General features: G+C 64.6%; 57 protein-coding genes and 1 pseudogene (2 of these 58 only partly in view). 44 read left to right on the top strand and 14 right to left on the bottom strand.

Annotation, left to right across the window (positions count from 1 at the left end):
- Window positions 1-57 carry the end of an SDR family oxidoreductase gene (locus H0523_RS08975; protein ID WP_054434447.1) on the top strand. It extends 780 nt beyond the left edge of the window, so 57 of the gene's 837 nt are visible here — the last part of the coding sequence; its start codon lies beyond the left edge, outside the window; it ends in the stop codon at window positions 55-57.
- A 21-nt stretch (window positions 58-78) separates the two neighbouring features.
- On the opposite strand, the gene H0523_RS08970 is transcribed toward H0523_RS08975, so the two are convergent.
- Entirely contained in the window at window positions 79-933 is an 855-nt protein-coding gene (locus tag H0523_RS08970; protein ID WP_054434450.1) for an SDR family oxidoreductase, read from the bottom strand.
- A gap of 169 nt (window positions 934-1,102) precedes the next feature.
- On the opposite strand from H0523_RS08970, the gene H0523_RS08965 reads away from it, so the two are divergent.
- The gene (locus H0523_RS08965) at window positions 1,103-2,041 is read left to right on the top strand and encodes an AraC family transcriptional regulator (RefSeq protein ID WP_054434452.1); all 939 of its coding nucleotides are present in this window, start codon (window positions 1,103-1,105) and stop codon (window positions 2,039-2,041) included.
- 5 nt (window positions 2,042-2,046) lie between these two features.
- On the opposite strand, the gene H0523_RS08960 is transcribed toward H0523_RS08965, so the two are convergent.
- From H0523_RS08960 to H0523_RS08950, 3 genes are read right to left on the bottom strand one after another with little or no spacing between them, the layout of a single operon-like run.
- Window positions 2,047-3,255 (bottom strand): hypothetical protein, encoded by a 1,209-nt coding sequence (locus tag H0523_RS08960; protein WP_054434454.1) that lies wholly within the window; start codon window positions 3,253-3,255, stop codon window positions 2,047-2,049.
- A 54-nt stretch (window positions 3,256-3,309) separates the two neighbouring features.
- Window positions 3,310-4,323, bottom strand: coding sequence for a hypothetical protein (locus H0523_RS08955; protein WP_054434456.1), 1,014 nt, complete (start codon window positions 4,321-4,323; stop codon window positions 3,310-3,312).
- 2 nt (window positions 4,324-4,325) lie between these two features.
- Window positions 4,326-4,883, bottom strand: coding sequence for a hypothetical protein (locus H0523_RS08950; RefSeq protein WP_231689992.1), 558 nt, complete (start codon window positions 4,881-4,883; stop codon window positions 4,326-4,328).
- A gap of 201 nt (window positions 4,884-5,084) precedes the next feature.
- Here H0523_RS08950 and H0523_RS08945 point away from each other — a divergent pair, with 201 nt between their 5' ends.
- The 8 genes from H0523_RS08945 to H0523_RS08910 all read left to right on the top strand — a co-directional run bounded on the left by H0523_RS08945 (window position 5,085) and on the right by H0523_RS08910 (window position 12,714).
- Window positions 5,085-5,531 carry a MarR family winged helix-turn-helix transcriptional regulator gene (locus H0523_RS08945; protein ID WP_054434459.1) on the top strand — a complete coding sequence of 149 codons (447 nt, stop codon included), beginning with the start codon at window positions 5,085-5,087 and terminating at the stop codon, window positions 5,529-5,531.
- An 87-nt stretch (window positions 5,532-5,618) separates the two neighbouring features.
- Window positions 5,619-6,161, top strand: a complete 543-nt coding sequence (locus H0523_RS08940) for a YybH family protein (protein ID WP_231689993.1) — start codon at window positions 5,619-5,621, stop codon at window positions 6,159-6,161.
- Window positions 6,162-6,184: 23 nt separating this feature from the next.
- A complete protein-coding gene (locus H0523_RS08935) occupies window positions 6,185-7,138 on the top strand; it encodes a quinone oxidoreductase family protein (RefSeq protein ID WP_054434463.1) in 954 nt (317 codons plus the stop codon).
- Window positions 7,139-7,210: 72 nt separating this feature from the next.
- Window positions 7,211-8,083, top strand: coding sequence for an SMP-30/gluconolactonase/LRE family protein (locus tag H0523_RS08930; protein WP_180180051.1), 873 nt, complete (start codon window positions 7,211-7,213; stop codon window positions 8,081-8,083).
- A gap of 66 nt (window positions 8,084-8,149) precedes the next feature.
- Window positions 8,150-8,452, top strand: a complete 303-nt coding sequence (locus H0523_RS08925) for an ArsR/SmtB family transcription factor (protein ID WP_054434467.1) — start codon at window positions 8,150-8,152, stop codon at window positions 8,450-8,452.
- Between the two features lie 192 nt (window positions 8,453-8,644).
- Entirely contained in the window at window positions 8,645-9,628 is a 984-nt protein-coding gene (locus H0523_RS08920) for a zinc-dependent alcohol dehydrogenase family protein (RefSeq protein WP_054434468.1), read from the top strand.
- A gap of 298 nt (window positions 9,629-9,926) precedes the next feature.
- Window positions 9,927-10,277: a nucleotide pyrophosphohydrolase gene (locus H0523_RS08915; protein WP_054434470.1), complete on the top strand. Its 351-nt coding sequence runs from the start codon at window positions 9,927-9,929 to the stop codon at window positions 10,275-10,277.
- 22 nt (window positions 10,278-10,299) lie between these two features.
- Window positions 10,300-12,714, top strand: coding sequence for a DNA/RNA helicase domain-containing protein (locus H0523_RS08910; RefSeq protein WP_054434471.1), 2,415 nt, complete (start codon window positions 10,300-10,302; stop codon window positions 12,712-12,714).
- A 187-nt stretch (window positions 12,715-12,901) separates the two neighbouring features.
- Here the strand turns inward: H0523_RS08910 and H0523_RS08905 are convergent, their stop codons facing one another.
- On the bottom strand, window positions 12,902-14,038 hold the full coding sequence (locus H0523_RS08905) for a hypothetical protein (protein WP_054434473.1): 1,137 nt from the start codon (window positions 14,036-14,038) through the stop codon (window positions 12,902-12,904).
- 530 nt (window positions 14,039-14,568) lie between these two features.
- Between H0523_RS08905 and H0523_RS08900 the strand changes: the two genes are divergently transcribed.
- The 3 genes from H0523_RS08900 (at window position 14,569) to H0523_RS08890 (ending at window position 16,995) form a co-directional block, all read left to right on the top strand.
- A complete protein-coding gene (locus H0523_RS08900; RefSeq protein WP_156333238.1) occupies window positions 14,569-15,198 on the top strand; it encodes a hypothetical protein in 630 nt (209 codons plus the stop codon).
- A 173-nt stretch (window positions 15,199-15,371) separates the two neighbouring features.
- The gene (locus H0523_RS08895) at window positions 15,372-16,100 is read left to right on the top strand and encodes a hypothetical protein (RefSeq protein ID WP_054461243.1); all 729 of its coding nucleotides are present in this window, start codon (window positions 15,372-15,374) and stop codon (window positions 16,098-16,100) included.
- A 334-nt stretch (window positions 16,101-16,434) separates the two neighbouring features.
- Window positions 16,435-16,995 carry an NADPH-dependent FMN reductase gene (locus H0523_RS08890; protein WP_054434478.1) on the top strand — a complete coding sequence of 187 codons (561 nt, stop codon included), beginning with the start codon at window positions 16,435-16,437 and terminating at the stop codon, window positions 16,993-16,995.
- Between the two features lie 33 nt (window positions 16,996-17,028).
- Here the strand turns inward: H0523_RS08890 and H0523_RS08885 are convergent, their stop codons facing one another.
- The 3 genes from H0523_RS08885 to guaB form a co-directional block, all read right to left on the bottom strand.
- Complete coding sequence (locus H0523_RS08885; RefSeq protein ID WP_231689994.1) at window positions 17,029-17,637, bottom strand: pentapeptide repeat-containing protein; 609 nt, start codon at window positions 17,635-17,637, stop codon at window positions 17,029-17,031.
- A 262-nt stretch (window positions 17,638-17,899) separates the two neighbouring features.
- A complete protein-coding gene (gene guaA, locus H0523_RS08880; protein WP_054434480.1) occupies window positions 17,900-19,492 on the bottom strand; it encodes a glutamine-hydrolyzing GMP synthase in 1,593 nt (530 codons plus the stop codon).
- A gap of 120 nt (window positions 19,493-19,612) precedes the next feature.
- Complete coding sequence (guaB, locus tag H0523_RS08875; protein ID WP_049073345.1) at window positions 19,613-21,073, bottom strand: IMP dehydrogenase; 1,461 nt, start codon at window positions 21,071-21,073, stop codon at window positions 19,613-19,615.
- Between the two features lie 221 nt (window positions 21,074-21,294).
- Between guaB and H0523_RS08870 the strand changes: the two genes are divergently transcribed.
- Window positions 21,295-21,906 (top strand): DUF2239 family protein, encoded by a 612-nt coding sequence (locus tag H0523_RS08870; protein ID WP_054429717.1) that lies wholly within the window; start codon window positions 21,295-21,297, stop codon window positions 21,904-21,906.
- Window positions 21,907-21,981: 75 nt separating this feature from the next.
- The gene (locus tag H0523_RS08865; protein ID WP_054429718.1) at window positions 21,982-22,365 is read left to right on the top strand and encodes a DCC1-like thiol-disulfide oxidoreductase family protein; all 384 of its coding nucleotides are present in this window, start codon (window positions 21,982-21,984) and stop codon (window positions 22,363-22,365) included.
- Between the two features lie 51 nt (window positions 22,366-22,416).
- On the opposite strand, the gene H0523_RS08860 is transcribed toward H0523_RS08865, so the two are convergent.
- Window positions 22,417-23,310 carry a LysR family transcriptional regulator gene (locus H0523_RS08860; protein ID WP_054429719.1) on the bottom strand — a complete coding sequence of 298 codons (894 nt, stop codon included), beginning with the start codon at window positions 23,308-23,310 and terminating at the stop codon, window positions 22,417-22,419.
- 171 nt (window positions 23,311-23,481) lie between these two features.
- Here H0523_RS08860 and H0523_RS08855 point away from each other — a divergent pair, with 171 nt between their 5' ends.
- Window positions 23,482-24,477: a tripartite tricarboxylate transporter substrate binding protein gene (locus H0523_RS08855; RefSeq protein ID WP_054429720.1), complete on the top strand. Its 996-nt coding sequence runs from the start codon at window positions 23,482-23,484 to the stop codon at window positions 24,475-24,477.
- Window positions 24,478-24,581: 104 nt separating this feature from the next.
- Window positions 24,582-25,547, top strand: a complete 966-nt coding sequence (locus H0523_RS08850; RefSeq protein WP_054429721.1) for a 2-hydroxyacid dehydrogenase — start codon at window positions 24,582-24,584, stop codon at window positions 25,545-25,547.
- 207 nt (window positions 25,548-25,754) lie between these two features.
- On the opposite strand, the gene H0523_RS08845 is transcribed toward H0523_RS08850, so the two are convergent.
- Window positions 25,755-25,994, bottom strand: a complete 240-nt coding sequence (locus H0523_RS08845; RefSeq protein ID WP_054429722.1) for a hypothetical protein — start codon at window positions 25,992-25,994, stop codon at window positions 25,755-25,757.
- A gap of 60 nt (window positions 25,995-26,054) precedes the next feature.
- On the opposite strand from H0523_RS08845, the gene H0523_RS08840 reads away from it, so the two are divergent.
- From H0523_RS08840 to H0523_RS08830, 3 genes are all read left to right on the top strand, one after another.
- Entirely contained in the window at window positions 26,055-26,471 is a 417-nt protein-coding gene (locus tag H0523_RS08840; RefSeq protein ID WP_054429723.1) for a GNAT family N-acetyltransferase, read from the top strand.
- A gap of 67 nt (window positions 26,472-26,538) precedes the next feature.
- A complete protein-coding gene (locus H0523_RS08835; RefSeq protein ID WP_054429724.1) occupies window positions 26,539-26,748 on the top strand; it encodes a DUF7661 family protein in 210 nt (69 codons plus the stop codon).
- A gap of 192 nt (window positions 26,749-26,940) precedes the next feature.
- Complete coding sequence (locus tag H0523_RS08830) at window positions 26,941-27,219, top strand: hypothetical protein (protein ID WP_082404368.1); 279 nt, start codon at window positions 26,941-26,943, stop codon at window positions 27,217-27,219.
- On the opposite strand, the gene H0523_RS08825 is transcribed toward H0523_RS08830, so the two are convergent.
- Window positions 27,216-28,145, bottom strand: coding sequence for a LysR family transcriptional regulator (locus H0523_RS08825; RefSeq protein WP_054429725.1), 930 nt, complete (start codon window positions 28,143-28,145; stop codon window positions 27,216-27,218). The two genes, H0523_RS08830 and H0523_RS08825, sit on opposite strands and share 4 nt — an antisense overlap.
- Before the next feature lie 121 nt (window positions 28,146-28,266).
- On the opposite strand from H0523_RS08825, the gene dsdA reads away from it, so the two are divergent.
- From dsdA to H0523_RS08800, 5 genes are read left to right on the top strand one after another with little or no spacing between them, the layout of a single operon-like run.
- Window positions 28,267-29,655, top strand: coding sequence for a D-serine ammonia-lyase (gene dsdA, locus H0523_RS08820; RefSeq protein ID WP_054429726.1), 1,389 nt, complete (start codon window positions 28,267-28,269; stop codon window positions 29,653-29,655).
- On the top strand, window positions 29,652-30,638 hold the full coding sequence (locus H0523_RS08815) for a Bug family tripartite tricarboxylate transporter substrate binding protein (protein ID WP_054429727.1): 987 nt from the start codon (window positions 29,652-29,654) through the stop codon (window positions 30,636-30,638). Before dsdA ends, H0523_RS08815 begins: the two co-directional genes overlap by 4 nt.
- Window positions 30,639-30,649: 11 nt before the next feature.
- On the top strand, window positions 30,650-32,173 hold the full coding sequence (locus H0523_RS08810; RefSeq protein ID WP_054429728.1) for an amidase: 1,524 nt from the start codon (window positions 30,650-30,652) through the stop codon (window positions 32,171-32,173).
- A gap of 52 nt (window positions 32,174-32,225) precedes the next feature.
- Entirely contained in the window at window positions 32,226-32,732 is a 507-nt protein-coding gene (locus H0523_RS08805; protein WP_082404370.1) for a GNAT family N-acetyltransferase, read from the top strand.
- A gap of 59 nt (window positions 32,733-32,791) precedes the next feature.
- Entirely contained in the window at window positions 32,792-33,118 is a 327-nt protein-coding gene (locus H0523_RS08800) for a 7(1) septoil knot domain-containing protein (RefSeq protein WP_054429729.1), read from the top strand.
- Between the two features lie 15 nt (window positions 33,119-33,133).
- Here H0523_RS08800 and H0523_RS08795 read toward each other — a convergent pair whose 3' ends face one another.
- The gene (locus H0523_RS08795) at window positions 33,134-33,835 is read right to left on the bottom strand and encodes a hypothetical protein (RefSeq protein WP_054429730.1); all 702 of its coding nucleotides are present in this window, start codon (window positions 33,833-33,835) and stop codon (window positions 33,134-33,136) included.
- 180 nt (window positions 33,836-34,015) lie between these two features.
- Between H0523_RS08795 and H0523_RS08790 the strand changes: the two genes are divergently transcribed.
- The 15 genes from H0523_RS08790 (at window position 34,016) to H0523_RS08720 (ending at window position 49,010) form a co-directional block, all read left to right on the top strand.
- Complete coding sequence (locus H0523_RS08790; RefSeq protein WP_054429731.1) at window positions 34,016-34,564, top strand: DUF3455 domain-containing protein; 549 nt, start codon at window positions 34,016-34,018, stop codon at window positions 34,562-34,564.
- 98 nt (window positions 34,565-34,662) lie between these two features.
- The gene (locus tag H0523_RS08785) at window positions 34,663-35,232 is read left to right on the top strand and encodes a sigma-70 family RNA polymerase sigma factor (RefSeq protein WP_054429732.1); all 570 of its coding nucleotides are present in this window, start codon (window positions 34,663-34,665) and stop codon (window positions 35,230-35,232) included.
- Complete coding sequence (locus H0523_RS08780) at window positions 35,229-35,954, top strand: anti-sigma factor (protein WP_054429733.1); 726 nt, start codon at window positions 35,229-35,231, stop codon at window positions 35,952-35,954. Before H0523_RS08785 ends, H0523_RS08780 begins: the two co-directional genes overlap by 4 nt.
- Window positions 35,955-36,108: 154 nt before the next feature.
- A complete protein-coding gene (locus H0523_RS08775; RefSeq protein ID WP_054429734.1) occupies window positions 36,109-36,462 on the top strand; it encodes a hypothetical protein in 354 nt (117 codons plus the stop codon).
- Between the two features lie 288 nt (window positions 36,463-36,750).
- Window positions 36,751-37,719 (top strand): LysR family transcriptional regulator, encoded by a 969-nt coding sequence (locus H0523_RS08770; RefSeq protein ID WP_054429735.1) that lies wholly within the window; start codon window positions 36,751-36,753, stop codon window positions 37,717-37,719.
- Entirely contained in the window at window positions 37,716-39,191 is a 1,476-nt protein-coding gene (locus tag H0523_RS08765) for a flavin-containing monooxygenase (protein ID WP_054429736.1), read from the top strand. Before H0523_RS08770 ends, H0523_RS08765 begins: the two co-directional genes overlap by 4 nt.
- Window positions 39,188-40,162, top strand: coding sequence for an ABC transporter permease (locus H0523_RS08760; protein WP_054415963.1), 975 nt, complete (start codon window positions 39,188-39,190; stop codon window positions 40,160-40,162). The genes H0523_RS08765 and H0523_RS08760 overlap by 4 nt, the downstream gene beginning before the upstream one ends.
- A gap of 29 nt (window positions 40,163-40,191) precedes the next feature.
- A complete protein-coding gene (locus H0523_RS08755; RefSeq protein WP_054429737.1) occupies window positions 40,192-41,094 on the top strand; it encodes an ABC transporter permease in 903 nt (300 codons plus the stop codon).
- Complete coding sequence (locus H0523_RS08750; protein WP_054429738.1) at window positions 41,091-42,113, top strand: ABC transporter ATP-binding protein; 1,023 nt, start codon at window positions 41,091-41,093, stop codon at window positions 42,111-42,113. Before H0523_RS08755 ends, H0523_RS08750 begins: the two co-directional genes overlap by 4 nt.
- Window positions 42,110-43,258: an ABC transporter ATP-binding protein gene (locus H0523_RS08745; protein WP_231689742.1), complete on the top strand. Its 1,149-nt coding sequence runs from the start codon at window positions 42,110-42,112 to the stop codon at window positions 43,256-43,258. The genes H0523_RS08750 and H0523_RS08745 overlap by 4 nt, the downstream gene beginning before the upstream one ends.
- 31 nt (window positions 43,259-43,289) lie before the next feature.
- Window positions 43,290-44,861, top strand: coding sequence for an ABC transporter substrate-binding protein (locus tag H0523_RS08740; RefSeq protein ID WP_054429739.1), 1,572 nt, complete (start codon window positions 43,290-43,292; stop codon window positions 44,859-44,861).
- Between the two features lie 10 nt (window positions 44,862-44,871).
- Window positions 44,872-46,230: an acyl-CoA thioester hydrolase/BAAT C-terminal domain-containing protein gene (locus H0523_RS08735; RefSeq protein ID WP_054429740.1), complete on the top strand. Its 1,359-nt coding sequence runs from the start codon at window positions 44,872-44,874 to the stop codon at window positions 46,228-46,230.
- A 24-nt stretch (window positions 46,231-46,254) separates the two neighbouring features.
- On the top strand, window positions 46,255-47,424 hold the full coding sequence (locus H0523_RS08730; RefSeq protein WP_082404371.1) for a CMD domain protein: 1,170 nt from the start codon (window positions 46,255-46,257) through the stop codon (window positions 47,422-47,424).
- Window positions 47,425-47,502: 78 nt separating this feature from the next.
- Window positions 47,503-48,351, top strand: coding sequence for a class I SAM-dependent methyltransferase (locus H0523_RS08725; protein ID WP_054429741.1), 849 nt, complete (start codon window positions 47,503-47,505; stop codon window positions 48,349-48,351).
- A gap of 347 nt (window positions 48,352-48,698) precedes the next feature.
- A complete protein-coding gene (locus tag H0523_RS08720; RefSeq protein ID WP_054429742.1) occupies window positions 48,699-49,010 on the top strand; it encodes a hypothetical protein in 312 nt (103 codons plus the stop codon).
- Between the two features lie 113 nt (window positions 49,011-49,123).
- On the opposite strand, the gene H0523_RS08715 is transcribed toward H0523_RS08720, so the two are convergent.
- Window positions 49,124-49,336, bottom strand: a complete 213-nt coding sequence (locus H0523_RS08715; RefSeq protein ID WP_054415713.1) for a hypothetical protein — start codon at window positions 49,334-49,336, stop codon at window positions 49,124-49,126.
- A gap of 168 nt (window positions 49,337-49,504) precedes the next feature.
- On the opposite strand from H0523_RS08715, the gene H0523_RS08710 reads away from it, so the two are divergent.
- The 4 genes and pseudogenes from H0523_RS08710 to H0523_RS08700 all read left to right on the top strand — a co-directional run bounded on the left by H0523_RS08710 (window position 49,505) and on the right by H0523_RS08700 (window position 54,841).
- Complete coding sequence (locus H0523_RS08710) at window positions 49,505-52,054, top strand: P-loop NTPase (RefSeq protein ID WP_180180050.1); 2,550 nt, start codon at window positions 49,505-49,507, stop codon at window positions 52,052-52,054.
- 218 nt (window positions 52,055-52,272) lie between these two features.
- Window positions 52,273-52,647: pseudogene (locus H0523_RS32240) on the top strand (DUF4034 domain-containing protein); the annotation flags it as partial.
- 154 nt (window positions 52,648-52,801) lie between these two features.
- Window positions 52,802-53,932 carry an SEL1-like repeat protein gene (locus tag H0523_RS08705; RefSeq protein WP_231689772.1) on the top strand — a complete coding sequence of 377 codons (1,131 nt, stop codon included), beginning with the start codon at window positions 52,802-52,804 and terminating at the stop codon, window positions 53,930-53,932.
- 36 nt (window positions 53,933-53,968) lie between these two features.
- On the top strand, window positions 53,969-54,841 hold the full coding sequence (locus tag H0523_RS08700; protein ID WP_054429743.1) for a leucine-rich repeat domain-containing protein: 873 nt from the start codon (window positions 53,969-53,971) through the stop codon (window positions 54,839-54,841).
- Window positions 54,842-54,906: 65 nt separating this feature from the next.
- Here the strand turns inward: H0523_RS08700 and H0523_RS08695 are convergent, their stop codons facing one another.
- A protein-coding gene (locus H0523_RS08695) for a restriction endonuclease (RefSeq protein ID WP_231689743.1) crosses the window boundary here: on the bottom strand, window positions 54,907-55,879 show its 3' portion. Its footprint extends 716 nt past the window's final position; 973 of the gene's 1,689 nt are visible here — the last part of the coding sequence; the start codon falls outside the window, past its right edge; its stop codon occupies window positions 54,907-54,909.

Below are 55,879 nucleotides of genomic sequence, written 5' to 3'. Positions count from 1 at the left end.
GAATTCCTGGCCGGCATGCAGTCAATGTTCTGCCTGCAACACCGGCCCGCGCGCTGACGTTGGCGGGCGCATCGCCGTTCAGGCAAAGTCCGTTCCCACCCCCGCCCGCTGACGCCACGCATCGAAATCCCCCCGCACCGTCTCCAGCTTCTGTTCGGCCAGGTCATTGGCGATCTTGCCCACGAACAGATGCAGCGGCGGCGCGTCCAGGGCCGCGACCTCCTGGATCAGCAGGGCCAGCTTCTCGGGATCGCCGTCCTGGCGGCCGTTCATGCCTTCGCGGTGCAGGTCCAGCGAGGCCTGGGCCGCGGTGTAGTCGGCGATCTTGCGGCGCGCGATGACCAGGCTGTTGTCGTTCAGGAAATCCGTGCGCACCGGCCCCGGGTACACCACGGTGGCCTTGATGCCGAATTCGGCGGTCTCCGCCGCCAGGGTCTCGGTCAGCCCGGCCAGCGCGAACTTGGTCGCCACGTAGCAGCCCCAGCCCGCGTAGCCGCCGGTGAAACCGGCGATCGAGGCGACGTTGAAGACATGGCCGCTGCCCTGCTTGCGCAGGTGCGGCAGCACATGGCGCAGCACGTGCAGCGGCGCGAACACGTTGACATCGAAATTGCGGCGCACCTCGTCGTCGTCCAGCGCCTCCATCGGGCCCTGCTGGCCGTAGCCGGCATTGTTGACCACGTAGTCGATGCGGCCGAAGGCGGCGATGGTCTTGTCGATGGCGGCCTGGACGCTGGCCTCGGACACCAGGTCCACTTCCAGCGCCAAGAGGCGCGGATGATCGTCGCCCAGCGCCTGGTGCAGGCTGGCCAGCGTGCGCGAGGTGGCGGCCACGTGGTCGCCGCGCGCCAGCAACTGGCGGGCCAGCGACAGCCCGATGCCGCGCGCCGCGCCGGTGATGAACCAGGTCTTGTTGGTTTGGATCGTTTGCATTTCCTGATCTCCTGAGGGGTTGGATTGCAGGATCAAATGCTAGGCGCGGCGGCCCCGGCCGGATAGGCACAGGGCTATGGGATGATTGCCCATTCCTCTTTCCCGCTCTTTATTTATCGCCGATTCGGTGCAAAATGATGCCCAAGACTCTTACCCGAGGCATTCCACCATGACGGCTCCGCTGCCCGCCCGAGACACGATGTCCGCCCTGCTCGGCCAGCTCGCGCCGCACCAGGGCTACACCCGCTCGCAGCTCGACGGCGTGCGCTTCATGCGCGCCGACCACCCGCTGGGACGCACCCCGGTGCTGTACGAACCCTGCATCGTCATCGTCTGCCAGGGCAGCAAGCGCGGCTACCTGGGCGACAAGGTCTACCGCTACGACGCCCGCCATTACCTGGTGCTGTCGGTGCCGCTGCCGTTTTCCACCGAAACCGACGCCTCGCCCGAGGAACCCCTGCTGGCCATACAGATCCGCCTCGACCCGACCACGATCGCCGACCTGGTGCTCTCGCTGGACGGCCGCGACGGCCCGGCGCCGCCGGCGCCGGAAGGCATCACCTCCACGCCGCTGGACGACACGCTGGCGGACACCACGCTGCGGCTGCTGCGGGCGCTGGCCTCGCCCGTCGAGGCCCGCATCATCGGCCCGGGCATCGTGCGGGAATTGTGCTTTCGCGTGCTGGTCGGCGAACAGGGCGGCGCGATCCGCGCGGCGCTGGCCAGCCAGGGCAATTTCGGCCGCATCTCGCGGGTGCTGCAACGCATCCACGACGACTATGCGCAGCCCATGGAGGTCGCCACCCTGGCGCGCGAAGCGGGCCTGAGCGCCCCCGCCTTCCACGCCCACTTCAAGACCGTGGCGGGCACCTCGCCGATCCAGTACATCAAGTCCATCCGGCTGCACCAGGCCCGCCTGTTGATGATCCGCGACAACCTCACCGCCGCCGCGGCCGCCGGGCGCGTCGGCTATGAAAGCGCGTCGCAGTTCAACCGCGAGTTCAAGCGCCTGTTCGGGCGCAGCCCCGGCGAGGAAGCGCGCGAGATGAAGACCGTGTTTTCGCTATTGCCGGCCGCGCGGCTGGAGGGGCTGGCGGCCACGCATTGACGCCGTCAATAGTCCCGAACCTCATCGAACCAACGCAACGCCTGCGCCTCCGTCACGCCCAGCTCGACCACCCGCGCGAGCTGGCTGAATTGCCACACGGCCTCGCCGATGTCTTCGCGCTCGGCGGTCTCGATGCCCTTCATGTCGTTGAAATGGCCGGCGAACGCCTGGATGGCCGACTGCGCCGCATCCGCGTCGCGGGCCCCTTGCAAGGCATCGAGGGCGATGTCATAAGCCGCGTTGGCCGACTTCGCCATGCGGCCGCTCCACCCCGAAAACGGCCGCCCATATTCGCTTTGCCACCACTCCGGCTTGCGCAGCTTGCTGACCGAGGTGTAGTCCGCCCACGCGCGGACCTTTTCCCGCGCCTTCAGTTGCGCCTTCAGCCGCTTGCCCGCGCCGTCCTCGACGTTGAAGCCGATGAAGCGCTCCAGCAACGGCCAGCTATCCAGCGCCGGCAGGCCCGCCAGGTCCGGCGCGAAGCGGATCTCCAGGCTCTTCAGGCGCGGCAGGCGGGCCAGCGCGTCCCAGTCGGCAAAGCCGCCCCACAGCGACAGCTGTTCCAACGCGGCAAAGCGCTCGATCCCCTGCAACGATATCGGCTGCGCCAACGGCTCGCCGTACATCGCCAGCGTCGTCACCGTCCGCAGCATGCCCAGGTCGGGCAGCACATAGGGCGCCTGGCTGGCGCGCCGGCCCAACGCGGGATGCAGCGACAGCATGTCCGGCGCCGCCCCCGTGACGGCGATCCGGGAAAGATCGCCCAGCAGGCCCAGGCGCATGCCGCCGGGCACCTTGATGTCCAGATGCCCCACCACCGCATCGAGCCGGATCTGCAGCGTCTGGATATCGGCCGCGCGGGCGTCGATGCGGCGCGCATCGGCAAACGCCGGCGCCCAGGTGAACTGTTCGATGCGGCGTCGTTCGGACCATCCCAGAAAGCCGCTGTCATTGCCGTGATAGTAGAGGTGGCGCGGCCAGGGCGAGCCGGCCGGCGTGGCGAACGGATCGAACGCCGGCCAATGAATCGCGTCATCAGGCGCCACGCGCAGATCCGCCTTCCGGTCCATGCCGGCAGGCCCGAGGATCACGTCCCCGCGACCGGCCTCCCTGACCAGCACGTGGCTGTCCGGCCCGGTCAGGCCCAGCCGGAAACGGCCATCGCGGCTCACCGAGCCCGTGGGTTCGCCGGACACATCGATTGGTTCGGACACGCCTCACTCCCTGTCGTCATCAAGATTCATCGCGCCTGCCGGGCAAGCGCGCGGTCACAACGTCATGGCGGGCTGGTCTTCGATCTGGAAGGACAGCTCCCGTTGCCCCAGCGCGCCAGCGTCCACGTATTCGAATTCCACGCGCTGCCCCGGCAGCGCGGCGGGCCCGAGATGGTCGACCCGATACATCACGCCGCCCACGCGGTAATTGTGGGCCAGCGATGCCGTGAGCGAGTTCGGCGTGCGCAGGCGATACGTCACGGCCTCTTCCACCACCCCGCGCACGCCCTGCTTGTGACGCGCGCGCTTCAGGCGCGGACTGCGCATGCCCAGCACCAGCCCCATCAGCGCCAGGACCGCCGCCAGCAGGATCACCGGCGGCACGAACAGGCTGACCGCCAGCGGCGCCAGCGCCGCCAGCAGGAAGAACTTGCGCACGCCCCGCTCTTCGCGTCTCACGCTCTCGCGATCGGCGTCGCTGATCTCCTCGAGCGACGTCCAGGCCTGCCCGCTCATCGGGTAATCCACCCGCAGCAACAAGCCCGGCGCATCCGGCAACAACGGCAGCACGTGCAGCCGCACCGGCAGATCCGTCAACGCCACGGCGTCGGCCGGCCGGGCGCCGCTGCGGGTATCGCTGGTGACCTCGTTCCAGAACGGCAGCGCCACATCCACGCGCTGGTCGCCGAACACATAAGTGATGCCCGGCCGCTCGCCCGGCCCGAAACCGGTCAGGCGGCCCGACACGATCTGCTTGGGCGCGCGCCCCTTGAGCGCGCGCGCGACGCTGCGCCAGGCGCGCGGCACCCGCAGCAGACGCCGCCCGAAGAACGCCATGCCCACGCCGGCGCCGACGACCACCAGCAGCAGCATCACGCCATCGGCGCCGCGCAGCGAGCGCCATTCGGACACGGCCAGCACGGCGACCAGCAGCGTCATGCTGACCAGCAGCAGAAAGATGAACAGGCAGGCTATCAGCGCCAAGGTCTTGCTGCGGCTGCATCGGCGCAGCAGCGCGATGTCGTCGCCGGTCAGCGGGGCCGCTTCGATCCGCAGGGTCTCGCCCATGCTCAATACGTCGCGAACGGCACTTCCACCTGCAACGCCGCGCCGCCCGCGGCCGGGCGCAGGCTGTAGGTGGTCAGGCCGCCATCGTCATCGGCCAGCGAGGCGTCCTGGCGCGTCACGGTGTAGCGCTGGCCGCCAATCTCCAGCGCATCCCGCGCCACCGCGCGCGTATCGGCCGGGACCAGCAAGCCGCCCCGCGCATCCGCGCCGCCGCCGAATTCGTGCCCGGCCAGCGCTCCTTCGACGCGCAGCAGCTGCACGCGCGGCCGGTACGGCGCCGCGTCGAGGTTCCAACCGTTGGTCAGGTCGGTGATCCACGGGCCGGGAATGTCGTAGGCGCTTTCCAGCTCGGCCTCGGTGACCGCTTCGCCCTGCACCACCAGGCAGCACACCACCTTGCCGGCCTTGGCGTCGAAGGCCGCCCACTTGCTCGCCACCGGCGCCGCGGCGGGCAGCATCGAGAAATGGAATTGCTTATCGAGCTGGGAATCGGAGACCTTGCGCCAGGCGCCGACCTGCGGCTGCTGTGCGTGGACAACCGTGGCCCCCAACAGGGTCATGGCGAAAACACTTGCTTTGAACAATGAGAGTTTCATCTGGCCGGATATGAATCTGAGTAGGCGGGGCATCGGCACGCCATGCAATGTTGCAATAGTCTAAGGCAATTGCGTCAAGCCTTTCTCTGCCGTCTTCCTGCATGGCCTTTGACAAATGAACTTATATGCCCGTAATATTCCCGCACGTTCCAACCGACCTGATCCATGAGCCAACACGACCTGCCTCCCGGCGTGTGCAACAGCACCGCCATTCGCAAGGCCGCCCGTCATCTGGGCCGGTTTTATGACCTTTGCCTGGCCCAGGCCGACCTGCGCAACACCCAATACGCGATCCTGAATCTGCTCGCCACGCGCGGGGCGCTCACGATTGCCGAATTGGCCGCACATCTGGTCACCGATCGCGCAACGATGGGGCATAACCTGCGCCCGCTCGAGCGCGACGGCCTCATCCGCATCGCGGTAGGCAAGCAGGACCGGAGAGAAAGGGAAATCACCTTGACCGACGCGGGCGCGAAGATGGAAGCCGTCGGCAGAAAGGCCTGGCAACGCGCCCAGCAACAGTTCGAAGCCGTATTCGGCAAGGACGACGCGCTGGCGATGCGTCGCATCATGCACCGCATCACCACCCTGGACCTTTCGCTCCCAGGTTAACCCCCAATCTTGAGACAGCTCCGTCGCATTGCGTGACGCGCCCACGTTCCGTTGATGCCATCAAATATGGGCATATAAGGCTAAATCATGTTGACAGATTTTCTCGCTATACGCCGGGCCGCCTCGCGGATCCGCACGATGCAAGCGACATTCAGAACGCTGCTGATCGGCGGCATGGCCTGCGCCATGCCGATCGCCGCCGGCGCCAGCCCGGTCGCGACGGCATTCACGCAAGCCGACCGGCAACAGGTGCAAGCGGTCTTTGAACAGCAGGCCCGAGCGGCGACGGCTCATGACCTCGGCGCCTTCAGCGCGGTGTTCGCCACGCCCGGCGTCGTGGGCGACCCAGTGACGTTCGTCGCCCGGCCGTATCAGTTCTGGGGCAAGTCCGAACTGATAGAACACTTCCGCGAGACCTTCAAGGGCATCTGGAAATTCGAGCCCGACCTGGCGAAGCTGCGCATCATTCCCTTGACGCCGGATGTGGCCCAGCTCTACGCCCCGACCCAGATCACCTTGGGACACACCGCCGCCGACGCGCACACAGCCGCCTACCTGGTCTACGAAGTGGCGGTGCGCACACCGGCGGGATGGCGCATTGGCTCGATCGTTCCCATTTCAGCGCAGTAGCCATCCGGGCAAGGAGATTCATCATGAAAGCGGCGGTGTATTACGAAAACGGCTCCCCCGACGTGTTCCGCTATGAAACCGTTGACGAACCGGTCTGCGGGCCCGATGAGGTGCTGATCGGCATCGAGGCGATATCTGTGGAAGGCGGCGACCTCATCAATCGAGAAATCCGCCCGTTGGCGCGGATTCCCCACATCGTGGGATATCAGTGCGCCGGCACCATCCAGGCCGTGGGAGCGCAGGTGCGCGACCGAAAACCCGGCGACCGCGTCGTCGCGGTACTGTCCTGGGGATCGCATGCGCAACGCGTGGCCGCGCCAGCGTCCGACACCTGGCTGATCCCCGCGACGCTGGATACGCCAACCGCCGCCGCGGTCCCCGTCGCCTGGGGAACCGCGCATGAATGCCTCTTTGCGGCAGGCGGCCTGGCTGCCGGTGAAACCGTATTGATTCATGCGGGCGCCGGCGCGCTCGGATTGGCCGCCATCCAACTGGCGCATCACGCTGGCGCGACGGTGTATGCCACGGCATCGGACGATGCGCGGCTGGCGCGGCTGAACACCTTTGGCATGACGGCAGGCATCAACTATTCCACCAGCGACTTTGTCGAGCAGATATCCGCTCTCACAGCGGGACGAGGAGTGGATCTCATCGTCGACAGCATCGCCGGCAGTACCTTGGCGCTGGCCCATAAAGGCAGGCTGGTGACAGTGGGCGTGTCCGGGCGCGACCAGGAAAAATTCGATCCGGTGAGCCTGTGGCGCGGCAACCAGAGCCTGCACGGCGTCTTCTTCCCGACGTTGCTGGACCAGGAGCACGCACGCGTACACGCCAGCGTCCAGGCATTGCTGCAACGCGTGGCCGCGGGAGAACTGCACGTGGTGATCGACAAGACGTTCTCCTTGCGCGAGGCCCAGGCGGCGCATCGCCACGTGATGTCCCGGCAGGCCTTTGGCCGGGTCATCATGGTCCCTTGACCAGCGGCGGCGTGGCCCGTCCCGGGGCCACGCCCGCCCCCCTCCCGTTGCATCCTTGAGCGAAACCTTCCCATGCCCAGACTCCTCACTTGCCTCATGCTCGCCGCGACATTGGCCGGCAGCGCCTGCGCCCAATCCGCGGCCGCCCACGTCGTCGTCGACGGCCAGGGCTTTCCCGAGGGCACCATCCTCGTGAACCAGACCTTGTATTTCGTGGACTACCAGGCTTCGACGGTGAACAAGCTAGACGCCACGGGCAACCAGGTGATCGCCACCCTGCCCGGCTGCGGCGCCAACGGACTGGCCGCTGCCAACGGCACGCTGTGGGTGGCCTGCTACGACGGCGGCGTGATCGAGAACCTCTCCATCGAGGGCAAGCCGCTGGGCACCGTCAGCCAGGCGCGATCGGGGGAACGATTCAACCGTCCCAACGACCTGACCGCAAACCGCCAGGGCGATCTCTATTTCACGGCGTCGGGAGAACGACCGGGCCAAGGTAAAGTCTTCTTCCTGCCTCGGTCGAGCGATGTCGCCGATGAAGTCGCCAGCGGCCTGGACAACGCAAACGGCATCGCGCTCTCTACCGATGAACAGACCTTGTACGTCGGCGAGAGCGGCACGGACAGCATCCTGCGATACCAGACCGCCCCCGGCGGCGCCTTGAGTCGCCCTGGCCTGTTCGCGCGGCTCGACGCCCTGGCGCCGCCTTCGTCCAAGGGGCGGCACACGCCGGATGGCGTTCGCATCGGACCGGATGGATTGATGTACATCGCCCTGTTCAACGGTGGCGGCTATTGGGTGCTGGACCGAACAGGAGCGTTGCTGCAAGCGCGCGACATACCCGGCGAGCACCACTCGAATCTGGCCGTTTCGGCCGAGTCGCCAGACATCTACGTCACCTCCCTCTCAGGCTCGGACGGCCGTATCTACCGGTTGGCGCGTTAAGAGCGACTTGCCCCCAGGGAATTTTCGGCATTGACATATCGCGAATTTCCGATATCATGCCTTCCCATGGACCTGCTCGACGTCTTCAAAGCCCTCTCGAATCGCACGCGCCTTGAAATCCTGAAGGGTTTGAAGGACCCCGCCAACAGCTTCCCGCCGCAGGACGAGGGGGATGTGCATACGGTCGGCGTCTGCGTCAGCAGCATCCAGGAAGGCGTCGGGCTGTCGCAGTCCACGGTGTCCGACTACCTCGCCACGCTGCAACGCGCCGGCCTGGTCGAAGCCACGCGCATCGGCTCGTGGACGTACTACAAGCGCAACGAAGCCACCATCAGCGCCCTGGCCGAGATCATCGGGAAAGAGCTGTAGGTTGTTGTGGCCTGGGACTGGCGTCCCCGTCCCCGCCGGTGTGCGCGGCTGTCTTGCACTGCCCGCTTTGCTTTTGCACCCGCGCGCCCCTTCGTTGCTCCCCTCTTTTCTCTTTGCCCTGCCTCTCACTTTTTTGCCCCATGATATCGAAATTTCCCGATATCCCGTTTTACCGAAATAAGGAACCACTCAATGAAAGCCCTCGTACTCACCGCCTTCGGCGGCCCTGAATCCTTTGAACTGCACGACGTCCCCAAGCCCGCTCCGCAACCGGGCCAGGTCCTGGTCCGTGTCCACGCGACCTCCATCAACCCGCTCGACTATCAGGTCCGCCGGGGCGACTACCCCGACCTGGTGCCCCTGCCCGCCATCACCGGCCACGACGTCTCCGGCGTGGTCGAAGCCGTCGGACCGGGCGTGACCGCCTTCGCGCCCGGCGATGAAGTCTGGTACACCCCGCAGATCTTCGACGGCCCCGGCAGCTACGCCGAATACCACGTGGCCGCCGAGAGTATCGTCGGCAAGAAACCGGCCTCGCTCAGCCATCTGGAAGCGGCCAGCCTGACCCTGGTCGGCGGCACGGCGTGGGAAGCCCTGGTCGTGCGCGCCGGACTGCGCGTCGGCGAGAGCATCCTGGTGCATGGCGGCGCCGGCGGCGTCGGCCATGTGGCGATCCAGCTCGCCAAGGCCATCGGCGCCCGGGTCTTCACCACGGTACGCGACGACAATGCCGAATTCGTGCGCGGCCTGGGCGCCGACGTCACCATCGACTACGAAAAGGAAGACTATGTCGACGCGATCCTGCGCGAGACCGGCGGGCGCGGCGTCGACGTGGTGTTCGACACCATAGGCGGCAACACGCTATCGCGCAGCCCCGACGTGCTGGCGCAGCTGGGGCGCGTGGTCTCGATTGTCGATATCGCCCAGCCGCAGAACCTGATCCAGGCGTGGGGCAAGAACGCCAGCTTCCACTTCGTGTTCACGCGACAGAATCGCGGCAAGCTGGATGAGCTGAGCGCCTTGGTGGAACGTGGCCAGTTGCGGCCGCACGTGGGCGCGGTGTATTCGCTTGCCGATATTCCGGCGGCGCATGCGCGGCTGGAGAGCGCGAATAATGGGCTGCGGGGGAAGATTGCGATTGCGGTGGGGGAATTGGCCGGGCGTTTGACGAAATAACCCGGCCACGACTCGCCAACAATCCAATCAATGCAGTCGTCGGACTAGCCGGCACAGAGCCAGCATAGGATCGAGCGCTCGCAACACGAAGCCATAGTGACGTTGGATATACTGGCGAGTGCAGCGGATTTCGCGGTATTCCTCATCATCACTTGAGTTAACGGCTATCGCCAAGCCTTTTTCTCCGGTGAGATAGCACTTATCGCAGATCCGCTTATTCACAATGCCACCTGCATACCGATATGGGATCGCGCTGGTCCGCGATGTCATATCGGGTCATTTTCCCAGCCAACGCACCATGACAGATTCGCTTCGAGACCTCGCCCAGCAGCAACGCAAATTTGCGCACGAGCGGGAGTGGGAACAATTTCATTCTCCCAAGAACCTGGCCTCGGCCCTCATCGTGGAGACTGGCGAACTGCTCGAGCACTTTCAATGGATGACCGAAGCTGAAAGCCGAAACCTTGCCCCGGAGAAACTCGATGCCGTCGGTGCTGAAATTGCGGATGTCCTGCTCTATCTCGTTCAATTGAGCAACGTGCTTGGCATCGACCCGATCAAGGCAGCGCAGGCCAAGATCAAGTTGAATGCGCAGAAGTACCCTGTCGAGCGCGCCAAAGGCAGCAACAAGAAATACGACCAGCTTTGATCGATGTGACACAGGCATAGACGTGATCATCTACCAAGCCAGCAAGACCGAATTCCTTCAACATGCGTTGCGTGAAGACATAGAGGACATCATGCTTCGCCACGTGCGTCACGCCGGCGCCAATGGCGGCGGAGCCAGCGAAGTCCGGTCGTGGCGGAACTCGTTGTTCGAAATGGCCAAGGTGCTGCAGGACGACGAGATCCCCGATGAGGCAGGCGTGGCGATCGAGTATCAACTGCCCAACAGCTCCCAACGTATCGACTTCATGGTGACCGGTGAGGATGATCACGGACAACCCAAAGTCGTCATCATCGAATTAAAACAGTGGTCCAGTTCCCGTCATGGAGGGAAGGATGGCGTCATCTGGGCCCGACGCGGAGGCCAGACACGCGAAGTGGAAGGTCCGCATCCCTCTTACCAGGCTTGGTCGTATGCCGCCCGGCTGGAGGATCTCAACACCGCCGTACACAAGGGCGGCATGCATTTGCTGCCCTGCGCCTACCTGCACAACCATCCGAGCGATGGCCAAATCGATCATCCCGACTACAAACCGTACATCGAGCGGGCCCCCCTGTTCCTCAAGAGCGATAAAGACAAGCTCAGTCGTTTCATCAGCACCCACGTGCGTCGCGGCGATCGGCTGAAGTCGCTCTATGCAATTGAGAACGGCCACATCAAACCATCGAAGAGTTTGATGGACTACGTAGCCAACATCATGCAGGGCAAGCAAGAGTTCATACTCATCGACGACCAGAAAGTGGTCTACGAAACCATCCTGCAGATTGAAGCAAAGGCCAAGGAAAAAAAGCAGGTCATCATCGTCCAGGGCGGCCCGGGAACAGGGAAATCCGTGCTGGCCGTCAATCTGCTGGCCGAGTTCATCAGCCGCCAGCGCAATGCTCGCTATGTATCAAAAAACCGCGCTCCGCGCGAAGTGCTTCAGGCCAAATTGACCGGCACCTTCACCAAGACACGCATAGGCAATCTCTTCAGCGGTTCCGGCGCTTTCATGAACAGCGATGCCGATACCTACGATGTGCTCATCGTGGATGAATCACATCGGCTGAACGAGAAAAGCGGCCTGTACCGCAACGAAGGTGAGCACCAGGTCATGGAGATCATTCGGTCCGCACGCTGTGCGGTATTCTTCACCGACGATGATCAGCGCGTGACCATATACGATGTCGGCCATTCCGATGAATTAAGACATCATGCCAAGACGCAGGGAGCCGAGATTACGGAACTCGCCCTGACGTCACAGTTCCGCTGCAATGGTTCGGAAGGCTACCTCGCGTGGTTGGATAACACGCTGGAGATCCGTCCAACGGCCAACGTCACTATCGACCAGAGTGAATACGACTTTCGCGTATTCGATGATCCCTGCGAGATGCATGCGCTGATCGAACAGAAGAACAGGGCGAACAATCGATCTCGCGTTGTAGCCGGATACTGCTGGCCCTGGCCGAGTAAGAAAAAGCCCGAAGCCTGGGACATCCAAATCCCGGAATTTGACTATCACAGGCGCTGGAACCTCACAGAAGACGGCGGCCTCTGGATCATGAAGCCCCGGTCCGTCGAGCAAGTCGGCTGCATCCATACCTGCCAGGGGCTGGAACTTGACTATGTCGGCGTGATCATCGGTGATGACCTGGCATATCGAAATGGCCGCGTCGTCATCGATGCCAACAAGCGGGCCTCCTCCGATCAATCCGTGCGTGGACTGAAAAAGATGATGCGCGAGAATCCGCATGAAGCGCAGGGACTAGCAGATCTTGTGGTCAAGAACACCTATCGCACGCTCATGACGCGCGGTATGAAAGGCTGCTTCGTCTATTGCACCGATCGACCCTTGGCCGAGTATCTACGCAGCAGAGTACGAGCGATCATCGAATCAGCACGGCATGACGAGACTCAGCAGGTAATCGGCAACGTCATTCCGCTACGTCGAGTCACCGACGAAGAGCGAACATCCGGTGTTCCCGCCATTCCGCTAGTCGATTTGCGAATGGCCGCAGGCAAGTTCTCTGATGTACAAGCGTTCGAAAACTCGGCAACCCAGTGGTTGGAGCTGCCCGATTGGGTCGCCCCGCAACCCGGATTGTTCGTCGCCCAGGTCATCGGCGAATCGATGAACCAGCGCATTCCGAACGGTTCCTGGTGTCTGTTCCGCGCCAATCCAGGCGGAACACGACAAGGTAAGGTCGTCATCGCCGAACACCGTGGCATCGATGATCCCGAGACCGGCGGACGGTACACGATCAAGGTCTATTCGAGCGAAAAAGTGGTTAACGAGGATGGCTCTTGGCGGCATGAGCGAATCACGCTGCGCCCGGATTCCTCTCATCCCGGATACGAACCGATCGTGATTGAGCGGAACGCTGAGTTCGATGGGTTCAACATTATCGCGGAGATGTTGACCGTGCTGGATAGCGACTAACTTCGCTCTGGCGGGCGAACCAATCCTCCTTCAATACCAGCACCGCCAGCGGAATCGGAATCGTGTTAACCACCTTTCCCACTATCAAAAAAAGGCGCTTTCGCGCCTTTTTTTCAACTCCCGTTGATCTGACCGCGGAGCTAAGCGCCCCAATCACCATCAGACCGCCTGTCTACCGCGACCTTGCTCAGCGCGCCGCGCCAATCTGCAGGACGGTGAATTCGCGCCGCATATAGCGATTCATCACCTCGGCCAGCACCGGATTGCCGGCGTTCTCCGCCTTCGGCGCAGTCACTCTCACCACCGCTGCGCACAGCTTGCCGGCCTGGACCGTCGTGCCGGCAACCTTGGCATCCTTCGCACCAGCCATGCTTTCCTTCCAGGCGGCGCTGACCCCATCCACGGCCTGCTTGGCCGTGGCGCAATCGGCGTAAGCCAGGGAAATCACGATCGCGGGCAGATTGTTGATCTGGGCATCGGCCAGAACCCCCGAGAAATAAGGCGGAATGCCCCGGCCATTCGCCTCGACGGCGGCCTTGAGATTCTGCTTGGCGATATCCGCATCGCCATTGGTCGACAACAACACCTTCGCGGGATCCACGGCGGCCAGACCCATGATGGGCGAGATGACCGCGGCCTGCACGATCCGGCCTCGGTCCCCGGGCACGCCCTCCTTCAGGCCGGCAAGCGAGGCGGCCACGACTTCGCTATCCGCCACCGACGGCGCAGGCTGGGCCAGTATCTTCATGCCCGTTGCCGACGACGCCTGGATCAACGCGGTATCGAGCGGCAGCACAAAGCTGGCCTTGCCCATCATGCCGCGCCAGGGATCCTTCTGATTGGCCTTCTGCATGTTCATCTTGCCTTCGCCATCATTGGCGATGAGGCCCGGCGCATCGCCGTCGACCGCGGCGAAATCGCCCTGCTTCAGGCTGGCAACCAATGTCCCGACGGCCTTCTTGTCCTTCAATCCCCAATAGCTGATATTCGAGGGCGCCTGGCCAAATCCGGCGAAATAGGAGACCTCGTCGAACGGGACCTTGGCGTTGGCCGACCACGGCTCCAGGCCAAACCCGATGGATTCGAGCGGACGGATCGGTTGCGCAATGGACAGGCGGCGCATGCCGTCCGCGGAAGGGCCGGTTTTTTCCAGCGATCGCCAGGCTTGCACGTCCAGGAAAAGCACCTGCATCGCCGCCGGCGCGGAGAGGACGACCTGGGGAATCTGCTTCAAGGCTTGTTGCAGGGTTTGGGTGCTGTCTTGGGCCGCGGCGGAAGTGGCGAAGCCTGTCATCAAACACAGTGCAAGAACCTTTACGTGCATTCGGTTTCTCCGTTTTCGTGATTTGTTCAGCGTGGGGATGGATACCAGGCTTGCCGTTGAACGACAAAGCGTTGGCCTTCGAAGGAACGACAGCTGCTTTTGGCAGCGCCCGTGATAGCTCGAAAGGCTGTATCGCAAAAGGGGGACGCGGTAGGAGCGAAGATCGTACCGCAAGGGGCGGGCTGTTCCGACCCATGACTCTTGCGTTCTGTACCGAGTCATTAACTGATGTAAACGCCCCGAGGGCGACGTGGCGGTGTGGTCGAAGATCGTGCCAAAACCGCGCCTTTTCAGGGCCTGTCCGGGATTTTGCATGCGAGGCATGTCATGAGAGCTGAAGATCACGGATAGGCCGATGAAGAAAAGACCCCGCTTGCTATCCCGTTCGGCGAACGGGTTACTACGGCGCGGGGACAACAGCTCCCATGGCGGCGCAGGCACTGCAATATCAAACGAATTGATTGAAGTTTGAAATAGCTATAGTATTTTCGCCCAATCCCACGTCGTGCGGATCAACCTGGAGACATTGAATGCGCTGGTTGCCACTGGGTTTTGGATTGCTGTTTTTTTCATGCCTTGCCCAAGCCGAGATGATACGGAACGATGCTATTGGCAATGACCCACAAAAAGAGGAGCTTTGCGCATCCCGCGCCAACGGCAAGACGGTGCCGTTTGAAATTGACTCCCGCTACCTCAAGAGCGCGCGCTCATTCAATCCAGATTCAACTTTCATCGCAATAGATGGAATCAGTCCGCAACTGGTCGAATGCTATCTTCGCAAAGGCACCGGGAAGTACGAACCTGCCTCATATAGCCCCGAGGGCAACAATTGGCGTTTGATTCGTCCGCAACAGTTCAAACCGGGAATCAATACGCCCAAAGGCCAGTCAATGGCGGCCAAGGTTTGCGTGGATGCCGCCCCCGCGAAGATCAACCGTCCCGATTTCGACCATAGCGTTTACTCCACGGTTGTGGAAATTGGCATTGATGGCCCTCGCTATCGCTCAGGCGCCTCGATCGCGGGAACGAAAGCGGAACGATACGACATCGCGGTAGAGGGCACGGCTTTCTACAAGTCGTCAGGACCGGACCTTGCCGCAGTCACGTTCACGTGCCTGCTTTCACCCATGCTGGCTATCAAAGGGATCCAGTTCAAATAGCAGGACGCCCAGTTGCCAGGCGGATACAGCGAGGCGCAGCAGAGATCCATCGTGGCCAGCCATTTCTTCGACTATGTTGAAGCGTCCTTGAACAAGTATGAATTCAAGGGCCTCGATGTTTCGTCATTCATGGCTGCGCTCAAGCGAGAGGCGGCATCGATAGGTTGGCGGGATTGAACATCGACATGGCTATGGCCGATCTGGCAGAGGTGGAAGTGATAAAAGTCAATCAAATAAGGTCGATTTCCGAGGCTGAAAAACTGGGTTCGATCGACATCGCAGGCTTTGTCGTGGCGCGTTCATCCTGCGCGAGCGCGCTGGACCTGGATCAGTGCAGGCGCCTCGGCAGCGTGCTCGATTGCGCGCATGCCGTCCATCCGGTTGGCGGCGTCGATGACATTGGGTTTTGCAGGCAGATCATTGCAGAGTTGAAGCCTCGCTATCTGGAGTTCACGGTTGTGGATCCGGAAAAAACCGAATTGAGCCTGGCGCAGCTGGATGCGCTGTCGAGACTGGATGTGGGCAAAATTGCCAACGGACTTTTCTTGCTCAAGGACGATCTTTCGCTGCTGGACAGAGCTTCGCATATGGACGCCCTCGTGCGAGCGGGCGTTGAACTGTTCCAAATCGAAGTGGAATCGTTGCTTGATCCTGAGGTCAGAATCGGCCCCAAGGTTCGTGCGCGAATCGGGGAGTTCTTCTCTCGTTATCCCGCGATGATTGGGGATTCATTTTCCATGAGCGTCAAAGTCCCTGACGTGCATCAGCGCGGATATTATTTGAATCTTTCCGTTGATGGCGGCCGCTCATATGACTTCTCACAACAACACTATGCCTTATCGTCGGCGCTGAGGGTCATCAAAGGTCTGCAATCAACGGGCATCCCAAGCCCGCGGGGTTAAAGGGACCCACTGCGATTTCGGATCGCAGGACTCATGGTCATGTCTTCGAAGTGGTTCTCTAAATTTGTCGGAGATCCTGGACAAATTCGCGGTTAGGGCCAGATGACGTCCGTGACCGCTGCACTTATTCAGCGAGGGGCGCAAGCCACGCAAGCGCGTAGCATGGCCGAAGCGCTACTCGCACAAACGGCTGCACAGCAAGCCAAAACGCTCGCTTATGCCGACGCTTTCGTCTTCATGGCCGCAGTCGGGCTATCGGCACTGTGCTTCGTTCCGTTGATGGCACCGGCACGGTCCGCAACGAAGTTGACTTCAACAAACTAGGGGATAAGCGATGAGCCAATCAACATTGGTGCTCGTTATCATGGGCAGCACACGGGCAGGAAGAAATTGCCCCAGGATCGCACAATGGGTCGCCGATATTGGCGGGACTTGCACGGACTCGACCTACGAGATCGTAGACCTGAAAGCCTGGCACCTGCCCATGGACGACGAGCCGGGATTGCCTGCCCTGGGCGCACCGTATGCCCAGCCCCACACGCACGCATGGAGCGAGAAAATCTCAGCCTGCGACGCCGTGGTCTTTGTCACACCGCAGTACAACTGGGGCTACCCCGCCGCGCTAAAGAACGCGATCGATCACCTCTATGACGAATGGCGGACGAAGCCAACGGCCATCGTGACATACGGAGGACACGGCGGAACCAAATGCGCCAATCAACTGCGACAGGTAGCCGAGGCATTGAAGATGCGTGTTGTCACGACAGCACCGGCGATCACCCTGTCGGACGAGGTTATCCGGCATGACGGCCCCTTGAATCCGACCACGGATTTCGCAGAATTTGCTTCCGACGTCGAACGGGCATTGACTGAGTTGGCCCGGCTGATGCAATAAGCAGGGGTGACGGCCCCGCTGGGGCGTTTGGCCCTAACGAATCACGACCCCATCCGTGATACAGCCTTGCAGCTGCTCCAGGGCAATACCGCCCACAAACCTGCTCCTCGCAACTGATCCAGACATGACCTTCACTCCCGTGAAGTCACACCCATCGAATACACAACTGATGAAATGAATGCCCGAGAGATTTGCCCCGGCAAATTTGCAATCAACGAACTTGCAGTCCGTCGCAAAGGACCTGGATAGATTCGAACGCGAGAAGTCACAGCCAATGAATTCCCCGCCCAACCGCGCCCCATTGAGCTTCGCGCCGACAAAGCCGCACGAATCGAATTTCCTTCGCACAAACACGTTACGCATATCGATGCGCTCAAACTTGCATCCCTTTGCCTCGGACTCATTGATGCTGGCCCCGTCCTTGAACACGGCGTCGGAGAGATCGACCCTTTCGATGCTCAGGTAGCGGACCGCTTCAGCGAGCGTAATGCCTCGATAGTCCTCAAAGCCCTCATCAGTGCGTCCGAACGGCGATTCCGGCATAGGACCCATCCTCATGGACTTGGCGGCGTCGAGAAGATGCCTTCCGGCCAATTGCAACTGCTCTGCCTGCCATCTGGCACGTGCGTCTTTTGCCTGCATTACTCCCCCTCGAGCAGCATGGATTGGATTCGAGCCGTTTGGGCATTAGTGTAGTTGCCAAGGTTTCCTGCGCGACCAGCTGCTCGCTCCCGACCGCATCCAACAAGCGCGTGAACGCAGCCTCCTGCCGTTTGGTGACGACGACAGCGGTAAGCTACAGCCTGGATTGGTGACGGCCGGGTAGCCCTCCGTCGGAAAGCACGGTAAATGAAAAAGGCGCCGAAGCGCCTTTTTCATTTACCGTTCGCAGAGCGACGCGGGATCACTCCCACTCAATCGTCGCAGGCGGCTTGCTCGACACGTCATACACCACCCGGTTGATCCCCCGCACTTCATTAATAATCCGCGAGGAAACCCGAGCCAGCAACGGATGCGGCAACGGCGCCCAATCAGCCGTCATGAAGTCAAACGTCTGCACAGCACGCAGGGCCACGACGTATTCATACGTACGGCCATCCCCCATCACCCCCACCGACTTCACCGGCAGGAACACGGCAAAGGCTTGCGAGGTCAGCTCGTACCAGGTCAGGCCGCTGGCCTCGTCCTTGGTATTGCGCAGTTCTTCGATGAAGATCGCATCCGCGCGGCGCAGCAGCTCGGCGTACTCGTGCTTGACTTCGCCCAGGATGCGCACGCCCAGGCCCGGGCCCGGGAACGGATGGCGGTAGACCATCTGCGGCGGCAGGCCGAGGGCCACGCCGAGTTCGCGGACTTCGTCCTTGAACAGTTCGCGCAGGGGTTCCAGCAGCTGCAGGTTCAACGTGTCCGGCAGGCCGCCGACGTTGTGGTGCGACTTGATCGAGGTGGCCTTGCCGGTCTTGGCGCCGGCCGATTCGATGACGTCGGGGTAGATGGTGCCCTGGGCCAGCCACTTGGCGCTCTTCTGCTTGCCGGCTTGTTCCTGGAACACTTCGACGAATTCGCGGCCGATGATCTTGCGCTTGGCTTCGGGGTCGGCCACGCCGGACAGCTTGCCCATGAACTGGGCGGTGGCGTCGACGTGGATGATCTTGACGCCCATGTTCTCGGCGAAGGTCTGCATGACCTGCTTGCCTTCGTCCAGGCGCAAGAGGCCGTGGTCGACGAAGACGCAGGTCAGCTGGTCGCCGATGGCCTTGTGGATCAGGGCCGCGGCCACCGACGAGTCGACGCCGCCGGACAGGCCGAGGATGACTTCGTCTTCACCGACCTGCTCGCGGATGCGGGCGACGGCTTCGGCGACGTAGTCGGGCATGTTCCAGTCGCCCTGGCATTCGCAGATCTCGTTGACGAAGCGGGCCAGCATGGCCTTGCCTTGCACGGTGTGCGTGACTTCGGGGTGGAACTGCACGGCGTAGAAGCGGCGCTCTTCGTCGGCCATGCCGGCGATGGGGCAGGACGGCGTGGAGGCCATCAGCTTGAAGCCCGGGGGCAGCTCGGTGACCTTGTCGCCGTGGCTCATCCAGACCTTGAGCATGCCGTGGCCTTCGGCGGTGGCGAAGTCTTCCAGGCCTTCCAGCAGCTTGGTGTGGCCGTGGGCGCGGACTTCGGCGTAGCCGAATTCGCGGTGGTCGGAGAAGCTGACCACGCCGCCCAGCTGTTGCGCCATGGACTGCATGCCATAACAGATGCCCAGCACGGGCACGCCCAGCTCGAACACGGCGTGCGGCACGCGCATGGAGCCTTCTTCGTAGGCCGATGCGTGGCTGCCGGACAGGATGATGCCCTTCAGGCCCTGCGCCATCTGGTCGCGGATGAAGGCATCGTCGACGTCGCCGGGATGCACTTCGGAGTAGACGCCGGCTTCGCGGACGCGGCGGGCGATCAGTTGGGTGACTTGCGAACCGTAGTCGAGAATGAGGATGCGCTGGTGCATGGAGACTCTACCGGTAATGAATGAAACCGCAGTAAATAAAACCGCACCGGCAGACCCGCTGACTGATTTTGCGGTTCTGCCGGTGCGCGATGCATGACATTGTAGTTGACTGTACGGGGATCAGTCGGCGCGGTAGTTGGGCGCTTCCTTGGTGATCTGTACGTCGTGCACGTGGGACTCGCGGACACCGGCGGAGGTGATTTCCACGAATTCGGCCTTGGTGCGCATGTCGTCGATGGTGGCGGCGCCGCAGTAGCCCATGGAGGCGCGGATGCCGCCGACCAGTTGGTAGATGATGGCGAGCACGCTGCCCTTGTAGGGGACGCGGCCTTCGATGCCTTCGGGGACCAGCTTGTCGGCGTTGTTGGCCGGGTCCTGGAAGTAGCGGTCGGCCGAGCCTTCCGTCATGGCGCCCAGGCTGCCCATGCCGCGGTACGACTTGTACGAACGGCCCTGGAACAGCACCACTTCGCCCGGCGCTTCTTCGGTGCCGGCGAACATGCCGCCCATCATGCAGGAGAACGCGCCGGCGGCCAGGGCCTTGGCGACGTCGCCCGAGTAGCGGATGCCGCCATCGGCGATCAGCGGCACGCCCGTGCCTTCCAGCGCCTTGGCGACTTCGGAGATCGCGTGGATCTGCGGCACGCCGACGCCGGCGACGATGCGGGTGGTGCAGATCGAGCCGGGGCCGATACCGACCTTGACGCCGTCAGCGCCGTACTCGACCAGCGCGCGCGCGGCGGCGGCGGTGGCGATGTTGCCGCCGATGACTTCGACCTTGGGGTAGTTCTGCTTGACCCAGCGCACGCCTTCCAGCACGCCCTTGGAGTGGCCGTGGGCGGTGTCGACGATCAGCACGTCGACGCCGGCGGCGACCAGCTTTTCAACGCGCTCTTCGGTGTTGCCACCGACGCCGACCGCGGCGCCGACGCGCAGCTGGCCCTGGGCATCCTTGCTGGCCAGCGGGTGCTCGGTGTTCTTGACGATGTCCTTGACGGTGGCCAGGCCGCGCAGCTCGAAACCGTCGTTGACGATGAGCACGCGTTCCAGGCGATGCTTGTGCATCAGGGCCTGCGCCTCGTCCAGCGTGGCGCCTTCCTTCATGGTGACCAGGCGTTCCTGCGGCGTCATGATGTTGCGCAGGGGCTGGTCCAGGTTCTCTTCGAAGCGCAGGTCGCGGTTGGTGACGATGCCGACCAGCTTGCGCCCTTCCACCACCGGCAGGCCCGAGATGCCATGCTGGCGCTGCAACGCAATGGCGTCGCGCACTTTCATCTGGGGGGTGACGGTGACCGGATCGATCACGATGCCGAATTCGTGGCGCTTGACCCGGGCGACTTCACGGGCCTGGGCGTCGGCGGACAGATTCTTGTGGATGATCCCGATGCCACCTTCCTGGGCCATGGCGATCGCCAGGCGGGATTCGGTGACCGTGTCCATTGCGGCGGACACAAGGGGGATATTGAGGGAGATGTTGCGAGTGAGGCGCGTGGCCAGGGAGGTGTCGCGCGGCAACACCTCGGAATACGCAGGCACCAACAACACATCGTCGAAGGTGAGCGCTTTTTGAACGAGACGCATGGGTAACTCCGGGCGCAAAGCAAGATTATACGCCGCTGACGTGTTTTGACTAGGTGTTGACCCTAGGTCGGCGCATGATTTTTGCGACTTTTTTCAATAGGCGTTGCGACCTTGCACTATTCCTTGCACTATTTTTACCCGGATTATATTGACAAGGCCCCGGGCAATGCCCACAATGCGGATCATCAAATTCATCCGGGCGAATATCCTTCGCATTCCTCATGACGCAGACTGCCCTTCCCTCCACCCATACCGCGTTCGACGGCCACCGCCTGCTGGCGCGGGGCGCGCTCGCGGACGTGGCGCTGTCGGTCAAGCAGGCCCAGGCCGCGCGCGCCGACGCCGCCATCCTGGTGTTCGACGACCAGAGCGGCAAGCAGGTCGACCTGGACTTGCGCGGCGGCGAGGCCGAGATCCGCAAGCGCTATCAGCCGCCGGCGGCCGCCGCCGCGACGACTGATGAAGCGGACTCCGTCGAGGCCGCCCCGCGCGGCCGCGGCCGGCCCAAGCTGGGCGTGGTGCCGCGCGAAGTGACGCTGCTGCCGCGCCATTGGGACTGGCTGGCGGCGCAGCCGGGCGGCGCGTCGGTGGCGCTGCGCAAGCTGGTGGAGCAGGCGCGCCGCGACAACGAGGCGCGCGACCAGCGGCGCCAGCGGCAGGAGGCGGCGTACCACTTCATGTCGAGCATGGGCGGCAACCTGCCGGGCTTCGAGGAAGCCACGCGGGCGCTATACGCCGAGGATCGCGAAGGCTTTGCGCGCCAGGTCGCGCCATGGCCGCGGGATGTGCGCGACTACGCCCTGGCGCTGGCGTGGGCGGAGGCGGCGGCCTGAACGGCGCGAGGCTGCGGCGGACCCGGCCGGCCGATATTGCTGCGCCCGGCCGCGGCCCCTGCTAAGCTCTTCTACATGGAAACCGGCCACCAGAACTTCCTGCTGTACGACGGCGACTGCCCCTTCTGCTCGAACTACGTGCGGATGATGCGGCTGCGCAAGGCCGTCGGCCCCATTGAATTGCTCGACATGCGCCAACACCCCGATCTGGTGGCGCATTTCCGCAAGCAGGGCTATGACCTGAACGAAGGCATGCTGCTGCGGCTGGATGGCCAGGTCTATTGGGGCGCCGATTGCGTCAACCGGCTGGCGCTCATCAGTTCCGACAGCGACCTGTTCAACCAGATCAACGCCGCCGTGTTCCGCCGGCCGTGCCTGTCGGCGGCGCTGTATCCCTTCATGCGGCGCGGCCGCGCGCTGACGCTGGCGCTGCTGGGCAAGAAGAAGATGCCGGCCTGAGGGTCAGGGCTCTCGTCAATTACGCCCCCAGCCGGTTTCGCCGGCGCCGGTTCAAGCGGCCGACGCCGCCCGCACTTCCGCCACCTGCTCCAGGAATGCGCCCAGCGCCGGGTTGTCGTGCTGCGCTTGCCAGGCCAGGTACATGTCCGCATACAGGTCGCGCTGGCCCAGCGAGCGGAACTCCACCCCCTCCAGGCGCAATTCCCGCGCCGAGTCGGGCACGATGCCCACCCCCAGCCCTGCCCGCACCAGCGCCAGCAAGGTATGCGTCTGGCTGGCGCGCTGCACGTAGTCGGGCTGCACGTCGGCCAGGCCGAAGGCGCCGACGATGCGGTCGTAGAAATACTTGCCCTCGCGCGGCGAATACAGCACGAACGGCTGGCCTTGCAGCAATCGCAGCGGCACCACCGCCTGCTCGCACAGCGGTGAGCCGGCGGGCAGCGCCAGCACCAGCGGTTCGCGCTCGATCAGGCGCGACGCGATGCCGGCCTGCTGCGGCACGCTGCGCGCCAGGATCGCGTCCAGCTCGCGCGCCACCAGCAGGCGCGACAGGTCGGTGCTGACGGTTTCGCGCAACTGGATCTCCACGCCCGGCAGCCGCTTGCGCGCCCGCATGATGAGCGAGGGCATCAGCCGGTACGACGCCACCGCCGTGAAGCCCAGGGTGATGTGGCCGGCGTCGCCGCCGGAGGTGCGCCGCGCGGTGGCGGCGGCGCGCGCCGAGTATTCCAGCAGGTGGCGCGCATCGCGCAGGAAACGGCGGCCGGCCGCGCTCAGTTCCACCTGGCGGCTGCTGCGCTCGAACAGCGTCACGCCCAGGTCCTGCTCCAGCAGCTGGATCTGGCGCGACAGCGGCGGCTGCGTCATGCACAGCCGCGCGGCGGCGCGGCCGAAGTGCAGTTCCTCGGCCACGGCGATGAAACATTCGAGCTGGCGGAATTCCATCGATCCAATCCTTGAATTGATCAATGCTATTTATAGCTCGAACAGTCATCCATCGGCTGGCATTCCTATACTCGGCCGCAACGCCAGGCGCCTGACCGGCCGGGCCAGAAGGAGTGTCATCGCAGCATCGTTTTCCCCGCGGCCCGAGCCGCTCACTACAAAGAGAAAGCCATGGAGACAAGCCCCACCCACCGCCCGCGCCGGCGGCTCATCGCCGCCGCGCTGGCCCTGGCCACGTGTGCCATCCTGCCCGCCGCCGCGCGGGCCGCGCCGTACCCGGAACGCCCGATCAACCTGATCGTGCCGTTCGCCCCCGGCGGCGGCACCGACATCTCGGCGCGCCTGCTGGCGGCCGCGCTGGGCGACAAGCTGGCCGCCTCGGTGGTGGTGGACAACCGTCCGGGCGCCGGCGGCCAGATCGCCGCCGATCTGGTGGCGCGCGCCAATGCCGACGGCTACACGCTGCTGTTCGCCAACTCCGGCATGCTGGCCATCAATCCCTGGATCTACAAGCTGCATTCCGACCCGGCCAAGGCCTTCGCGCCGGTGTCGCTGTTCTCGGACCTGCCGTTCGTGCTGGTGGTGCCCGCCAGCCTGCCGGCCAAGGACGTGCCGGAACTGGTGGCGCTGGCGCGCGCGCAGCCCGGCAAGCACACCTACGCCAGTTCGGGCACCGGCGGCGCGCCCCACCTGTCGGGCGAAATCTTCCAGCAGGCCACCGGGGTCGACCTGATGCACGTGCCCTACAAGGGCGGCGGCCCCGCCATGACCGACCTGATGGCCGGCCGCGTCGACATGCTGTTCGCGTCGGTGCTGGAGACCATTCCCTACGTCAACTCCGGCAAGCTGCGCGCGCTGGCGGTGACCGGCGCCACGCGCTCGCCCGCCCTGCCGAACGTGCCGACCATCGACGAGGCCGGCGTCAAGAATGCGCAGACCGGGTCGTGGACGGCGGTGCTGGCGCCGGCGGGCACGCCGCAGGCGGTGATCGACAAGCTGTCGGCCGCGATCCGCGACATCACCAATGATCCGGCGATGAAAGCCAAGCTCGAATCGCAGGGCGCGGTGGCGCATGGCTCCACGCCCAGGCAGCTGGAAACGCTGGCGGCCAGCGAGCGCGAGCGTTACGGGCAGATCATCAAGACACGCCATATCCAGGTGCAATGACAACCTGGCGGCGCCGGTCCGCGAACCGGCGCCGCCGATCCTCTCTTCCTCAACAGCGGTTCCGCCCTCCCCGGCATCGCCGCAGCAAACGTAGCGCCCACTCCATGACCGTTCCCCAAGCTTCCCCCACCGCCGACCTGCTGATGGTCGGCCCCCTGCTGCCCGAGCTGACCGCCGAGCTGGAGTCGCGCTACCGCGTGCACCGCTGGTGGCAAAGCCCCGACCAAGCCGCGCTGCTGCGCGAGCACGGCCCGGCCATCCGCGGCATCGCCACCAGCGGCCGCTTCGGCGCCACGCGCGAGCTGATCGAGGCGCTGCCGGCGCTGGAGGGGGTCTTCAGTTTCGGCGTCGGCTACGACTCCATCGATCTGGCGGCGGCGCAGGCGCGCCAGGTGCTGGTCACCAACACGCCGGGCGTGCTCGATGCCTGCGTGGCGGACACGGCGCTGGCCTTGATGCTGGCGACCTCGCGCCGCATCGCCGAGGCCGACCGCTTCGTGCGCGCCGGCCGCTGGCCGCAGGAAGGCTTCGGCCTGGGCACCCGCATGAGCGGCAAGCGTTGCGGCATCGTCGGGCTGGGCAATATCGGGCTGCAGATCGCGCGGCGCGCGGAGGCGTTCGACATGCCCATCCTGTACACCAACCGCAAGCCGCGGCCGGACGCGCCGGCGCATTACCGCTACTGCCCGAGCGTCACGGCGCTGGCCGCGGAGTGCGACTTCCTGGTGCTGGCGGTGCCGGGCGGCGGCGCCACGCGGCACCTGGTCGACGCCGAGGTACTGAAAGCGCTGGGTCCGCAAGGCTGGCTGATCAACATCGCGCGCGGCACGGTGGTGGACGAGGCCGCGCTGGTCGAGGCCCTGCAGGCCGGCCGCATCGCCGGCGCGGGCCTGGACGTGTTCGAACACGAGCCGGCCACGCCCGCCGCGCTCAATGCCATGGACAACGTGGTGATGCTGCCGCACATCGCCAGCGGCACCCACGAAACGCGGCGGGCGATGGCGGACCTGATGCTGGCGAACCTGGATGGCTGGTTCCGCAATGGCGTCGCGGTGACGCGCGTGATCTGACGCGGCGGGACGCCCTCGACGTCTCGGGAAAACCCGCGATCCGGCCCTTTTTGTCCATTGCATGGACACGGCGCCTTTCAATTTATCGCATATCTGATAAATTTCTCACCGCACTGGCTCGTGCCGGCGAGCTGTTGTGCTTGTTGTTGTAAGTTTTTTCCGGCCTTCGGGCCGGATTTTTTTTGTCCAGGATTGCGTTCGGCAAGCCTATTGGTCGATCCGTATCGACAAGCCGTCATCCTCGACGGTGATGGCGCGCACGCGGATGGTCCAGCCGGCGTTGATGGCCTCTTCCTGGTCGTCGAACACCCCGTATTCCGTCACGGGCACCGCCCCGCGCAGCGTGCGGCCATCGGCCGACAGCCCCTGCGCCTCGATCATCGGCAGATAGCCGTCCTGTACCTGGACCGCGCCGCGCGTGATCTGAAATCCGTCCACCACGTCCATGATGTCTCCTTGTTGGCAATAGGCCATGGTAGCCTGCCGCCAAAACTTTCCGGAGACACCATGTTGACCCTCAGCCGAATCGAGCCGTCCGCCTGGGCGCAAGCCTTTCCCCTGATCAAGCAGTTGCGCGCACTGGACGAGGCGGAATTCCTGCAGCGGGTGCGCCGGCAATCGCACAGCGGCTACGAACTGGTCGGGGCCTACCGCGACGGCAAGCTGATCGGCGTGATGGGCATGCGGCCGGTGCACACGCTGGCGCGCGGTCCGCATCTGCATGTCGACGATCTGGTGGTCGACGAAGCGGTGCGCGGCAGCGGCGCCGGCCGCGCGTTGATGGCCTACGCCGAGGCCGATGCGCGCGCCCGCGGCATGGGCGCGGTGTTCCTGGATGCCCGGCCCGACGCGATCCCGTTCTATGAGCGCGAGCAGTACACGCTGCATCCCGCGCCGTCGATGAAGAAACTCATCAGCCAGTGACTGTCCCCAACGCGGCGCGCGCCGAGGCGCCGCGGTCCCCGCCCCCTCGATCCCGTTGCCACCGATCATGAGATTCGACATCTACCGCCGCCTGCAGCTGGATATCGTGCGCGAGGCCGGCCAATGGGCCGTGTACCAGTCCGTCGCGGGCAAGCGCGTGCGCGCCGACGAGATCGTGATTCCGGCGGATGTCACGGAAGACGAACTGGCGGCCTGCCTGGACGACCTGTATCACGAGATGGCGCGGCCGGGCGACATCGTGGCGCGGCTCGCCTGAGCGCGCCACGTCGCCGGCCGCCGGGCTGGCGCTGAAACGGGCCGCTGAATGCGGTGCTGAAAGGGCCCCTGAACAGGCTGCTGAATAGGCCGCTGAAGCAGGACGCTGGACGGACCGCTGAACGCCCGCCACTGGCCGCGGCCCTGGCGCGGGAGTATCGTGAAAGCCGGCCGATCGCTCCAGGAGCCCGCCGTGTCCGACACCCCCGCCATCGAGGCCAGCGCCTCGCAATTGGGCAACCTGACGCAGTTCCTGATCTGGGTTGCCGAGCAGCCGCGCACCTATGCCGACATCATGAAGGCCTGGCGCACCTCGTGCCCGCGCCTGTCCGCCTGGGAAGACGCCACCAGCAACGGCCTGGTGGACCTGGCCCGCCGCCCTGGCGGCGACGCCCCCGTGGCCACCTTGACGCCCAAGGGCCGCGCCTGGCTGGCCACGCGCCAGGCCGGCCAGTTCGCGACGGAACGCTAGGACGCCGGCAGCGCGTCGCCGTCCGCGCGCAGTTGCGCGCGCAAGCTGGCGATGAACGCCTTGGCGGCCTCCGGCAGGACGCGCCCGGCCAGGGTCTGCACTTCGAAGTGGCGTTCGTTCATTTCGCGGTCGCGTAGCGGCACGGCCACCACCTGCCGTCCGCGCAGGCGATAGCGGATCGCCAGTTCGCCGCAGAACGCCACCCCGCCCCCGGCGCCGGCAAAAGCCACCAGCGCGTCGACGCTGCGGCTGGAGAACACCGGCTCGCACTGCAACTGCTGGCGGCTGCAACTGATGTCGATCAACTGCCGCAAGGTGGAGTCGGCATCGGGCAAGGCCAGCGGATAGGCCATCAACTGCGCCAGCGACACCTCGGGCAGGCCGGCCAGCGGGTGATCGGTCGCCACCACGGCCCGCACCGGCGCGGGCATGCGCAGTTCAACCCGCACGTCGCGATGCGAGGTCAGGCTGAGCGTCACGCCGACGTCGGCCGCGCCATCGCGCACCCGGGCCGGCACCTCGCGTTGCGAGCACACGTCCAGCGTGAAGCGGATGCCCGCGTACTGCTGACGGAAATCCGCGATGGCTGCCGGCAGGAAGTCATGCACGAAGCCCTCGGTGCACACCACCCGCACCAGTCCCTGGCGCAAGCCTCGCAGTCCCATGATTTCACCGGCCACGCGGTCCACGTCCTGCTGCGCGCGCTTGGCGTGGGCGGCCAGCAGTTCGCCGGCGGCGTTGAGCGCCATGCCGCGCGAGCGGCGCTCGAACAGCAAGGTGCCCAGTTCGCGTTCGAGCCGGGCGATCTGGCGGCTGACCGCCGACGGCGCCACGTCCAGCCGCTCCGCCGCGACGCTGACCGAGCCGCAGCGCGCCACTTCCAGGAAGTAGCGCACGGCCATTTCCTGCAGGATTTGTGGGTTCATCGGGTTTGCCCTTGGTTTGCGAAAAACGCAATGAACGATTCTAGCAATTCATATTGCCGCAATGCATGACCCCCGCCTAGGATGTGACCGTTCGATGACATCACCCCTTTGGCGCGCAGTCATGATCCCGTCCCACGCTTCGGTTTCCGCTTTTTCCTTGCAGGCGTTGCGCGCGGCGCGACCGCTGCTGTGGACGCGCCCAGACAACGCCGCGACCGGCGCCGGCGTCGCCTTCACCCTGGCCGATGTGCAAGCGGCGCATGACCGCTTCGCGCGCTTTGCCCCGCTGCTGGCGCAGTTGTTCCCGGAACTGGAGGCCGCCGCGGGCGTGATCGAATCGCCGCTGCGCGACGCCGCCGCCATGCAGCAGGCGCTGGGGCTGCCGGCGGCGTCGGGGCGCCTGTGGATCAAGGCCGACCACGCCCTGCCGGTGGCCGGCTCCATCAAGGCCCGCGGCGGCATTCACGAAGTGCTGGAGTTCACCGAGAAGCTGGCCCTGGCGCATGGCCTGGTCGCGCCCGGCGATGACTACCGCAAGCTCGGCACGCCCGCCGCGCGCGCCTGTTTCGCGCAATACCAGGTGGCCGTGGGCTCGACCGGCAACCTGGGCCTGTCGATCGGCGTGATCGCTTCGGCGTTGGGTTTTCGCGCCGCCGTGCACATGTCGGCCGACGCCAAGGAATGGAAGAAGGCGCGCCTGCGCGCCCGGGGCGTCGAGGTGGTGGAACACCCCGGCGACTATGAAAAGGCCGTGGCCGCCGGCCGCCGCCAGGTCCAGGCCGATGCGCACGGCTACTTCGTCGACGACGAACGCTCGGCCTCGCTGTTCCTGGGCTACGCGGCGGCTGCGCTGCGGCTGCGCGAACAGATCGCGCAGGCCGGCATCGTGGTCGATGCCGAGCATCCGCTGTTCGTCTACCTGCCCTGCGGCGTGGGCGGCGCGCCGGGTGGCATCGCATTCGGCCTGTCATTGCTGTATGGCGCGCACGCGCACTGCTTCTTTGCCGAACCGGTGCAGTCGCCCTGCTTCTTGCTGCGCATGATGGCCGGCCATGGCCAATTGCCCGGCGTGCCGGTGCCGCCGTCGGTCTACGACATCGGCCTGACCAACCAGACCGAGGCCGACGGCCTGGCGGTGCCGCGCGCCTCCGACCTGGCGTATGCCGCCGTCGGCCAGTCGCTGGCCGGCGTCTACACGGTGGCCGATGACACGCTCTACGGCGATCTGGCGCGGCTGCACGACAGCGAAGGCCTGCGCATCGAGCCGTCGGCGGCGGCCGGTTTTTCCGGTCCGCGCCAACTGTTGGGCAGCCTGGCCGGGCAGCAATGGCTGCGCCAGCGCGGCCTGCGGCCGCATCTGGCGCGCGCCACGCACCTGGCCTGGACCACGGGCGGGCTGTACGTGCCGGCCGAGGAGTACGGCCGATTCCTGAGCCGCGGGCAACGACTCGCGGCCGCCCCCCAGGCGCCGACCGGCGCGCCGTCCCTCCACCACTCTCGTCGAGCATGACCATGAAGACTGCCTTGATTGCCCTTGGTGTCACCCTCGCGGGCGCCCTCGCCGCGCCCGCCCCGGCCAGCGCCCAGGCCGGCTACCCGACCCGTCCCATCACCCTGGTCGTGCCCTTCCCGCCCGGCGGCGCGACCGACGTGCTCGGCCGCGTCATCGCGCAAAAGCTCGGCCAGGAACTGGGCCAGACCGTGGTGGTGGAAAACCGCGCCGGCGCGGGCACCGCGATCGGCGCCGGCTACGTCGCCAAGGCCGCGCCCGACGGCTACACGCTGCTGGTCAGCTCCGGCACCACCTTCACGGTCAACCCGGCGATCCAGGCCAAGCTGCCGTACGACCCGGTCAAGAGCTTCGAGCCGCTCGGCATCGTCGGCCGCACCGGCCTGGCGCTGCTGGCCAACCCGCAGGTGCCGGTCAAGGACCTGAAGGAACTGGTGGCCTACGCCAAGGCGCGCGAGAAGGAACCGCCCGCCTACGGCTCGTTCGGCGCCGGCACCACCGCGCACTTCGTCGGCGAGGCGTTCGTGGCCGCCGCCGGCATCAAGATGATCCACGTGCCCTACAAGGGCAGCGCGCCGGCCATGACCGACCTGATCGGCGGCCAGATCCCGTTCTCGGTCGACACGGTGGCCGCCGCGTTGCCGCAGAGCAAGCTGGGCAAGGTGCGGGTGCTGGCGGTGTCGGCCCCGGCCCGCTCGGCCTTCCTGCCCGACGTGCCGACCTTCGCCGAGCAGGGCTATCCGTCGGTGGCCATGGACACCTGGCTGATGTTCACCGCCCCGCGCGGCCTGCCGGCGGACGTCAAGAAAAAACTCGAAACCGCCTTGCGCGCCACGGTCGACTCGCCCGACGTGCGCAAGAGCCTGGAGGCGCAAGGTTTCGAGGCGGCCTTCTCCAGCGCCGCCGAGGGCGAAGCGCTGATCCAGAAGGAACTGCCGCAGATGCGCGATGTCGCGCAGCGCGCCAATATCAAGATCGAATGAAGGATGCTGTCATGACCCTGGACGATTCCCTGGTTTCATTGTCGGCCGTGGAGCTGCGGCGCCTGATTGGCGCGCGCCAGCTCTCGCCGGTCGAACTGCTGGAGGCGTGCATCGCGCGCATCGCGGCGGTCAACCCCTATATCAACGCCGTCACCGCCACCGCTTTCGACCGCGCCCGCATCGAGGCGCGCGCCGCCGAACAGGCGGTGATGGCCGGCGACACGCTGGGCCTGCTGCACGGCCTGCCGCTGGGCGTCAAGGACCTGGAGCCCACCGCCGGCCTGCTCACCACCTACGGTTCGCCGATCTACCGCGACCACGTGCCGGCCGAGGACTTGACGCTGGTGGCGCGCCTGCGCCGCGCCGGCGCCATCGTGGCCGCCAAGACCAACGTGCCCGAGATGGGCGCGGGCGCCAACTCGCGCAACACCGTGTGGGGCGCGACCGGCAATCCCTTCAACCCGAACCTGAACGCCGGCGGCTCGTCGGGCGGCTCGGCCGCCGCGCTGGCCAGCGACCTGTTCCCGCTCTGCACCGGGTCGGACACCGGCGGCTCGCTGCGCATCCCCGCCGCCAAGTGCGGCGTGGTCGGCTTCCGGCCGTCGCCCGGCGTGGTGCCGAGCGTGCGCAAGCCGCTGGGCTGGACGCCGATCTCGGTGGTCGGCCCGATGGGCCGCACCGTGGCCGACGCCTGCCTGCAGATGGCCGCCAGCGCCGGGCCCGACGCCGGCGACCCGCTCAGCTATCCGCTCGATCCGCTGCAGTTCCTGGCGCCTGGCGTCGCCGACCTGGGCCGGCTGCGCGTGGCCTACAGCGAAGACTTCAGGCTGTGCGACGTGGACGACGGCATCCGCGCCACCTTCCGCGCCAAGATCGCGGCCATGCGCCATCTGTTCGCGGCCTGCGATCCCATCGACATCGACTTCGGCGAGGCCCACCGCTGCTTCGACGTGCTGCGCGCCGAGGCCTTCGTGGCCGGCATGCGCGACGCCTACGAGAAAGACCCGGCCAGCCTCGGCCCCAACACCCGCGCCAATTTCGAGATGGGCGCGGCCATGAGCCTGAAGGATTGCGCCTGGGCGCAGGCCGAGCAAACCCGGCTGATCAAGCGCTTCCAGCGCGCCTTCGACGACTACGACCTGATCCTGTCGCCCACCACGCCGGTGTCGCCGTTCCCGTGGACGCAGCTCTATGCCGAGGCCATCAACGGCAAGCGCCAGGAGAACTATTACCGCTGGCTGGCGCTGACGTATGTGATCACGCTGACCACGCATCCGGCGCTGACGCTGCCTTGCGGGCGGGACCACCAGGGCATGCCGTTCGGCTTGCAGATCGTGGGCCGGTTCCGTGGGGATCGCGAGGTGCTGGCGGCGGCGCAGGGAATGGAGTCGGCGTTCGCGGGCATCGCCGAACTGCAACGGCCGCGGCCGGACCTGGCGGGGCTGAAGGCGGCGGAGCCGGCGTTGACGTCGATCGTGACGGCGCCGCCGGGCACGGCATCGGGCGGCGCGGCGGGGAGCGTGTCGGCGGTGTGAGGCCGGGCCAGCGCTATCATTGGCGTTGCCCGACTCCCTTGCCGCCGCCCCCGTGACCTCCCCCATCCTCATCGAACGCCTCGCCGAGCATCACTTGCCCGGCATGGCCGCGCTCTATAACGATTCCGACGTCGCGCGCCAGGTGCTGCAGATGCCCTACCAGCCGCCCGAGCGCTGGCGCAGGCTGCTGGCCCCGGACGACGAGCGCCTGCTGGCGCTGGTCGCCACCCACCTGGGCGAGGTCGTCGGCAGCGCCAGCCTGGAGCAGTCCGCGCGCGTGCGCCGCAGCCACTCGGGCGCCATCGGCATGGGCGTGGCCCGCGCCTGGCAGGGCCAGGGCATCGGCAGCCGCCTGCTGGGCGAGCTGCTGCGGGTCGCGGACGACTGGATGAACCTGCGCCGGGTCGAGCTGATGGTCTATTGCGACAACGAGGCCGCCGTCGGGCTGTACCGCAAGCATGGCTTCGAGGTCGAGGGCCAGTTGCGCGACTACGCCATCCGCGATGGGCGCTATGTGGACGTATACAGCATGGCGAGGTTGCGGACGCCGCTGGCATGATCCGGTGGCACGTCTTCCCTCGGGCCGCCGGCATGGCCCGGCATTCAAGGACATTCCCCATGCGCGCATTGCCTTGCGCCCTTCTCGCCAGCGCCCTGCTGGGCGCCGCTTTCACCGCCCAGGCCGGTGATGTCGACAAAAGCAGCTGCACCTACAAAGGCATTCCGCTGCGCGGGTCGGTCAAGTTCGTCACCGCCTTTCCCGACATCAAGGTCAAGATCGTCGATGCCTTCGCCGACATCCGCGTGAAGCAGGTCGGTGCCTTCGCCAACAGTTGCGGTGAATGGAAGATCGTCGATGCCTTTCCCGACTTCACGGTCCAGTTGGTGGACGCGTTCCCCGACGTGACCGTCAAGTGGGTGGAGGCGTTTCCCGGCACGGACTGACGCCGGGCCGCCGCGTCAGCGCTGGCCGGCGGCCCGGGGCGGCGCGCAGCAATGGGCGGTGTCGATCACGCGGCCGCGGCAGGCCGCCAGCATGGGCGGATTCCTGCACAGCAGCGCGTTGGCCGGCAGCGTCAGCCGGAAGCCCTGGTCGAGCATGCACAGCTGCGCGGCGGCGATGTCGTTGAGCAGCATGTCGTCGCCCGGCTCGATCACCGAGGCGTAGCCGCACGCCCGCATGGCTTGCTGCACACGCTGGGCGTCGGCGTCCGGCCGGGTCCATTGTTCATAGGCGGGCGGACGTTGCCGTGACTCCGCCGCCGCGGCGCCGTCGATTGCCGGGCAGGCCGCCAGATGGGGATGGGTGTCGCAGTAGGTGTGGCGCTCCTGGTAGGCAAAGCCCTTGCCGAGCATGCACTGCTCACCCCGCGCATAGTCGTTGTTGGTGATGGTCGCGCCGTCGACATGGCTGGCGCTGGGAAAGCCGCAGTCGAGCAACGCGCCGCGCACCCCCTGCTGATCGACCCCGGGCTTGGCCCACAGGGCGTACAGCGGCGGCGGGGGCTGCATCGGCCGGACATTGATGCAGGCGCTCAAGCCGAGGCACAGCAACGCCGCCAGCGGGCGCAACAGGCGCGCGCGATCCCTTGCGGCGCCGCGCCGGCCGGCGGCCAACGGCGTGGCGCGCCCGGCGTTCAGTGTTGGTGTAGGTGTAGGCATGGACAAGCGGCGTTATTCGGACCCAATTCTATATAGCGCCGCCAGGCAATGCCATTCGGGTCAAAAAAAGAAAATAATCTCCTCGGCCTGCATCCAATAACGGCTCTCGCGTGTAGTACCTGCAACGGCGCACATTCCGTGCGCCGTACCCGCAGATTCCTCTTCCGCAGGAGACCGCTCATGACGACTCGCCCCTTCCCCGCCACCGGCCATTTCGCTGCCGCCCTGCTGGCCGCTTGCGGCCTGCTGCAAGCCGCCCCGGCCATGGCGGCATCGCAAGACGCCCTGCCCGCCGCCGTCCAGGTACCCGCCGGCCACAAAGTGGCCTGGGAAACCGTCGGGACCGGCGACATCACCTATGAATGCCGCGCCAAGGCCGACGCCAAGGAGCAGCTGGAATGGGTGTTCGCCGGCCCGAAGGCGGTCCTGAAAGACCGCCAGGGCAAGCAGGTCGGCACCTACTACGGCCCGCCCGCCACCTGGGAGGCCGCGGACGGCTCCAAGCTGACCGGTACGCAAGTCGCCGTGGCGCCGGCCGGCGCGGGCAACCTGCCCTATCAATTGGTCAAGGCCAATCCCGCCGTGGGCGCCGGCGCCCTGACTGGCGTCGCCTACATCCAGCGCACGGCGCTCAAGGGCGGCGTGGCGCCCCAGACGCCGTGCACCACGGCCGGCCAGCGCAGTCAGGTGTCCTACCAGGCCGACTACCTCTTCTGGAAGGCGGACTGACACCCAGCGGGCGGCGGCGGGAGTCCGGTAACATGCCTGCATCCGCCGCCGCCCGGCCCTTGCCCGGGTCCACGCCCACCGCCACTGCCCCCGCCTGCATGCCGAACCGACCTGTTCCGGATTTCGATTACGAAGCGGCCCTCGCGCAGTGCGCCGCGGGGCGCCGCACGGCGCTGGAAGCGCTGTATCGCCAAGAAGGGCCGCGGTTGCTGGGCGTGGCCCAGCGCATCGTGCGCGACCGCGCCCGGGCCGAGGACATCGTGCACGACGCCTTCGTCAATATCTGGAACCGGGCTGACAGCTTCGACGCCGCGCGCGGCTCGGCCCGCGGCTGGCTCTATCGCGTGGCCCGCAACCTGGCGCTGAACGCCGTGCGGGACGAGCGCCACGAAACCGCGGTGGACGACGATACCGCCGCCGCGCTGGATGCTCGCGACGCGATCGACGCCTGGCATGACACCCGCGACGCTTTCGACTGGCGCGACAGCGCCGGCCGTATCGGCCCCTGCCTGGAACAACTGGAGCCCGTGCGCCGCAACTGCGTGCTGCATGCCTACGTCGAAGGCCTGTCGCACAGCGAAATCGCACAGCGCCTGGGCGCGCCGCTGGGCACCGTCAAAGCCTGGATCAAGCGCAGCCTGAAAGCGCTGAAGGAATGCCTGGCATGAGCGCCTTGCCTGACACCCCCGACGGCCTGGACGAATTGGCCGGCGAATACGTGCTGGGCACCTTGCCCGGCGCGCGCCGCCGCGACGTCGAGGCCCGGCTGCCGCACGATGCCGCGCTGCGCGCCGCCGTCGACCGCTGGGAAGAGCGCCTGCTGCCACTGACGGATCTGGCCGCGCCGGTCGAGCCGTCGCCCGGGCTGTGGCCGCGCATCGAGACAACGCTGTATCGCCAACACGCTGCCCGCCAGGCCGGCCGGCCGCGGCGTCCGGCCTGGTGGGACAGCCTGTTCTTCTGGCGCGGCGCGGCCGCCAGCGGCGTGGCCGCCGCGCTGGTCCTGGCCGGCGCCCTGGCCTTGCGTCCCGCGCAAACGCCCGGCCCGGTGCAATACATGGTGGTACTGGTCGCCCCCCAGTCGCAGACGCCCGGCTGGGTCGTGCAGGCCCAGGCCGGCCAGCGCGAGGTGCAACTGGTGCCGATCGCGGCGGTGCAAGTTCCGGCCGATCGCGCGCTGGAGTTCTGGACCAAGGCCGACAGTTGGGCCGGCCCGGTGTCGCTGGGCCTGGTCAAGCCGGGCGAACCCGTGCGCATCCCGCTGGACAAGCTGCCCCCGCTGGAACCCAACCAGTTGTTTGAATTGACGCTGGAGCCGGCCACCGGCTCGCCCATCGGCAAACCGACCGGCCCGATCCAGTTCATCGGCCGAGCGGTAAAGGTGATGTAATTCCGGCGCTATCGTGCCGGCGGACTGACCTCTTGCGGAACGGACCGCGCTTGACCTTCGAATCCGCGGTGCAGTTTCAGGGTTTTCCTGTGTATTTGGTGGCCATGCGCTTTGATAGGCTGACCGTGCGTTACACACGATAGAGGGGTATGCCATGGCAACCCGCGTCAAGCTCCTGTACTTCAAACCCACAAGCGTTCGTGCGCGCCTCTGGCCCGTTGGCATCGCCCTGAAATGGACGCTTGGCCTGATACCACCGCCGCAGTCCGTCACCATGGGCCAGGTCCAATACGGGATGATCAGGCAATCAGAATTCACGTTCTGGGTCTTCGCCCTCCGAGTCGCACTCATGGGTGAAGCGATCATTGTGACCAGGAACGGACAGTGGGATCCCGCAGGCACCGTCGACAGCTGCGGCGTTCATGCCTTCGGTCGAAACTTCGAGCTGCTGCCTGCCCCCACAGAGGCCAATGCGCCGTTGGGCAAAGCAGACGTGTTCAAGAGTTGAGAAAGACTGTTCGAGCCATGCGAGCCTGCTCCATTTCGCCGGAGGCTTTATCCACGGCGCCGGCAGCATGTCGGATCAGTATGCGGGCGAGACGCCAACGAGAAATCCCCCAAAAGTCCCCCGCTTGCGACGGCTGACCCACGGGTAATCCCGTAAGTCATTGAAATAACGCGAAGTAATGAAAGGGCATAAGGAAATCCCGATTAGGGAATTTGCTTATGCCCTTTAATTATTTGCCGAGCGCATACTCGATACGCAAGAATTCGTCCTTGGCATAAAGCAAGACAGATGGAACTTCGTCAACTCGAGGCCTTCGCGGCCGTCATGTCCACGGGCAGCGTCACCGCTGCCGGGCGTCTGCTTGGCCGCTCGCAACCCGCGATCAGCCGCCTGCTGCAGGAACTGGAGGCCGAGATCGGCTATGCCCTGTTCGCCCGCAGCGGGCCGCGCGTGACGCCGACCGAGCAGGGCTTCCTGCTCTACGACGACGTCGAACGCGCCTTGTCCAGCCTGCGCCAGATCCGCGACCGGGCCGAGGAAATCGCCCGCGGCCAGACCCAGCCGCTGCTGCTGGCGGCCACCTCGGCGCTGGCCGCCGGGCTGGTGCCGGACGCGCTCAAGCGCATCGAGCCGCACGCCAACCTCGCCCCCCGCATCGAACTGCGCAGCGCCTCGCCCGAGCGCGTGGTGCACGCCGTCCTGAGCGGCGCGGCGCAACTGGGCGCGACCAGCCTGCCGCTGGAGCATCGCGGCCTGACCGTGCACTGGATCGGCCAGGCGCCCTGTGTGGTGGCGCTGCCCGAAAACGATCCGGCCGCGCGCCATGAGGTGGTGCCGGTGGCCGAGCTGGCCGGGCGCCGCGTCATCACCATGGCCAATCCCTACCGTCTGCGCCGCCGGCTGGACGCGGCGCTGGGCCATGCCGCCGGCGCCATCGAAACCAATTCGTCCGTCAACGCCCTGGCCGCCGTGCGCGCCGGCCTGGGCGTGTCGGTGCTGGAACCCATTACCGCCTACGGCGCGCCGATGGCGGGCGTGGCGATCCGCCCGATCGACCTGGACATTCCCTTTTTCTTCGGGGTCATCACCTCGCAGTCGCAGCCCCTGACGCCGGCCTGCCAGGCCATGGCCGATGCCCTGGCGCAGGCCGCCGCGCAGTTGCTGCCCGGCTTCGTGCTGCACGACGCCTGCCAGCACGGCGCGCTGCTGCAGTCGATCTACGGTGATGACGCCCCTCTTACGGATACGCCCGCATGAACCAACCCCTCGCTCCCGCCCCGCAAGGCCTGGCCGCGCTGGAAGCGCGCCTGCGCCAGGATTTGTCCTGGCTGGAAATCCCCGCCAAGCCCTGGGTCACGCCGCGCCTGGTCGACGGCCAGCCGGTGCTGGACGTGGCCATCATCGGCGGCGGCATGGCTGGCCTGGCCGCGGCGGCCTCGCTGACGCACCTGGGCATCATCGCGCCGATCTTCGACCAGTCGCCCGAAGGCTATGAAGGCCCGTGGGCCACCACCGCGCGCATGGAAACCCTGCGCTCGCCCAAGCAGTTGACGGGTCCGGCGCTGGGCCTGCCCGCCCTGACCTTCCGCGCCTGGTTCGAGGCGCAGTTCGGCGGCGAAGCCTGGGACGCGCTGGACAAGATCCCGCGCCTGCAGTGGATGGACTACCTGCGCTGGTACCGCCGCGTGCTGAACCTGGACGTGCGCAACCAGCACCGCGTGCTGGCCGTGCTGCCGCGCGCCGACCAGCTGGTGCAGCTGGACATCGAATCGCCCGCCGGCCGCCAGACCGTGCTGGCGCGCCGCGTGGTGCTGGCCACCGGCCGCGACGGCCTGGGCGGCGCCTACGTACCGGACTTCGCGCGCAAGCTGCCGCGCAACCGCTGGGCCCATTCGTCGGACGTGCTGGACTACGCCACCCTGGCCGGCAAGCGCGTCGGCGTGGTGGGCGCGGGCGCGTCGGCCATGGACAGCGCCGCCACCGCCCTGGAAGCGGGCGCGGCCAGCGTCGACCTGCTGATCCGCCGCAACGACATCCCGCGCATCAACAAGGGCAAGGGCGCCGGCAACCCCGGCCTGACCCACGGCCACCTGAACCTGCCCGACGACTGGAAGTGGAAGATCCGCCACTACATCAACGCCGCCCAGGTGCCGCCGCCGCGCGGCAGCACGCTGCGCGTGTCGCGCCACCCGAACGCCCGCTTCAACCTGGGCTGTGGCGTGCAGGACCTGGCGCTGGTGGATGATGCGATCCGCGTCACCACGCCCAAGGGCGTCTTCACGCTGGACTTCCTGGTGTTCTCGACCGGCTTCCGCATCGACTGGACCGTGCGTCCGGAATTCGCCGCGCTGGCGCCGCACGTGCGCGCCTGGGGCGACCGCTACACCCCCGCCGCTGGCGAGCAAGACCAGGAACTGCATGACTCGCCCGACCTGGGCGCGGCCTTCGAGCTGCAGGAAAAAACCCCGGGCGCCTGTCCCGGCCTGGACCGGGTGCACTGCTTCTCGTACCCGGCCGCGCTGACGCACGGCACCGTGTCGGGCGACATCCCGGCCATCAGCGAAGGCGCCAAGCGCCTGGCGCAAGGCATCGCCGGCCTGTTCTACCGCGAGGACGTGGCGACGCACTACGCCAACATGGAAGCGTTCGCGGAACCCGAGGTGTTCGGCGACGAATGGACGCCGGCCCCGGCGCCCGGCGCGGCCCGGCAAGCGGAGACCGCGCAATGACCGGCTGGCTGCTCCGCCGCGTGGCGCAAGCCGCGGTGGTCGTGTTCCTGATGACGCTGATCGTCTTCGTCGGGCTGCACGCCATCGGCAACCCCGTCGACATCCTGATCGGCCAGGACGTCGACCAGGTCGACCGCGCCCGCATCATCGCCGAACTGGGGCTGGACAAGCCCCTGTGGCAACAGTACCTGGGCTTTCTGAACGGGGCGCTGCACGGCAACCTGGGCAACAGCTTCGTCTACAACATCCCCGCCGTCGAACTGGTGATCCAGCGCCTGCCGGCGACCCTGGAACTGGCCATCGCCGCGCTGCTGCTGGCGGTGATCATCGGGCTGCCGCTGGGCCTGTTGGCCGGGCTGTATCCCGACAGCCGCTTCTCCAAGCTGGTGATGGCGGGCAGCATCGTCGGCTTTTCGCTGCCGACCTTCTGGGTCGCGCTGATGCTGATCATGACCTTCAGCGTGTCGCTGGGCTGGCTGCCGGCCAGCGGCCGCGGCCAGACGGTGGAATTCCTGGGCTTCCAGTGGTCGTGGCTGACGGCCGACGGCTGGCGCCACCTGATCCTGCCGGCGCTGAACCTGTCGCTGTTCAAGATCTCGCTGGTGATCCGCCTGACCCGCGCCGGCGTGCGCGACGTGATGCCGCTGGACTTCGTCAAGTTCGCCCGCGCCAAGGGCCTGTCGCCGTTCCGGGTGGTCTGTGTGCACGTGCTGCGCAACACCATGATCCCGCTGGTGACGGTGCTGGGCCTGGAGCTGGGCTCGACCATCGCCTTCGCCGTCATCACCGAAAGCATCTTCGCCTGGCCCGGCGCCGGCAAACTGATCCTGGACAGCCTGAACGCGCTGGACCGCCCGGTGATCGTGGCCTACCTGATCGTGGTGGTGTGCCTGTTCGTGACGCTCAACCTGATCGTCGACATCCTGTACAAAGTGCTGGACCCGCGGGTGCGGCTGGAGGCCTCGGCATGAGCGCTCCGAACACTCCCCAGGCAAATGCCATGCAAACCGCCGCCCCTGCGCTCAAGCGCGAATCGCCCTGGCGCCGCAACCTGCTGGAATTCCTGTCGTCCAAGACGGCGGTGTTCGGGCTGGTGATCGCCACCCTGCTGATCCTGGCCGCCATCCTGGCGCCGTGGATCTCGCCGCAGAACCCCTACGACCTGTTGCAGATCGACGTGCTGGACGCGCGCCTGGCGCCGGGCACGATGAACGGCCTGAACACCTTCCACTACTGGCTCGGCACCGACGGCCAGGGCCGCGACCTGCTGTCGGGCATCCTGTACGGCCTGCGCATCAGCCTGATGGTGGGCGTGGGCTCGGCGCTGATCGCCGGCATCATCGGCACGCTGCTGGGCCTGCTGGCGGCGTATGCCGGCGGCAAGGTCGATGCGCTGATCATGCGGCTGGTCGACCTGATCCTGTCGTTCCCGTCGATCCTGGTGGCCATGATGATCCTGGCCTACCTGGGCAAGGGCGTGGGCAACGTGGTGCTGACGCTGGTGATCCTGGAATGGGCCTACTACGCCCGCACCGCGCGCGGCCAGGCCCTGGTCGAGCGTCGCCGCGAGTACGTCGAGGCGGCGCGCTGCCTGGACATCCCCAACTGGCGGATCATGCTCAAGCACATCCTGCCCAACTGCCTGCCGCCGCTGATCGTCATCGGCACCCTGCAGATCGCGCGCGCCATCACGCTCGAAGCCACGCTGAGCTTCCTGGGCCTGGGCGTGCCCGTGACCGAACCGTCGCTGGGGCTGCTGATCTCCAACGGCTTCCAATACATGCTGTCCGGCGAATACTGGATCAGTTTCTACCCCGGCATCGCGCTGCTGGTCACCATCGTCGCCATCAATCTGGTGGGCGACCGCCTGCGCGACGTGCTGAACCCGAGGACCCACAAATGAGCGCCGCCCGTCCCGTCGCGGCGCCGGCCGCCGCCAACGTGCCGACCCTGGAAGTGCGCAACCTGCGCACCCACTTCTTCACCCGCGCCGGCACCCTGCCCGCCGTGGACGACGTGTCCTTCACGCTGGAGCGCGGCAAGATCCTGGGCCTGGTCGGCGAGTCCGGCTCGGGCAAATCCGTCACCGGCTTTTCGATCATGGGCCTGGTGGACGCCCCCGGCCGCGTGGTCGGCGGCCAGGTGCTGTTCCAGGGCCGCGACCTGACCCAGCTGGCCCCGCGCGAGCTGCGCAAGCTGCAGGGCAACCGCATCGCCATGATCTTCCAGGATCCGATGATGACGTTGAACCCGGTGCTGCGGGTCGACGTGCAGATGATCGAAACGGTGCGCGCCCACAACAACATGAGCAAGTCGCAGGCGCGCGAGCTGGCCCGCGACACGCTCGGCATGATGGGCATTCCCAGCCCGGAAGAACGGCTGCTGGCGTATCCGCACCAGTTGTCCGGCGGCATGCGCCAGCGCGTGGCGATCGCCATCGCCATGCTGCACCGGCCCGACCTCATCATCGCCGACGAGCCGACCACGGCGCTGGACGTCACCATCCAGGCGCAGATCCTGTCCGAAGTGCAGAAGCTGGCGCAGCAACACGGCACCAGCCTCATCTGGATCACCCACGACCTGTCGGTGGTGGCGGGCCTGGCCGACGACGTGGCGGTGATGTACGCCGGCCGCATCGTCGAACACGGCAAGGTCGACGACGTGCTCGACCGTCCGCAGCATCCCTACACGGTGGGCCTGATCGACAGCCTGCCCAGCAACAACCAGCGCGGCCAACGCCTGCGCCAGATTCCCGGCATGACACCCAACCTGCTCACCCTGCCCGCCGGCTGTGCCTTCGCGGCGCGCTGCGCGCGCGCCACGGCGCAATGCGGCCAGCAGCCCGCCATCACCGACGTGCTGCCCGGCCATCAGGTGCGCTGCTTTCATCCGTCGCGCCAACTGGGCGAGGTGACGGCATGAGCCAGACGACGATTCCGGACACCCGCGACGGCGCCAACGCGGCGCCGCCCTCGGGCACCGCAACCGGCGATGGCGTGCACGCCGCTGCCCATCCCGCCGCGCTCGACGCCGGGGCCGGAGACGCCGCCGCGCGCTCGGCCGGCAACGCCACCCCGCTCATCGACCTGCGCCAGGTCAGCAAGCGCTTTGGCGAACGCCCCGTCGGCGCCGCCGGCCGCGCCTTGCAGCGCCTGGGCCTGTCCAAGCCGCCCGCCATCACCCGCGCCGTCGATCATGTGGACCTGGTGGTGCGCCCCGGCGAAGTGGTCGGCCTGGTCGGTGAGTCCGGCTGCGGCAAGTCCACGCTGGGCCGCATCGCGGCCGGCCTGCTGACGCCGTCCGGCGGCGAGGTGCTGATCAACGGCCTGCGCCCCGCCGACATGACGCCGGCCCAGGCCCACGCCGCGCGCCTGAAGGTGCAGATGATCTTCCAGGACCCGTACGCCAGCCTGAACCCCCGCCTGCGCGTGGACGAGATCGTCGGCGAGGCCGCCCGCATCCACGGCCTGGTCGGCAACGGCGACTTCGACGACTACGTCAGCGCCCAGCTGCAACGCGCCGGCCTCGACCCGGCCCTGCGCCAGCGCTATCCGCACCAGTTCAGCGGCGGCCAGCGCCAGCGCATCGGCATCGCCCGCGCCCTGGCGGTGCAGCCGTCGATGCTGGTGTGCGACGAGGCCGTGGCCGCGCTGGACGTGTCGATCCAGGCGCAGATCCTGAATCTGTTCATGGACCTGCGCGAACAGCTCAACCTGACGTACCTGTTCATCAGCCACGACCTGGGCGTGGTCGAGCACCTGTCGGACCGCGTGGTCATCATGTACCTGGGCCGCGTGGTCGAGACGGCGCCGGTGGACGAGGTCTTCCGCCGCCCCAACCATCCGTACACCCAGGCGCTGCTGGCCGAGATCCCCAACCTGAAATCGCGCCACAAGACCTTCACCGCCATCAAGGGCGAGATTCCCAGCCCGCTGAACCCGCCCGGCGGCTGCCACTTCCACCCGCGCTGTCCGCATGCGATGGCGCGCTGCAAAACCGAGGTTCCCACCCTGAAGGGAATCGCCATCAACCACCTGAGCGCCTGTCACCTGAACGACATGGCCTGAAAGAAGTTCCCCCTCACCAAGGACCCCGAACATGAAACGCCTGATTCTCTCGACCCTGACCGCCGCCATCCTGGGCGCGTCCGCCGCGGCCTCGGCCGACAACCTGTCGATCGGCTTTGCCGATCCGCTGTCCTCGCTCGACCCGCAACTGAACAACCACGCCGGCGACCGCTCGGTGGCCCTGCACTTCTGGGACCTGCTGATCGAGAACAAGTGGAACAAGCTGCAGCCCGGCCTGGCCGTGAGCTGGAAGCCGCTGGACAGCACCACCTGGGAATTCAAGCTGCGCGAAGGCGTCAAGTGGCAGGACGGCACGCCGTTCACCGCCGACGACCTGATCTACTCGTACACCCGCGCCCGCGCCGTGCCCGGCAGCGTGGCCACCTACGCCGGCTACCTGCGCACCATCGACACGATGACCGCCAAGGACCCGCTGACCCTGATCGTCAAGACCAAGGCCCCCAACCCCGACCTGCCGCTGAACCTGGCGTCGGTGCACGTGGTCAGCAAGCACGTCGGCGAGAAGTCCACCACCGAAGACTACAACTCGGGCAAGGCCATGGTCGGCACCGGCCCCTACAAGTTCGTGTCCTACACTCCCGGCGACCGCGTCATCATGGAACGCAACGACGGCTACTGGGGCGAGAAGGCCACCTGGGACAAGGTCAACTACCGCTACATCAACAACGCCGCCGCCCGCACCGCCGCGCTGCTGGCCGGCGACGTCGACGTGATCGACAAGGTCTCGGTGTCCGACCTGACCAAGCTGCAGAAGGCCGCCAACATCTCGGTCTACCCGTACGATGGCCTGCGCGTCATGATCCTGCAGCCCAGCTTCAACCCCGCGCCCAACCAGTACATCACCGACAACAACGGCAAGCCGCTGGACAAGAACCCGCTGCTGGACGTGCGCGTGCGCCAGGCGCTGAACCTGGCGATCAACCGCAAGGCCATCGCCGACCGCATCCTGCAGGGCGCCGCCACCGAAGCCAACCAGTGGATGCCCAAGGGCACCTTCGGCTACAACCCCGACGTCAAGGACATCCCCAACGACGTCGAGAAGGCCAAGAAGCTGCTGGCCGAAGCCGGTTTCCCCGACGGCTTCAAGCTGACCATGCACGTGCCCAACGACCGCTACCCGCAAGGCCCGGAAACGGCCCAGGCGGTGGCGCAGTTCTGGACCCGCGTCGGCGTCAAGACGCAAGTGGAAGTGGTGCCGTGGGCCGTGTACTCGGGCCGCGCCAACAAGAACGAATTCGCGGTCAGCATGCTGGCCTGGGGCAACGGCACGGGCGAAGCCAGCTACGCGCTGGTCAACATCCTGGCCACCGTCGACGCCAAGAAGGGCCTGGGCGCCTCCAACTGGGGCCACTACAGCAACGCCAAGGTCGACGCCGCGCTGGACCAGTCCACCTCGGAATTCGACGTGGCCAAGCGTGAAGCCATCCTGCGCGACTCGGTCAAGATCGTGTCCGATGACGTCGGCATCATTCCGCTGTACCACTACAAGAACATCTGGGCCACCAAGAAGGGCCTGAAGGTCACCCCGATGACCAGCGACCGCACCGCCGCCATGATGGTCACCAAGGACTCGGGCAAGTAAGGGGCGCATCATGGTTCCTACCCTGAGCATCCAACCCGCCGACGCGCTCATCGACGTGCCCCGCCAGATCCGGGTGGAGCACGTCGCGCCCGGCCAGACGGTGGAGATCACCGCCCTCACCCGCCGCAACGGCGTGCTCTGGCAGAGCCAGGCCGCCTTCGTCGCGGGCGAGGACGGCGTGGTCGACCTGAGCCGCGACGCGCCCGTCTCGGGCGACTACGGCGGCGTCTCGCCCATGGGCCTGATCTGGTCGCAGTCGCCCGTGGACTCGCCCAGCCGCGAGCACTTCAACCACCCGGTCACCGAGGCGCTGGTCACCGAAGTCGTGGCGCGCGCCGCCGGCGCGCAGAGCATCGCCCGCTTCACCCAGCGCCTGGCGGCCGACGGCGTCACCCGCCAGGAAGTGCGCGAGGAAGGCCTGGTCGGCACGCTCTACCTGCCGCCCGGCGCCACGCCCGGCTCGCATCCCGCCGTGCTGATCCTGAACGGCTCGGGCGGCGGCATCAACGAACCGCGCGCCGCGCTGTACGCGTCGCGCGGCTACGCCGCCTTCGCCCTGGCCTACTTCAAGGCGCCGGGCCTGTCGGACTACATCTCCAACACGCCGCTGGAGTACTTCCAGACCGGCCTGCGCTGGCTGCGCAAGAAGGTCCAGCCCAAGCACGACTTCGTCGCCATCAGCGGCCAGTCGCGCGGCGGCGAACTGGTGCTGCTGCTGGGCGCCACCTTCCCCACCGAAGTCTCGGCGGTCGTGGCCTACGTGCCCGGCGCCGTGGTCCACAGCGGCCAGAACGCCTGCGACCCCAAGATCGGCCGCGAAGGCCCGACCTGGCTGCTGGGCGGCAAGCCCCTGCCGCACGTCTGGGAAAACAACCGCACCGCCACCTGGGCGCCGTTCGACGAAGGCCCCTCGCCGCATCGTCATGAAAAGGCCATCCTCACCGCGCTGCAGGACCCCGACGCCGTGGCCCGCGCCCGCATCAAGGTCGAGGACATCCAGGGTCCGGTAATGCTGCTATCCGCCACCGACGACGGCTCGTGGCCGTCCAGCCTGTATTCGAAGATGGTGCGGGACAAGCTGGCCGAGGTGCGGCATCCGTATCCCGTCCAATGGCTGGACTACGAGAACGGCGGCCACTCGATCCTGTTCCCCTACGTGCCCACCACCCAGCTGGTCTACGCCCACCCCGTGTCCGGCAAGATCAGCACCAGCGGCGGCAACCCCAAGGACAATGCGCGCGCCGACCAGGAGTCCTGGGAAGGCGTGCTGAAGTTCCTGGACGCCGCGGTCAAGGCGCGCGGCCAGGCCGCGCCGTCCGCGGATCGCGCCCAGGCCGGCGCGGCCGCCACGCCCGGCAACGCCGGTTGAACGACATCCAAGGAGACTTTCCCAATGGCACAAGCACCCATCGTCTATGACGCCGCCCGCGACCTGGTGGACCAGCTCGTCGGCCTGAAGGCCGACAGCGCCGCCTACGCCGTGCGCCACCAGCGCGACAAGGTCGCCGCCGCCACCCAGGGCAGCTACGACGCCCTGTTCGACCCGGCCCTGCCCGGCCTGACGCTGGCCGAGCGCCTGCTGGTCGCGCTGTACGCCGCGCGCCTGACGCCGTCGCCGGCGCTGGCCGCGCACTACCGCCAGCGCCTGGTCGAGGCCGGCGCCAGCGCCGCCGACATCCAGGTGGCCGAGTCCGGCAAGCCGGCGGACGCCGCCGACCCGCGCCTGGCCGCGATCCTGGAATTCACCCGCAAGCTGATCGAAAAGCCCGTCGAAGGCGACGAGGCCGCGCTCAAGACCCTGCCGGCCGCCGGCGTCTCCACGCCTGCCGTGGTCACGCTGTCGCAACTGGTGGCGTTCCTGTCGTACCAGGTGCGCCTGGTCGCCGGCCTGCAAGCCATGCAGGCGCAGGCAGCCAAGCCCGCCGCGGCCGGCACGCCGCCCGCGCCCTTCCCGGCCAACACCGCCGCCACCGAACCCGGCGCCGTCATCAAGGCCCACGGCTTCACCAACGAAGTGCTGGAGTGGAAGGCGTGGCTCGACGTGGTCCAGGTCGACAGCGCCACGCCCGAGCAGATCGCGGTCCTGGAAGAAAGCCACCCCAAGGCCAAGGTCTCGGATTACTACCTGTTCCTGGTGCACCAGCCCGAGATCCTGCGCCAGCGCTCCACCGCGTTCAACGCCATCATGTACGCGCCCGGCGGCCTGTCGCGCGCCGAGCGTGAACTGGGCGCGACCGTGGTGTCGCGCGTCAACGGCTGCGTCTACTGCGCCTCGGTGCACGCGCAGCGCTTCGAGCAACTGGCCAAGCGCAATGACGTGATCGCGCAGGTGTTCGAGGACCCGGCCACCGCCGGCACCACCGCGCGCGAACTGGCGATCGGCAAGTTCTCGATCCAGATCACGGACGCGCCGGCCTCGGTGGATGCGGCCAGCATCCAGGCGTTGAAGGACGTGGGCCTGAGCGACGGCGAAGTGCTGGACCTGCTGCATTCGGACGCGATCTTCGCGTGGGCCAACCGGTTGATGTTGAACCTGGGCGAACCGGTGGTCGTGCAGGTCTGATACCGGCATTTTCGTTAAAATGGCGCTTTCCGCCTATTCATGCGCCCCGCCCCACGCGGGGCGCATTGCCTTACCCCCATGTCCGACAAAACCCACGACATCCGCCCCGGCCAGTCGATCGAACTGCTCAAGGCCCTGCACATCCTGACCCGCGACGGCAAGATGAACCAGGACAGCCGCCGCAAGCTCAAGCAGGTCTACCACCTGTTCCAGTTCATCGAACCGCTGCTCAAGGACGTCCAGCAACAACGCGGCGCCGTCACCCTCGCCGACCACGGCGCGGGCAAGTCGTACCTGGGCTTCATCCTGTACGACCTGTTCTTCAAGGAACAGCCGGACGCGCTGAAGAACGGCTCGCACATCTACGGCATCGAAACCCGCGAGGAACTGGTCAAGTCATCCGAAGAACTGGCGCAGCGCCTGGGCTTTGGCGGCATGTCGTTCCTGAACCTGTCGGTGGCCGAATCCATCACCTCCGACAAACTGCCCGCGACCATCGACGTGGTCACGGCCCTGCACGCCTGCAACACCGCCACCGACGACGCGATCCATTTCGCGCTGGAGAAAAAGGCCAAGTACATCGTGGTCGTGCCCTGCTGCCAGGCGGAAGTGGCGTCGGTGCTGAGGAAGAACAAGGCCAAGGCGCTGGCCGATCCGCTGGCGGAGATCTGGCGGCATCCGCTGCACACGCGGGAGTTTGGCAGCCAGATCACTAACGTGCTGCGGTGCTTGCAGTTGGAGGCGCATGGATACCAGGTCAGCGTGACGGAACTGGTCGGGTGGGAACATTCGATGAAGAATGAGCTGATCATCGCGCAGTACAAGGATCTGCCGCGTCGCAAGCCCGCTGAACGGCTGACGGAGATGCTGGATCGGATCGGGTTGCAGGAGTTGAAGGATCGGTTTTTCCTGCCGCGAGCGGCTTGAGAATTGAAAAAGGACCCTGTGGGGTCCTCTTCTTATTGAACGCGCGTCTCGGATAGGGATGAGAATGTCACCCTTGGCATTGCTGCCAATGTGCGTCACGCCCATACTCATCTTGCGATCGTAACAACGATCGTCCGGATTGACAGCCGGAATAGCAAAGGCGGATACCCGCCGCAATAGCGGCGTTTTCATATCCGAAGGCTGACGCACGTCCCTCCATGGGCGAGCCTTGGCTGGGGCACGTTCGCGTGCGCTGGTTGCCTTTGCTACCGGTCTGTCAACCTGGCCTTGCGCTCGCCCACCCCGAATGACAACGGGGCGCGGGCTTAACGACAGAGGCAGCCGCGATGAACGACCACTCCTACACCCTTGACCGCTGGGCCACCCCGGATGATCCGGAGAGCGTCCCTATTCGATTTGCTGATCTTCGGAAGATAGAACGGGCTTGCCTGGGCATCTGGGCCATCGCCCGGATCGTGGGGAATAGCGCGACGGAACCCGAGGGCACCGGCGTGGAGCCGCTGGAGCCGTGGATCAACGCCAACTTGCTAGGCGGCATTGAAAGCCTCTGCGATCACATTGCGGATCTTGCAGAGTCGGCTATGGACGGGGCGCGGTTGGATATTGGAGTGGCGATGACGGAAGGGTCATTGCATTGATTGGCGCGGTTGCGGTGTGCTTGGCGCCATCGGGATGCCAGCACGTCGCCAGAGTGGGCCATCGACAGGATGCCGGGCCACTAGCCACCCCACCGCCTGCGATGAGCTAGCGCTCAATCCCCCGAGCTTCTACGCAACCGATCGGTCGAGGCCTTGTTCAGGCGCTTCGCCTCGGATTCCGCGTAGTCTTCCTCGCCAGGCTCATACTTGCCGTCATACATGCAACTGCTGCGATTCCAGCGGCATTCGTTGGTCAGGGAACAGCCGGAAGTCAGCGCGGCGAGAAACAGAACGACACCGCAACGGCCTAGGGTTTGAATCGACATGGGGCTCCTTGGTTGTTGGGGCAGTGTATGGGATGGCAAAGACCGGCGCATCTCTTTATCCTCGGATCAAGCGCTTAGGAACAACTAGACGTTCGGATTACTCCTATGGGTATTTGAGGATAGATGCTATCCTACACGTGGCGTAACTATTATTTACTGGCAACTACCATGAATGAAGTTGATGCACAAATCATAAAGAACCAAATATGCCCTCTCATTGAGAAGGGAGAAATCGCACTTCTTTTAGGTGCTGGCTTTAGCTACCGGAATAAATCCATTAACGGGGAAATACCGACAGGAGATGGGCTAAAGGAAGCATTACTCGAAAAATGCAACACCCCAATTGGCCCCAAAACAACATTAAAAGACGCATACACATACGCATCTAGAAAAATTGAAAATTTCAACGAATACTTAAAAAATTTCTTTATCGTTGATCGCGCAGAAAAATGGCAAGAAAATATTTTTCAATACGTGTGGAGTCGAATCTACACAACAAATATTGATAATGTATTGAACGTAGCTTATGACGCATGCAAAGGCAAAGGAAAGTCGTCCTGCGATTTTGAATTTTTTAATTACAGCGACCAAGCCTCCACGTCCAATATAATTGGATGCACTCCTGTAGTGTCGATCCATGGAACTATCTATGAATTGGAAAAAGGCTTTATATTTTCCAGCTTAGATTATGCCATCGCCTCAAATAAATTATTCGATTGGCATAACGAACTTGCCGCCAGAATGCTCCTAGGGGGCCTAGTCGTAATTGGCAATCAACTCGATGAGTCAGACATCGACACGTACGTTTCTCGCCGAGGAGATACATATGGTCGCCCCTCCACTCCCGCGCAAAACTGGATAGTTCTACCAGACCCCGATCCAATAAAAAAAGAAAATTATATAGAAGCAGGGTACTACGTTATTGACGCCACCGCAGAAGATTTTTTTAGCACCATATACACCAATTTGCGCCCGAAAAAACTGGTGGATCTGGTCCTCGAGTCCATTCCCGCTGTAAAGACAAAGATATCCACGGTTGGAGCAATGACATGGTTCAAAGAAGCCTTCAACCCAGTTGTAGATTCAATTGAAAAATCACGAACCGAATCAGGAATTCTTCGCCATTTCGTAACAGGAGCCCACCCTGAATGGTTCTACATAATTAATGACGCGCATGCAAAAACCCAACGCATTGGCGCGCTAGCGAGTTCAATTGCCATAAATCTTGCGACAGCAACCACTGGAATCGGCATATTTCATGTTATTGGGCCAAGCGGCTCGGGAAAAACAACGGGAATTCGGTCTGCGCTAATTGATATTGTTGAAAAGTACCCATACGTATACGAATTCAACTCGTCGAACGGCATTGACCTTGGTAAATTTATATCAATAATTTCCGGATTTTCCGAGAAATCAAAGGCCATATTTGTATTTTACAATTCTACCGAATTTTACTACGCTATCAATTCTATATCTTCAGAATTACATGACAAGATAAAATCTTATTGCCTGTTTATCTTAGAAGATAGACAGTATGAGTACAAGGCCAATTTACGTCACCTTTCGGACGTTCTAACAGTCCCCCAAATATTTGAATTTGGCGCTCTTAGTTATGATGACGCGACTGCAATATGTTCAAAAATAAATAGCCATGCAATAAAGCTCGGTGATTTTTCAGAGCTGCCCTTGGAACGTCAAGCAGGGACCCTAATGAGTAGAGAACGAGGTTTTAATGGCGACTTGCTCTCTGCGCTTTATTCGTTGACTACTCATGAAAATTTCGAGACAAAGATACATAATGAGTTTCACTCCGTAAAGGAGGAGAACGCAAAGACAATTCTGAGCATTGTCGCCATACTAAATCACATCGGTTCAAATGCTCCGATAAATTATGTCGCGGGAATGACTCAAATTGCAGTATCCGAAATCCAAAGATACATCGAGGAAAGCCTTTCCGGAATCATCGTAGATTTCGGCTCCAGAGGGGTCCTCTCTTGTCGACACAGAGTGATTGCAGACTATTATTTCGATAATTGTATTTCACACCGAGGAGGAAAAGAGCAAATTCTAAAAATGCTAGAATATTTATCGAATAAGTTCACGGTAGACGACATCAAGTTTCACCCAGTTCCATATCAGATATATAAAAGTCTTATATCTTTCAATTTTCTCTATGAGCAATACTTTTCTAAATCAATAAGAAAAACAGAAACAGAAAAAATATACCACCAAGCCCAAAAATGGTATGGGCATGATGGAGTTTTTTGGCTGCAATTTGGCCGATTTTACAGAAAACTCCAGCGTTATGATGACGCAATAGAGTGCTTTAGAACAGGGTTGGAATTTTATGATTCTTTCCAGACCAGACATTCTCTTGGCGCGGCGTTAGTAGCAAAATATGCACACGACGGCTATAAGGATCGAACATTACTCACCGAAGGCGTAGACTGCCTGGAATTTGAACGACAAAGACGCGGCACATCAGATTCGTATCCGACAGCCACCATTTGCGATTATTTAATCGATATTTGCAATGCCCAACCCCATGACGAAGAAATGCGGGAAAAACTAAAAGAGTGCATCAACTACGGCATGAAGCACTTCAAAGAGGATGATTATTTTAAGGGAATTCTTTCCAAGTATTGGAAAAAAACTCACCCCCAACCAACTTTAACCAAAGCGCCGAAAAAGAGGGCATTCTCGCCATCAAAGCGCTGACATTAAATCCAAAACGATCTTGAATTGTTTATAATAATTATCCATACCCACCAAAGACCCCAGCTACAGGCATTATAAGAATGCATGTAGCTGGCAACGCTCTCCCAAAAAATTGAGTTAATTTTCGGAATACTTAAAGAGGTTAAAAATATAGCCCCCCCCTCAACGGTACTATTCCCTGTGGGTCATCGATTTAACCTTCCACGCAGGCCCAGTCCTTGTATTCACCTTCTGCTGTACGCTCCCATTCTCGCGCGCTGGTCCAAGCCCGCGCCTTCCCCCGCATCGACGCCTACTACGCCGACCTGGAACAACAGGATTGGTCGCTCCCTGCCAGCCAGATTTCCGCGTATTCCGAAGCCGTCCTCTCCGGCACCCTCTTCGACTACAGCACCGTCCCCTACCCGCAGGCCGCCGACTTCCTCCAGGCCTGGATCGCCGCCTGCCCCGACTCCTACCACGCACACCTGGTCCTGGGTAACTTCTGCTTCGGCCGCGCCGCGGATATCCGCGGCTTTGGCTGGGCGGACAGCGTGACGCAGGATCGCTGGATCGGCGCCGCCCTGGCCTGCGAAACCGCCGCCGCCGCGCTATTGAAAGCCATGACGCTGTCGCCGCGTCCCGTCGCGGCCTGCGTGACCATGATGCAAATGCGAGACGCTGACGGAACCGCAACGCAACGCGATCCGCTGGATCGGCCTGTGGGACGAGCTGAGCGATTTTCCGGAATCGGAGGAAACGCAGGCGGTGCAAACCCATCGCCAGGCCTTCGAATCGTTCCTGCAGCGCGATTTGCGGCCGGAAGAACGCGGCGAGGCGCTCGGTCGGTTCGCGAATTTCGTCAGTTATTCGCTGGGCGACCACGCGCGTGCCCGTGCGCTGCACGCGCAGAGCGTGGCGGCGTTCCCGGGGAATATGTATTTTGGCGAAGTGGACGGGCCATTCCGCAGTTTCGCGCACGTGACGCTGATTCACCACATTCCGGACGACGACGGCGCGTTCAAGCGCGTGCTGGAACGCATGAGCGGCTGGGACCAGTTGGCGACCCCGCAGGGGTTGGTGGCGGTGGCGCATCAGTTCGGGCTGTGGGGGTTTGAAAAGGATCCGGCCAAGGCGCAACAACTGCTAGACCGCGCCGCCGAACTCGGCCGCGACCAGACGGACGACAGTTTCAACGTGCTGGCGGCCGCCGCGATGCTGTGGGATGGCGGCGCGCACGAGGAAGGTTATTTCCTGACACGCCAATTGACGGATCGGCGTTTTCCCGACGCGGCCAGCAGCATGTACGACATTCACCGCGGCTTCCGCGACAACACGCCCGACCATTATCTGGACGAGGCGGTGCGCGACGAATGGCTGCAACGCGCGGTGGACGATGGTTCGCCGCTGGCCAAGTACAACATGGCGCATCGGCACCTGTTCGACGGCAAGATGGATTTCTCGCGCCGCGAGAATGTCGAGACGGTATTGCGGCTGCTGCAGGAATCGCGCGAGGAACCGCGCGCCGACGCCCTGGCGCGCTTGCGCATCGGGGTGCTGCTGCGCGACCACGGCACCGACGCGGAAAAACAGAGCGGCGTGCGCGAGTATCTGCGGCCGCTGGTCGACGAAGACGACGACTGGCGCGCCGCCCGCGCCAGCGCCGAGATCGGGCTGGCCTATGCGCGCGGCCATGGCGCCAAGAAGAACCGTTTTGCCGCCATCGAATGGGTCGGGCACGCCAGCAAGCTGCAACCGGACGACGAGGGTATCGACGATATCCATGGCGAGGTAATGAACTCGCATAGCCTGGTCAAGACCATTGGCACGGTGTTCGGCGCGTATATGGGGCGCGGCGGCGTGACGGCGGAGGATCTGCCGCCCAAAGCCGCGGAATAAGCAGTCAGGCCCAGCCATCATCACTCCGGAGCTCGCATGTCGCTGATCCCGTTCTCAACGCCCCAACCCGGCCGCGACAAGCGATGGCTGTTGATGCACAGCCGGCAGGCCGCGCAGGCGCATGGCTCGGATCAAATCCTGTTCTACGACGCGCCGCCCGACGCGGCCACGCTGGCGGCGATCGAATACGTCCATCTATGGGCGCCGCCCCTGGATCCGGTGCAGGAATTGCCGGCATTGATTGCCCAGCTGCCGTCTCTGACGCATCTGTCCATCGGACCCGGCAATATCCAGGCCTCGGTCGTCAAGAATCTTCGCGCCGAGATGCTGCCGGCCAGCCTGCGGCATCTGTCGATTTTTGATTGCCCGGGGTCATATACCTGGTCAGCGGGGTCGATGCCGCAATTGGAATCGCTGGAGGTGAACGTTCCGATGCGGTTCAAGGCGGAGGATTTTCCGGCGCTGACGTCGCTGTCGATGCTGCCGGACAAGGCGGGAAAACTGCTCGATCAGGTCTTGCGGCTGCCGTTGCAGGAATTGAATCTATTCAATGTATCGTTCGATGAATCACTGTTTAACCGCATCGCGGCGTTGCCTCTTGTATCGCTGGGGCTGATGGCGGGACGCTCGTTGAAAACGCTGGCGGGGATTGAACAGCTTTCCGGACTACGGTCGTTGCGGCTCAAGAATCAAGGCCTGTTGGAAACCATTGGCCCGATTGCCGCCCTGCCGGCGTTGGAGCAATTGAATATTCAGTATTGCAAACGGATCACGGATATCGACGTGCTGGGAGAGCTTGCGGGATTGCAGGAGATGACATTGGTGGGATGCGGCGATATAGGGCTACGCGATTGGGAAGCCAAATTACGCGCAAAAATCCCGCGAGTGAATATCGGAGCAACAACTTAGAGTAGCGCTAAAGGAAGTCGGCTCAGATTTGATTCGCATGTGAAGAGGGCTACGCTCCCTGCCCTCTAGACAAGGATCTTTGCCTCGATACCCGCATGCTCTCTAAGCAGATACAGCAACCCGCCCCCGTCAATCAATTCAATGGGCTTGTCCTGAGAGAACTTGTAGGCGTCGACCCCATAGCCGCTTGTGCATACGAGGATACCTTTGGTCGCGCCTTCGTTCATCATCGTGCCGAAAAGGTCTCGTACCGCTGCCACGCCAACTGTGTCGCGATACCGTTTAGCCTGGATCACGACCTTCCCCCCCAGGATCGGGCGCGTATCAAAGGCAACGGCATCGACGCCTCCATCCCGAGACGCCCGGGTGAGCTTGGTATCCAGTCCCATGCTGCTGAACAGGTTCGACACCAGCACCTCAAATTCACCAGGGGTCAGGTCCAGCAGATTAGGCCTCGACTCCAGATCGCTGAGTACGTCTCCTTGCTCGATGAAACGTTTGTCGACCATATCGAACTCGACGATCGGCTTGATAGCCTGCAGTTCTTCGGGACGGCTCGACACGTGTGCACCCAGATTGCGCAAGCAGGCGATCATGTCGACACGATCCAGAAGCAATTCTTGAAACTCGGATTTCTCTGCCCTCACGGAGACGACAGGAACACGGACCTCCCGCCCGTTGGATGGGTCTATGGTATCCACGATGCCATTGAAGGTCACGAGCGCGAGCGCATCGGCTTGATCCGCTTCGAACAATTCATGCAGGGTTCGCAGCGTTATCGCTGCTATGACGCCTTGGTATAAGCGCTTGATATCCGCGGGCTTTCGCGCTTTGGTGTCAATCTGGTCTCGGGTCTTGACGTAGCGATGCTCCAGCTCCGTGGGCACGACGGATATAAGGGGTAGTTCATACTCCACAACCAACGTCTCGTTCTCTTCAAGATAGGTCATTCGGAATTTCTGCGGAAACCCTTCCTCGGGGTATTCCGAGCGAACCAAGACCATCTCGTTGTACGCAATGACGGCATCACCCTCGCGC

Source organism: Achromobacter insuavis (assembly GCF_902859645.1).
GTDB classification, from domain to species: Bacteria; Pseudomonadota; Gammaproteobacteria; order Burkholderiales; family Burkholderiaceae_B; genus Achromobacter; species Achromobacter insuavis.
Note: the sequence above shows the minus strand (reverse complement) of the source record. Positions and strands in the feature narration are given on the sequence as shown.

Excerpts from the sequence above, each read along its gene's own strand:
- H0523_RS08945 (WP_054434459.1), top strand. The coding sequence starts at position 5,085 with ATGAGCCAACACGACCTGCCTCCCGGCGTGTGCAACAGCACCGCCATT.
- H0523_RS08740 (WP_054429739.1), top strand. The coding sequence starts at position 43,290 with ATGAAACGCCTGATTCTCTCGACCCTGACCGCCGCCATCCTGGGCGCG.
- H0523_RS08770 (WP_054429735.1), top strand. The coding sequence starts at position 36,751 with ATGGAACTTCGTCAACTCGAGGCCTTCGCGGCCGTCATGTCCACGGGC.
- H0523_RS08965 (WP_054434452.1), top strand. The coding sequence starts at position 1,103 with ATGACGGCTCCGCTGCCCGCCCGAGACACGATGTCCGCCCTGCTCGGC.
- H0523_RS08925 (WP_054434467.1), top strand. The coding sequence starts at position 8,150 with ATGGACCTGCTCGACGTCTTCAAAGCCCTCTCGAATCGCACGCGCCTT.
- H0523_RS08825 (WP_054429725.1), bottom strand. The coding sequence starts at position 28,145 with ATGAACCCACAAATCCTGCAGGAAATGGCCGTGCGCTACTTCCTGGAA.
- H0523_RS08950 (WP_231689992.1), bottom strand. The coding sequence starts at position 4,883 with ATGACCCTGTTGGGGGCCACGGTTGTCCACGCACAGCAGCCGCAGGTC.
- H0523_RS08935 (WP_054434463.1), top strand. The coding sequence starts at position 6,185 with ATGAAAGCGGCGGTGTATTACGAAAACGGCTCCCCCGACGTGTTCCGC.
- H0523_RS08840 (WP_054429723.1), top strand. The coding sequence starts at position 26,055 with ATGTTGACCCTCAGCCGAATCGAGCCGTCCGCCTGGGCGCAAGCCTTT.
- H0523_RS08915 (WP_054434470.1), top strand. The coding sequence starts at position 9,927 with ATGACAGATTCGCTTCGAGACCTCGCCCAGCAGCAACGCAAATTTGCG.
- H0523_RS08745 (WP_231689742.1), top strand. The coding sequence starts at position 42,110 with ATGAGCCAGACGACGATTCCGGACACCCGCGACGGCGCCAACGCGGCG.
- H0523_RS08795 (WP_054429730.1), bottom strand. The coding sequence starts at position 33,835 with ATGCCTACACCTACACCAACACTGAACGCCGGGCGCGCCACGCCGTTG.
- H0523_RS08970 (WP_054434450.1), bottom strand. The coding sequence starts at position 933 with ATGCAAACGATCCAAACCAACAAGACCTGGTTCATCACCGGCGCGGCG.
- H0523_RS08800 (WP_054429729.1), top strand. The coding sequence starts at position 32,792 with ATGCGCGCATTGCCTTGCGCCCTTCTCGCCAGCGCCCTGCTGGGCGCC.
- H0523_RS08860 (WP_054429719.1), bottom strand. The coding sequence starts at position 23,310 with ATGGAATTCCGCCAGCTCGAATGTTTCATCGCCGTGGCCGAGGAACTG.
- H0523_RS08810 (WP_054429728.1), top strand. The coding sequence starts at position 30,650 with ATGACCCTGGACGATTCCCTGGTTTCATTGTCGGCCGTGGAGCTGCGG.
- guaB (WP_049073345.1), bottom strand. The coding sequence starts at position 21,073 with ATGCGTCTCGTTCAAAAAGCGCTCACCTTCGACGATGTGTTGTTGGTG.
- H0523_RS08700 (WP_054429743.1), top strand. The coding sequence starts at position 53,969 with ATGTCGCTGATCCCGTTCTCAACGCCCCAACCCGGCCGCGACAAGCGA.
- H0523_RS08750 (WP_054429738.1), top strand. The coding sequence starts at position 41,091 with ATGAGCGCCGCCCGTCCCGTCGCGGCGCCGGCCGCCGCCAACGTGCCG.
- H0523_RS08735 (WP_054429740.1), top strand. The coding sequence starts at position 44,872 with ATGGTTCCTACCCTGAGCATCCAACCCGCCGACGCGCTCATCGACGTG.
- dsdA (WP_054429726.1), top strand. The coding sequence starts at position 28,267 with ATGATCCCGTCCCACGCTTCGGTTTCCGCTTTTTCCTTGCAGGCGTTG.
- H0523_RS08775 (WP_054429734.1), top strand. The coding sequence starts at position 36,109 with ATGGCAACCCGCGTCAAGCTCCTGTACTTCAAACCCACAAGCGTTCGT.
- H0523_RS08870 (WP_054429717.1), top strand. The coding sequence starts at position 21,295 with ATGACGCAGACTGCCCTTCCCTCCACCCATACCGCGTTCGACGGCCAC.
- H0523_RS08760 (WP_054415963.1), top strand. The coding sequence starts at position 39,188 with ATGACCGGCTGGCTGCTCCGCCGCGTGGCGCAAGCCGCGGTGGTCGTG.
- H0523_RS08885 (WP_231689994.1), bottom strand. The coding sequence starts at position 17,637 with ATGCAGGCAAAAGACGCACGTGCCAGATGGCAGGCAGAGCAGTTGCAA.
- H0523_RS08780 (WP_054429733.1), top strand. The coding sequence starts at position 35,229 with ATGAGCGCCTTGCCTGACACCCCCGACGGCCTGGACGAATTGGCCGGC.
- H0523_RS08765 (WP_054429736.1), top strand. The coding sequence starts at position 37,716 with ATGAACCAACCCCTCGCTCCCGCCCCGCAAGGCCTGGCCGCGCTGGAA.
- H0523_RS08755 (WP_054429737.1), top strand. The coding sequence starts at position 40,192 with ATGCAAACCGCCGCCCCTGCGCTCAAGCGCGAATCGCCCTGGCGCCGC.
- H0523_RS08855 (WP_054429720.1), top strand. The coding sequence starts at position 23,482 with ATGGAGACAAGCCCCACCCACCGCCCGCGCCGGCGGCTCATCGCCGCC.
- H0523_RS08835 (WP_054429724.1), top strand. The coding sequence starts at position 26,539 with ATGAGATTCGACATCTACCGCCGCCTGCAGCTGGATATCGTGCGCGAG.
- H0523_RS08905 (WP_054434473.1), bottom strand. The coding sequence starts at position 14,038 with ATGCACGTAAAGGTTCTTGCACTGTGTTTGATGACAGGCTTCGCCACT.
- H0523_RS08865 (WP_054429718.1), top strand. The coding sequence starts at position 21,982 with ATGGAAACCGGCCACCAGAACTTCCTGCTGTACGACGGCGACTGCCCC.
- H0523_RS08930 (WP_180180051.1), top strand. The coding sequence starts at position 7,211 with ATGCCCAGACTCCTCACTTGCCTCATGCTCGCCGCGACATTGGCCGGC.
- H0523_RS08815 (WP_054429727.1), top strand. The coding sequence starts at position 29,652 with ATGACCATGAAGACTGCCTTGATTGCCCTTGGTGTCACCCTCGCGGGC.
- H0523_RS08730 (WP_082404371.1), top strand. The coding sequence starts at position 46,255 with ATGGCACAAGCACCCATCGTCTATGACGCCGCCCGCGACCTGGTGGAC.
- H0523_RS08920 (WP_054434468.1), top strand. The coding sequence starts at position 8,645 with ATGAAAGCCCTCGTACTCACCGCCTTCGGCGGCCCTGAATCCTTTGAA.
- H0523_RS08850 (WP_054429721.1), top strand. The coding sequence starts at position 24,582 with ATGACCGTTCCCCAAGCTTCCCCCACCGCCGACCTGCTGATGGTCGGC.
- H0523_RS08790 (WP_054429731.1), top strand. The coding sequence starts at position 34,016 with ATGACGACTCGCCCCTTCCCCGCCACCGGCCATTTCGCTGCCGCCCTG.
- H0523_RS08725 (WP_054429741.1), top strand. The coding sequence starts at position 47,503 with ATGTCCGACAAAACCCACGACATCCGCCCCGGCCAGTCGATCGAACTG.
- H0523_RS08720 (WP_054429742.1), top strand. The coding sequence starts at position 48,699 with ATGAACGACCACTCCTACACCCTTGACCGCTGGGCCACCCCGGATGAT.
- H0523_RS08940 (WP_231689993.1), top strand. The coding sequence starts at position 5,619 with ATGTTGACAGATTTTCTCGCTATACGCCGGGCCGCCTCGCGGATCCGC.
- guaA (WP_054434480.1), bottom strand. The coding sequence starts at position 19,492 with ATGCACCAGCGCATCCTCATTCTCGACTACGGTTCGCAAGTCACCCAA.
- H0523_RS08715 (WP_054415713.1), bottom strand. The coding sequence starts at position 49,336 with ATGTCGATTCAAACCCTAGGCCGTTGCGGTGTCGTTCTGTTTCTCGCC.
- H0523_RS08785 (WP_054429732.1), top strand. The coding sequence starts at position 34,663 with ATGCCGAACCGACCTGTTCCGGATTTCGATTACGAAGCGGCCCTCGCG.
- H0523_RS08955 (WP_054434456.1), bottom strand. The coding sequence starts at position 4,323 with ATGGGCGAGACCCTGCGGATCGAAGCGGCCCCGCTGACCGGCGACGAC.
- H0523_RS08890 (WP_054434478.1), top strand. The coding sequence starts at position 16,435 with ATGAGCCAATCAACATTGGTGCTCGTTATCATGGGCAGCACACGGGCA.
- H0523_RS08900 (WP_156333238.1), top strand. The coding sequence starts at position 14,569 with ATGCGCTGGTTGCCACTGGGTTTTGGATTGCTGTTTTTTTCATGCCTT.
- H0523_RS08710 (WP_180180050.1), top strand. The coding sequence starts at position 49,505 with ATGAATGAAGTTGATGCACAAATCATAAAGAACCAAATATGCCCTCTC.
- H0523_RS08845 (WP_054429722.1), bottom strand. The coding sequence starts at position 25,994 with ATGGACGTGGTGGACGGATTTCAGATCACGCGCGGCGCGGTCCAGGTA.